Source organism: Acholeplasma equirhinis (assembly GCF_017052655.1).
GTDB classification, from domain to species: Bacteria; Bacillota_I; Bacilli_A; order Acholeplasmatales; family Acholeplasmataceae; genus Acholeplasma; species Acholeplasma equirhinis.
Genome location: NZ_JAFIDC010000002.1, coordinates 1 through 57671 on the forward strand (window position 1 = coordinate 1; position 57671 = coordinate 57671).

The 57671-nt window shown below is 33.4% G+C and carries 48 protein-coding genes, 15 tRNA genes and 1 rRNA gene (1 of these 64 running past the window's edge); 55 read left to right on the forward strand and 9 right to left on the reverse strand.

Features of this window, described 5'->3' with window-relative positions; all coding sequences use genetic code 11:
* Positions 1-14: 14 nt before the first annotated feature.
* The 21 genes from rrf to JV173_RS06300 all read left to right on the forward strand — a co-directional run bounded on the left by rrf (position 15) and on the right by JV173_RS06300 (position 10763).
* Positions 15-126, forward strand: a 5S ribosomal RNA gene (rrf, locus tag JV173_RS06200).
* Between the two features lie 17 nt (positions 127-143).
* A tRNA-Val gene (locus JV173_RS06205) sits at positions 144-219 on the forward strand.
* A gap of 14 nt (positions 220-233) precedes the next feature.
* Positions 234-309 (forward strand) — tRNA-Thr (locus JV173_RS06210).
* Positions 310-316: 7 nt separating this feature from the next.
* A tRNA-Lys gene (locus tag JV173_RS06215) sits at positions 317-392 on the forward strand.
* A gap of 19 nt (positions 393-411) precedes the next feature.
* A tRNA-Leu gene (locus JV173_RS06220) sits at positions 412-498 on the forward strand.
* A 25-nt stretch (positions 499-523) separates the two neighbouring features.
* Positions 524-599 (forward strand) — tRNA-Ala (locus tag JV173_RS06225).
* Between the two features lie 45 nt (positions 600-644).
* Positions 645-721: transfer RNA gene (locus tag JV173_RS06230), tRNA-Met, on the forward strand.
* 4 nt (positions 722-725) lie between these two features.
* Positions 726-802: transfer RNA gene (locus JV173_RS06235), tRNA-Ile, on the forward strand.
* Between the two features lie 22 nt (positions 803-824).
* Positions 825-913: transfer RNA gene (locus JV173_RS06240), tRNA-Ser, on the forward strand.
* 24 nt (positions 914-937) lie between these two features.
* Positions 938-1014, forward strand: a tRNA-Met gene (locus tag JV173_RS06245).
* 5 nt (positions 1015-1019) lie between these two features.
* Positions 1020-1095, forward strand: a tRNA-Asp gene (locus tag JV173_RS06250).
* Between the two features lie 7 nt (positions 1096-1102).
* A tRNA-Phe gene (locus JV173_RS06255) sits at positions 1103-1178 on the forward strand.
* Between the two features lie 200 nt (positions 1179-1378).
* On the forward strand, positions 1379-2854 hold the full coding sequence (locus tag JV173_RS06260) for an aminotransferase class I/II-fold pyridoxal phosphate-dependent enzyme (protein WP_205735454.1): 1476 nt from the start codon (positions 1379-1381) through the stop codon (positions 2852-2854).
* A complete protein-coding gene (speB, locus tag JV173_RS06265; protein ID WP_205735455.1) occupies positions 2851-3732 on the forward strand; it encodes an agmatinase in 882 nt (293 codons plus the stop codon). The genes JV173_RS06260 and speB overlap by 4 nt, the downstream gene beginning before the upstream one ends.
* A gap of 102 nt (positions 3733-3834) precedes the next feature.
* On the forward strand, positions 3835-4152 hold the full coding sequence (locus JV173_RS06270; protein ID WP_205735456.1) for a type II toxin-antitoxin system RelB/DinJ family antitoxin: 318 nt from the start codon (positions 3835-3837) through the stop codon (positions 4150-4152).
* Complete coding sequence (locus tag JV173_RS06275; protein ID WP_205735457.1) at positions 4152-4775, forward strand: Fic/DOC family protein; 624 nt, start codon at positions 4152-4154, stop codon at positions 4773-4775. Before JV173_RS06270 ends, JV173_RS06275 begins: the two co-directional genes overlap by 1 nt.
* 152 nt (positions 4776-4927) lie before the next feature.
* A complete protein-coding gene (gene pdhA / locus JV173_RS06280; RefSeq protein WP_205735458.1) occupies positions 4928-6013 on the forward strand; it encodes a pyruvate dehydrogenase (acetyl-transferring) E1 component subunit alpha in 1086 nt (361 codons plus the stop codon).
* Between the two features lies 1 nt (position 6014).
* On the forward strand, positions 6015-6998 hold the full coding sequence (locus JV173_RS06285) for an alpha-ketoacid dehydrogenase subunit beta (protein ID WP_205735459.1): 984 nt from the start codon (positions 6015-6017) through the stop codon (positions 6996-6998).
* A 13-nt stretch (positions 6999-7011) separates the two neighbouring features.
* Complete coding sequence (locus tag JV173_RS06290; RefSeq protein ID WP_205735460.1) at positions 7012-8649, forward strand: 2-oxo acid dehydrogenase subunit E2; 1638 nt, start codon at positions 7012-7014, stop codon at positions 8647-8649.
* Positions 8650-8659: 10 nt separating this feature from the next.
* Positions 8660-10036 (forward strand): dihydrolipoyl dehydrogenase, encoded by a 1377-nt coding sequence (lpdA, locus tag JV173_RS06295; RefSeq protein ID WP_205735461.1) that lies wholly within the window; start codon positions 8660-8662, stop codon positions 10034-10036.
* A gap of 94 nt (positions 10037-10130) precedes the next feature.
* Positions 10131-10763, forward strand: coding sequence for a DUF6198 family protein (locus JV173_RS06300; protein WP_205735462.1), 633 nt, complete (start codon positions 10131-10133; stop codon positions 10761-10763).
* A gap of 36 nt (positions 10764-10799) precedes the next feature.
* Here the strand turns inward: JV173_RS06300 and lplA are convergent, their stop codons facing one another.
* A complete protein-coding gene (gene lplA / locus JV173_RS06305) occupies positions 10800-11714 on the reverse strand; it encodes a lipoate--protein ligase (RefSeq protein ID WP_205735463.1) in 915 nt (304 codons plus the stop codon).
* 74 nt (positions 11715-11788) lie between these two features.
* Between lplA and JV173_RS06310 the strand changes: the two genes are divergently transcribed.
* The 3 genes from JV173_RS06310 (at position 11789) to JV173_RS06320 (ending at position 14563) form a co-directional block, all read left to right on the forward strand.
* Complete coding sequence (locus JV173_RS06310; protein WP_205735464.1) at positions 11789-12697, forward strand: diacylglycerol/lipid kinase family protein; 909 nt, start codon at positions 11789-11791, stop codon at positions 12695-12697.
* A gap of 85 nt (positions 12698-12782) precedes the next feature.
* Positions 12783-13682, forward strand: a complete 900-nt coding sequence (locus JV173_RS06315; RefSeq protein ID WP_205735465.1) for an ABC transporter ATP-binding protein — start codon at positions 12783-12785, stop codon at positions 13680-13682.
* Positions 13679-14563 (forward strand): ABC transporter permease, encoded by an 885-nt coding sequence (locus tag JV173_RS06320; RefSeq protein WP_205735466.1) that lies wholly within the window; start codon positions 13679-13681, stop codon positions 14561-14563. The genes JV173_RS06315 and JV173_RS06320 overlap by 4 nt, the downstream gene beginning before the upstream one ends.
* A 28-nt stretch (positions 14564-14591) precedes the next feature.
* Here JV173_RS06320 and JV173_RS06325 read toward each other — a convergent pair whose 3' ends face one another.
* The 3 genes from JV173_RS06325 to JV173_RS06335 are packed head-to-tail and all read right to left on the reverse strand — an operon-like array spanning position 14592 to position 16730.
* Entirely contained in the window at positions 14592-14855 is a 264-nt protein-coding gene (locus JV173_RS06325; RefSeq protein ID WP_205735467.1) for a hypothetical protein, read from the reverse strand.
* A complete protein-coding gene (locus JV173_RS06330; protein WP_205735468.1) occupies positions 14843-15157 on the reverse strand; it encodes a hypothetical protein in 315 nt (104 codons plus the stop codon). Before JV173_RS06330 ends, JV173_RS06325 begins: the two co-directional genes overlap by 13 nt.
* Before the next feature lie 40 nt (positions 15158-15197).
* Positions 15198-16730: a Na/Pi cotransporter family protein gene (locus JV173_RS06335; RefSeq protein WP_205735469.1), complete on the reverse strand. Its 1533-nt coding sequence runs from the start codon at positions 16728-16730 to the stop codon at positions 15198-15200.
* A 225-nt stretch (positions 16731-16955) separates the two neighbouring features.
* Here JV173_RS06335 and JV173_RS06340 point away from each other — a divergent pair, with 225 nt between their 5' ends.
* The 7 genes from JV173_RS06340 (at position 16956) to JV173_RS06370 (ending at position 25205) form a co-directional block, all read left to right on the forward strand.
* Positions 16956-18317, forward strand: a complete 1362-nt coding sequence (locus tag JV173_RS06340; RefSeq protein WP_205735470.1) for a serine hydrolase domain-containing protein — start codon at positions 16956-16958, stop codon at positions 18315-18317.
* 247 nt (positions 18318-18564) lie between these two features.
* On the forward strand, positions 18565-20847 hold the full coding sequence (locus JV173_RS06345) for an anaerobic ribonucleoside triphosphate reductase (RefSeq protein ID WP_205735471.1): 2283 nt from the start codon (positions 18565-18567) through the stop codon (positions 20845-20847).
* The gene (gene nrdG, locus JV173_RS06350; protein ID WP_205735472.1) at positions 20825-21337 is read left to right on the forward strand and encodes an anaerobic ribonucleoside-triphosphate reductase activating protein; all 513 of its coding nucleotides are present in this window, start codon (positions 20825-20827) and stop codon (positions 21335-21337) included. The genes JV173_RS06345 and nrdG overlap by 23 nt, the downstream gene beginning before the upstream one ends.
* A 21-nt stretch (positions 21338-21358) precedes the next feature.
* Positions 21359-21730: a class Ib ribonucleoside-diphosphate reductase assembly flavoprotein NrdI gene (gene nrdI / locus JV173_RS06355; protein ID WP_205735473.1), complete on the forward strand. Its 372-nt coding sequence runs from the start codon at positions 21359-21361 to the stop codon at positions 21728-21730.
* Positions 21731-21734: 4 nt separating this feature from the next.
* The gene (gene nrdE / locus JV173_RS06360) at positions 21735-23837 is read left to right on the forward strand and encodes a class 1b ribonucleoside-diphosphate reductase subunit alpha (protein ID WP_205735474.1); all 2103 of its coding nucleotides are present in this window, start codon (positions 21735-21737) and stop codon (positions 23835-23837) included.
* A 10-nt stretch (positions 23838-23847) separates the two neighbouring features.
* Complete coding sequence (gene nrdF / locus JV173_RS06365; RefSeq protein ID WP_205735475.1) at positions 23848-24948, forward strand: class 1b ribonucleoside-diphosphate reductase subunit beta; 1101 nt, start codon at positions 23848-23850, stop codon at positions 24946-24948.
* Positions 24945-25205, forward strand: a complete 261-nt coding sequence (locus JV173_RS06370; protein ID WP_205735476.1) for a glutaredoxin family protein — start codon at positions 24945-24947, stop codon at positions 25203-25205. Before nrdF ends, JV173_RS06370 begins: the two co-directional genes overlap by 4 nt.
* Positions 25206-25252: 47 nt before the next feature.
* Here JV173_RS06370 and JV173_RS06375 read toward each other — a convergent pair whose 3' ends face one another.
* From JV173_RS06375 to JV173_RS06385, 3 genes are all read right to left on the reverse strand, one after another.
* Positions 25253-27457, reverse strand: a complete 2205-nt coding sequence (locus JV173_RS06375) for a glycoside hydrolase family 18 protein (protein WP_205735477.1) — start codon at positions 27455-27457, stop codon at positions 25253-25255.
* 146 nt (positions 27458-27603) lie between these two features.
* Positions 27604-27678 (reverse strand) — tRNA-Trp (locus tag JV173_RS06380).
* Positions 27679-27737: 59 nt separating this feature from the next.
* The gene (locus tag JV173_RS06385; RefSeq protein WP_205735478.1) at positions 27738-28799 is read right to left on the reverse strand and encodes a hypothetical protein; all 1062 of its coding nucleotides are present in this window, start codon (positions 28797-28799) and stop codon (positions 27738-27740) included.
* Positions 28800-28929: 130 nt separating this feature from the next.
* Between JV173_RS06385 and JV173_RS06390 the strand changes: the two genes are divergently transcribed.
* The 8 genes from JV173_RS06390 to JV173_RS06425 all read left to right on the forward strand — a co-directional run bounded on the left by JV173_RS06390 (position 28930) and on the right by JV173_RS06425 (position 33623).
* Positions 28930-29005 (forward strand) — tRNA-His (locus tag JV173_RS06390).
* Between the two features lie 23 nt (positions 29006-29028).
* A tRNA-Gln gene (locus JV173_RS06395) sits at positions 29029-29103 on the forward strand.
* A 29-nt stretch (positions 29104-29132) separates the two neighbouring features.
* Positions 29133-29216 (forward strand) — tRNA-Leu (locus JV173_RS06400).
* A 181-nt stretch (positions 29217-29397) separates the two neighbouring features.
* Positions 29398-31401 carry an InlB B-repeat-containing protein gene (locus JV173_RS06405; protein WP_205735479.1) on the forward strand — a complete coding sequence of 668 codons (2004 nt, stop codon included), beginning with the start codon at positions 29398-29400 and terminating at the stop codon, positions 31399-31401.
* 212 nt (positions 31402-31613) lie between these two features.
* Positions 31614-32087 carry a putative immunity protein gene (locus tag JV173_RS06410; RefSeq protein WP_205735480.1) on the forward strand — a complete coding sequence of 158 codons (474 nt, stop codon included), beginning with the start codon at positions 31614-31616 and terminating at the stop codon, positions 32085-32087.
* A gap of 28 nt (positions 32088-32115) precedes the next feature.
* Positions 32116-32664 (forward strand): hypothetical protein, encoded by a 549-nt coding sequence (locus JV173_RS06415; protein ID WP_205735481.1) that lies wholly within the window; start codon positions 32116-32118, stop codon positions 32662-32664.
* A 128-nt stretch (positions 32665-32792) separates the two neighbouring features.
* On the forward strand, positions 32793-33203 hold the full coding sequence (locus tag JV173_RS06420; protein ID WP_205735482.1) for a hypothetical protein: 411 nt from the start codon (positions 32793-32795) through the stop codon (positions 33201-33203).
* 72 nt (positions 33204-33275) lie between these two features.
* A complete protein-coding gene (locus JV173_RS06425; protein WP_205735483.1) occupies positions 33276-33623 on the forward strand; it encodes a cysteine hydrolase family protein in 348 nt (115 codons plus the stop codon).
* A 42-nt stretch (positions 33624-33665) separates the two neighbouring features.
* Here JV173_RS06425 and JV173_RS06430 read toward each other — a convergent pair whose 3' ends face one another.
* Positions 33666-35879 carry an ABC transporter ATP-binding protein/permease gene (locus tag JV173_RS06430; protein WP_205735484.1) on the reverse strand — a complete coding sequence of 738 codons (2214 nt, stop codon included), beginning with the start codon at positions 35877-35879 and terminating at the stop codon, positions 33666-33668.
* Positions 35880-36015: 136 nt separating this feature from the next.
* Between JV173_RS06430 and JV173_RS06435 the strand changes: the two genes are divergently transcribed.
* Positions 36016-37233 carry a hypothetical protein gene (locus tag JV173_RS06435; RefSeq protein WP_205735485.1) on the forward strand — a complete coding sequence of 406 codons (1218 nt, stop codon included), beginning with the start codon at positions 36016-36018 and terminating at the stop codon, positions 37231-37233.
* Between the two features lie 95 nt (positions 37234-37328).
* Entirely contained in the window at positions 37329-38333 is a 1005-nt protein-coding gene (gene asnA / locus JV173_RS06440; RefSeq protein ID WP_205735486.1) for an aspartate--ammonia ligase, read from the forward strand.
* A 56-nt stretch (positions 38334-38389) separates the two neighbouring features.
* Here asnA and JV173_RS06445 read toward each other — a convergent pair whose 3' ends face one another.
* The gene (locus JV173_RS06445; RefSeq protein ID WP_205735487.1) at positions 38390-38983 is read right to left on the reverse strand and encodes a TetR/AcrR family transcriptional regulator; all 594 of its coding nucleotides are present in this window, start codon (positions 38981-38983) and stop codon (positions 38390-38392) included.
* Positions 38984-39157: 174 nt separating this feature from the next.
* Here JV173_RS06445 and JV173_RS06450 point away from each other — a divergent pair, with 174 nt between their 5' ends.
* The 14 genes from JV173_RS06450 to sufU form a co-directional block, all read left to right on the forward strand.
* A complete protein-coding gene (locus JV173_RS06450; protein WP_205735488.1) occupies positions 39158-41788 on the forward strand; it encodes an InlB B-repeat-containing protein in 2631 nt (876 codons plus the stop codon).
* A 211-nt stretch (positions 41789-41999) separates the two neighbouring features.
* On the forward strand, positions 42000-44762 hold the full coding sequence (locus JV173_RS06455) for an ABC transporter substrate-binding protein (protein ID WP_205735489.1): 2763 nt from the start codon (positions 42000-42002) through the stop codon (positions 44760-44762).
* Between the two features lie 232 nt (positions 44763-44994).
* Positions 44995-45963 (forward strand): ABC transporter permease, encoded by a 969-nt coding sequence (locus tag JV173_RS06460; RefSeq protein ID WP_205735490.1) that lies wholly within the window; start codon positions 44995-44997, stop codon positions 45961-45963.
* Positions 45960-47357, forward strand: a complete 1398-nt coding sequence (locus JV173_RS06465; protein ID WP_205735491.1) for an ABC transporter permease — start codon at positions 45960-45962, stop codon at positions 47355-47357. Before JV173_RS06460 ends, JV173_RS06465 begins: the two co-directional genes overlap by 4 nt.
* Complete coding sequence (locus JV173_RS06470) at positions 47357-48391, forward strand: ABC transporter ATP-binding protein (protein ID WP_205735492.1); 1035 nt, start codon at positions 47357-47359, stop codon at positions 48389-48391. The genes JV173_RS06465 and JV173_RS06470 overlap by 1 nt, the downstream gene beginning before the upstream one ends.
* Positions 48388-50238, forward strand: coding sequence for an ATP-binding cassette domain-containing protein (locus JV173_RS07115; RefSeq protein WP_205735493.1), 1851 nt, complete (start codon positions 48388-48390; stop codon positions 50236-50238). The genes JV173_RS06470 and JV173_RS07115 overlap by 4 nt, the downstream gene beginning before the upstream one ends.
* A 15-nt stretch (positions 50239-50253) precedes the next feature.
* Positions 50254-51075, forward strand: coding sequence for an InlB B-repeat-containing protein (locus tag JV173_RS06480; RefSeq protein ID WP_205735494.1), 822 nt, complete (start codon positions 50254-50256; stop codon positions 51073-51075).
* Positions 51060-51839: a hypothetical protein gene (locus tag JV173_RS06485; RefSeq protein ID WP_205735495.1), complete on the forward strand. Its 780-nt coding sequence runs from the start codon at positions 51060-51062 to the stop codon at positions 51837-51839. Before JV173_RS06480 ends, JV173_RS06485 begins: the two co-directional genes overlap by 16 nt.
* On the forward strand, positions 51817-52365 hold the full coding sequence (locus JV173_RS06490; RefSeq protein WP_205735496.1) for a hypothetical protein: 549 nt from the start codon (positions 51817-51819) through the stop codon (positions 52363-52365). The genes JV173_RS06485 and JV173_RS06490 overlap by 23 nt, the downstream gene beginning before the upstream one ends.
* Before the next feature lie 11 nt (positions 52366-52376).
* On the forward strand, positions 52377-54482 hold the full coding sequence (locus JV173_RS06495) for a leucine-rich repeat protein (RefSeq protein ID WP_205735497.1): 2106 nt from the start codon (positions 52377-52379) through the stop codon (positions 54480-54482).
* An 80-nt stretch (positions 54483-54562) separates the two neighbouring features.
* Positions 54563-55330, forward strand: a complete 768-nt coding sequence (gene sufC / locus JV173_RS06500) for a Fe-S cluster assembly ATPase SufC (RefSeq protein ID WP_205735498.1) — start codon at positions 54563-54565, stop codon at positions 55328-55330.
* 2 nt (positions 55331-55332) lie between these two features.
* Positions 55333-56199, forward strand: a complete 867-nt coding sequence (locus JV173_RS06505) for a SufD family Fe-S cluster assembly protein (RefSeq protein ID WP_205735499.1) — start codon at positions 55333-55335, stop codon at positions 56197-56199.
* Positions 56199-57401, forward strand: a complete 1203-nt coding sequence (locus JV173_RS06510) for an aminotransferase class V-fold PLP-dependent enzyme (protein ID WP_205735500.1) — start codon at positions 56199-56201, stop codon at positions 57399-57401. Before JV173_RS06505 ends, JV173_RS06510 begins: the two co-directional genes overlap by 1 nt.
* 11 nt (positions 57402-57412) lie before the next feature.
* A protein-coding gene (gene sufU / locus JV173_RS06515) for a Fe-S cluster assembly sulfur transfer protein SufU (RefSeq protein ID WP_276208435.1) crosses the window boundary here: on the forward strand, positions 57413-57671 show its 5' portion. 176 nt of this gene lie beyond the right edge of the window; only the first 259 of its 435 coding nucleotides appear in the window; it begins with the start codon at positions 57413-57415; its stop codon lies beyond the right edge, outside the window.

Genomic DNA, 57671 nt, shown 5'->3' on the forward strand with positions numbered 1-57671 from the left:
GTTTTGAGAGTATGTCTGGTGACAATAGCAAGGTGGATCCACCTGTTCCCATCCCGAACACAGCAGTTAAGCACCTTAGCGCCGACGATAGTTAATACAAATAGCGAAAATAGGTCGTTGCCAGGCATTATCTCATCAATTACGGAGGCTTAGCTCAGCTGGGAGAGCATCTGCCTTACAAGCAGAGGGTCGGCGGTTCGATCCCGTCAGCCTCCACCACTCTTAATACTGATGCCGAAATAGCTCAACTGGCAGAGCAACTGATTTGTAATCAGTAGGTTGCGGGTTCAATTCCTGTTTTCGGCACCACCTATATGTCCCGTTAGCTCAGTAGGTAGAGCACTTGACTTTTAATCAAGGTGTCAATGGTTCGAATCCATTACGGGACACCATCTTTCTTTAATTAAATCCGCCCGGATGGTGAAATCGGTAGACACGCAGGACTTAAAATCCTGTGGAGTAAAATCCATGTCGGTTCAAGTCCGACTCCGGGCACCACTTATATACTTAACAATCTAGCAATGGGGCTTTAGCTCAGCTGGGAGAGCGCCTGCTTTGCACGCAGGAGGTCAGCGGTTCGATCCCGCTAAGCTCCACCAGTATAGATTTCAGTACCTCAGTTTGGATTCAACATAACCACATATGGCGGTGTAGCTCAGCTGGCTAGAGCGTTCGGTTCATACCCGAAAGGTCGAGGGTTCAAGTCCCCCCGCCGCTACCAGTCTGGACCCGTAGCTCAGTTGGTTAGAGCTACCGGCTCATAACCGGTCGGTCGTTGGTTCGAGTCCAACCGGGTCCACCAGAATTAACCAACAGTATCATCCGGAGGAATACCCAAGAGGCTGAAGGGATCGGTCTTGAAAACCGACAGGGTGTAAAAGCCGCGGGGGTTCAAATCCCTCTTCCTCCGCCACTATTATCTTAATCAAAATTATATCGCGGGATAGAGCAGTCTGGTAGCTCGTCGGGCTCATAACCCGAAGGTCAATGGTTCAAATCCATTTCCCGCAACCAAAAACGGTCCGGTGGTGTAGGGGTTAACATGCTTGCCTGTCACGCAGGAGATCGCGGGTTCAAATCCCGTCCGGACCGCCATTTTATTGGCTCTGTAGCTCAGTTGGTAGAGCAGTGGCCTGAAGAGCCTCGTGTCGGCGGTTCAACTCCGTCCGGAGCCACCACTTCAAGATTAAAAACTAAGTACTCATACGAGTACTTTTTTTATGCAAAAATAACATTGAATAGTATTAAAAAATGTAATCAATTTTTGACAATAATTATGCGAAAAAAATCATAAGTGGTATAATATTTCTAGACTAAAAATTTAGTAAAAAAATAGTTTTAAATTGTTTAAGAATATTAATAAATTATGAGGGACAGAATGTACAAACTCGATCAATCTAAAACACCTTTTTTTGACAAAATTAAAGCTTATGGTATGAGTCATACAACGCCACTAGATGTACCAGGGCATAAACTAGGAGCTATTCAAAATGAGTTCCGAGAGTTTTTAGGTTCTAATGTTTTTAGACTTGATGCAAATGCTCCAAGAGGATTAGATAATCTTGCTAAACGTAAAGGTGTCATTAAAGAAGCTCAAGCACTTGCTGCAGATGCATTTGGTGCAGATCATGCATACTTTTTAATCAATGGTACATCACAAGGTATCATTACAATGATTATGAGTGCATGTAAAGCTAAAGAAAAAATTATTATCCCAAGAAATGTTCACAAATCAGCAATTAACGGTTTAATTCTATCGGGTGCAATGCCAATCTTTATGAAACCACATATCGATTCTGAACTAGGTATAGCAAACGGGATCAACATTTCTGAATTGAAAGAAACAATTGAAGAAAACCCTGATGCTAAAGCTGTGTTTGTTATTAACCCAACATATTTTGGCGTCACATCTAATTTAAAAGAAATTGTTAAATTAGCACATGAACACGATATGTTAGTGTTAGTAGATGAAGCGCATGGTGCACATTTTGGTTTTAGTGAATATTTACCAATTTCAGCAATGGAAGCTGGTGCAGATATGTCTGCATTTTCAGTTCATAAAACTGTTGGTTCACTGACACAAAGTTCAATGTTACTTGTAAAAGGTGAAAGAGTGAATGTGAATTTAGTTCAATCAACACTTAATATCCTACAATCAACATCACCATCAAGTTTACTGATGGCATCCCTTGATACAACACGTAGTTATATGGCGTTAAACGGTCCAGAAAAGTTAAAAGAGTTGATAGCACTTGCTAAGTATGCAAGAGGCCGAATTAACAGAATTAAAGGTCTACAAGCCATAACAAAAGATTATGTATGGAGTCATAGAGGTTATGACTATGATGAAACAAAAATCATGGTTAAAGTTTCTGATTTAGGGATTACTGGATTTGATGCATATAACATTTTATCCTCTGAATCGAACATCCAAATGGAACTAGCAGAAACACATCTTATTTTGGCAGTTTTATCGATTGGAACAACCAAAGAGGACTTAGATCGATTTATCGAAGGATTAAAAAATCTTAAAAAACACAAGAAAGATGAAACGATTAAACATAAGATTCGTTTCACATACCCAGAAACTTATGCACGTCCACGTGAGGCGTATCATGCACCTAAACGTTTTATTAAGTTTGAGGATGCATTAAATGAGGTTGCAGCAGAAAACATCATGGTATATCCTCCGGGTATTCCACTTGTTATTCCTGGTGAAATTATCAACCAAGATATTTTAGATGACTTAGATTTTTATCGTGAACAAGGTTCAACAATATTAAGTGATACAGAAGGAGACTATGTGAAGGTTGTTGACAAAGACAACTGGATCAAATACGAAGGTGACTTATGAAATTAAGTAAAGTAGATTTATCATTTCAATCATGTACAGCAGAATATGATGAAGCAAATGTTGTAATTTTCTCATGTCCAATGGACGCAACAACATCTTATAGACCAGGCACACGTTTTGCAGGTAATGCAATCCGTGTAGACTCATTTGGTGTTGAATGGTATTCACCATATAGAGATGCGGATTTAAAGGATTATAAGACTTGTGATTCTGGAGATCTTCCACTTCCTATTGGTGCAGTAGAAGACGCACTTGATATGATTTATGATGCTACTAAAACCATTTTAGAAGACGGTAAAGTACCGATGATGGTTGGTGGTGAACATTTAGTAACCTATCCAGTTTTAAAAGCAGTTAAAGAGAAATATGATGATTTATATGTCATCCACTTGGATGCACATACAGATTTACGTGAAAACTTCTTTGGCCGTGATTTATCACACGCAACATTTATGCGTCATGCACACAAATTCTTAGGTGATCATCACATCTACCAATTTGGTATTCGTTCAGGTGATAAAGAAGAATTTGAATGGGCTAAGAAACATATCTATCAAAGAAAATTTGATTTTGAAGGCTTAGCTGAAGCTGTTGAAGCATTAAAAGACAAACCAGTTTATATTACAATTGATTTAGACGTTCTAGACCCAGCAGTCTTTCCAGGAACAGGTACACCTGAACCAGGCGGTATGCAATATAAAGATTTATTATGGGCATTTGATCAATTTGAAAAATTAAACAATATTGTTGGTGCAGATTTTGTTGAACTCTCACCATATCTTGATCCATCTGGTGCATCAAATGCGGTTGCTGCTAAAACCTTAAGAGAAATGGTTTTAATTCTTCAAAAGAATTTAGACAAGAAAAAACAAAAGTAATTTGACTTAAAACACCTTGAAAAAAAGGTGTTTTTTTATGAAAAAGTATGAGATAAAATAACACTGTATCACAAATGTGTTACAATTGAATTGGTGATATATATGAAAACAGATTATATTAATGTAAGAGTCAATAAAGATACAAAAGAAAAAGTAGAAGTGGTATTAGATAAACTTAATTTAAAGATGAGTGATGCGATAAATCTATTTTTAAATCAAGTTGTTTTAGATGAAGGCCTACCATTTAAGGTGAGAATTCCAAAATACGATGCAGCTTATGAACAATTAGAGCGTGCAATTGGATACAATTCATTTGGTGGTGGTGTACCAAGTGATTATGCAAAGAATATTTTACTTTTATATGCTAAAGGTGAAATTGATTTTGAAACTGCAGTGTTTGCGTTAGGACGTGAAAAATAATGCCAAATTCACAAGATCCATATCTATATCCTGGGACAAATGTCCATATGAATGTTGCAGGTATCCAAGATAAAGCAAAATTAAAAGAATATACTGCAAAACAATTTGCAGTTTCAATGATTAGACTTCAAAAAGAACCACTTGAATTAAAAAGTTGTAAAGATCTGCTTTTATTACATAGAATATTGTTTAGGAATGTTTTTGAATGGGCAGGAAAGATTCGTACAATCAATGTGACACAAAGTGAATTCATCTTAGGGGAGAATACAGTTGTTTATGCAGATTATCCACAAGTCATGAAAGAACTTGAACAAGTGGATGATCAATACATGAAATTAGATTGGCAAAATATGACCCGTGGTGAGTTTATTGATACCCTATCTAATATGATTGTTACCCTATGGGTTATTCGCCCCTTTAGAGAAGGTAATACAAGAACTTTAATGGTATTCATTGATTTGTTTATTAAAAAGTTTGGCTATGAAATTGATTTAAATGCCTTTAGTTCACACGCCAAAGATATTCGTAATGCTTTAGTGTGGGCAACGATTGGAGAGTTCTTTCATCTCAATTCTATTTTCAATAGCATCATTTCCCACAAACGTGTTACAAAAAATACATAAAATAATGAACTTTTTGGGTGAAAACACAAATTTCACCCTTTTTTTTAAGAAAGGCTCAAATAAGCCTTAGAAGTGAAGCCTTTTCTATTAAAGAAAAGGTCTTTGATTATATAATAGAACTGCAATCAAAACTAATATAGGAGGGAATTTTAATGATCGCTAAGAAATATGATGCTTCAAAAGACAAGCAATTTCAGATTTTAGATCAAAATGGTAAAGTGGTAAACGAAAAGTTCGAACCAAACTTACCAAAAGAGACCTTATTAAAAATGTATAAAACAGCTGTTTTAGGTCGTAGCGCTGATATCAAAGCATTACAATACCAAAGACAAGGTCGTATGTTAACTTATGCACCTAATATGGGTCAAGAAGCTGCTCAAATCGGGGTAGCTGCTGCAATGGAACCACAAGATTGGAACTCACCAATGTATCGTGAGTTAAATCTTCAATTATACCGTGGAGTTACACTTGAAAGTGTATTCTTATACTGGTATGGTAACGAAAGAGGTTCTATTAGACCTGATGGTGTGAGAGTTTTACCTACAAATATTATCATTGGTTCACAATCTAACTTAGCTGCTGGTTTAGCAATGGCTTCTAAGATTAGAAAACAACCTGAAGTTACAGTATTCACTATCGGTGATGGTGGTACAGCTCACGGTGAATTCTACGAAGGTTTAAACTTCGCTGCTACTTACAACGCTCCAGTTGTTGCGGTTATTCAAAATAACCAATACGCAATTTCAACTCCAGTACGTAAAGCTTCTAAATCAGAATCATTAGCTCAAAAGGGTGCTGCATTCGGTATTCCATTTGTTCAAGTTGATGGTAATGATATGTTAGCTATGTATGTTGTTGCAAAAGAAGCTATGGACCGTGCTCGTAAAGGTGAAGGCCCAACTTTAATTGAAGCTTTCACATACCGTATGGGACCCCATACAACTTCAGATGACCCATCAATCTATCGTACTAAAGAAGAAGAAAATGAATGGGCTAAGAAAGATCCAATCGCTCGCTTCAAGACTTACTTAATTAACAAAGGTTATTGGAGTGAAGAAGAAGAAGCTAAGTTAGTTGAAGATGTTAACAATGAAATCGGTGAAACATTCAAGAAAGTTGAATCATACGGTGCAAAAGTTGAATTAATGGAAATCTTCGAACACACTTATGCTGAAATGACTCCACAATTAAAAGAACAATATGAAGATATGAAAAAATATCTAGAAGGAGCGAAGTAATATGGCAATCATTACATTATTAGAAGCTATTAACCAAGCCCTTGATCAATCAATGGAAAAAGACAATTCAGTCGTTCTATTTGGTGAAGATGCTGGTTTTGAAGGTGGCGTATTCCGTGTAACTGCCGGTCTTCAAAAGAAATACGGCGAAGAACGTGTATTTGATACACCAATCGCTGAATCAGCAATTATCGGTTCTGCAATCGGTATGGCAATGAATGGTTTAAAACCAGTTGCTGAAATCCAATTTGATGGATTCTTATTCCCAGGTTATACAGATTTAGTAACTCATGCTGCACGTATGAGAAACCGTTCAAGAGGTCAATTCACAGTACCTATGGTCGTTCGTGTTCCACACGGCGGTGGTATCCGTGCCCTTGAACACCACTCAGAAGCAATCGAAACACTACTTGGTTCAATCCCTGGTTTAAAGGTTGTAACACCTTCTACACCATATGATGCAAAAGGTTTATTAATCGCTGCAATCAACGATCCAGATCCTGTTGTATTCTTAGAACCAAAACGTATTTATCGTGCAGGTAAACAAGAAGTTCCTGCTGAAATGTACGAAATTCCACTTGGAAAAGCAAAAGTTGTTAAACAAGGTACAGATATTACTGTTGTCGCTTGGGGTGCAATCGTTCGTGAAGTTGAAAAAGCTGCTAAATTAGTAGAAGCTGAAGGTATTTCAGTTGAAATCGTTGACTTAAGAACAATCGCTCCATATGATGAAGAAACTGTATTAGCATCAGTTAAGAAAACTGGTAGATTCATGGTCGTTACAGAAGCTGTTAAATCTTATGGTCCAGCTGCTGAATTAATTGCTATGGTAAACGAAAAGGCATTCTATTCATTAGAAGCTGCACCTGTTCGTTTCACAGGATTTGACATTACTGTTCCTCTTGCAAGAGGTGAACATTATCACTTCCCACAACCAGAAAGAATTGCTTTCGAATTAAAGAAGTTAGCAAAAGTTAGACCATAAGGAGGAAAAAATCATGTATGAATTTAAATTTGCCGATATTGGTGAAGGTATCCACGAAGGTACCATCTTAAAATGGAATTTTAAAGTAGGGGACAAAGTAAAAGAAGGCGAAACTTTAGTTGTTGTTGAAACAGATAAAGTAAATGCTGAATTACCATCACCAGTTGATGGTGTCATCGTAGCATTAGGAAAACAAGAAGGTGAAGTTATCCATGTTGGTGAAAACGTTGTAATCATCGATGATGGTAAAGGTGCACCTGCTGCAGCACCAGTTGCTGCTCCTCAAGCTCCAGCTGAAGTTAAAGCTGAACCAGCACCTCAACAAGCTGCAACAGTTTCTGCAGACATTTATGATTTCAAATTTGCTGACATCGGTGAAGGTATTCATGAAGGTACAATCCTAAAATGGAACTTCAAAGAAGGCGATGCAGTTAAAGAAGGCGAAACTTTAGTTGTTGTTGAAACAGATAAAGTAAATGCTGAACTTCCTGCACCAGTTTCTGGCACAGTCTTAAAGATTGGTAAGAAAGAAGGCGAAGTTATTCACGTTGGTGAAACTGTTGTCTTAATCGGTGAAAAAGGTGCAACATTATCTGCTGCTCCAGCCGCTCAACCTGCTTCTCAACCTGCTGGCGAAGCTAAGAAGGGTGCCGGTGTTGTTGGTGAAATCGAAGTTTCTGATGAAATTATCGGTGGCGTTTCTGAAGAACACGTTGCAGTTGCATCAGGTAAAGTATTAGCATCTCCTGTTGCTAGAAAACTTGCTTCAGACTTAGGTTTAGATATTGCTTCAGTTAAAGGTACTGGCGAACAAGGTCGTGTATTAAAAGATGACGTTGCTGCTGCTAAAGCTCCTGCTGCACAAACCGAACCTCAACAAGCTGCTCCAGCACAAGCTCCAGCTGCGCAAACTCCTGCTAAATCAGCTACTCCAGCTCCAACTAAACCACAAGGTGATGTTGAAGTTGTTAAGATTTCAAGAGTACGCAAAGCAATTTCTAACGCAATGGTTAGATCAGTTTACACAATTCCTCATACAACTTTAATTGACGAAATTAACGTTAACGCATTAGTTGAATTTAGAAACAGTGCGAAAGATATCGCTCAATCAAAAGGTATTAAATTAACATATTTAGCATTCATTATGAAGGCTGTTGTTATTGCATTAAAAGAATTCCCTACATTCAATGCTTCATTCAACCATGAAACAGATGAATTATATATCAAGAAATTTATCAACTTAGGTATGGCTGTTGATACTCCAGATGGTTTAATCGTTCCTAACATTAAGAACGCTCAAAACTTATCTGTATTCGAACTTGCAACTCAAGTTAGAAAATTAGCAGATGATACAATTGCTAGAAAGATTTCTTTAGATCAACAACAAAACGGTACATTCACAATTACTAACTTCGGTTCAGCTGGTATCGCATTTGGTACACCAGTTATTAACTACCCAGAATTAGCAATTCTTGGTGTTGGTAAGATTGAACAAAAACCAATCGTTGAAAATGGCGAAATCAAAATCGCATCTATGCTACCATTATCATTAGCAGTAGACCATAGAATCATTGATGGTGCTGATGGTGGTAGATTCTTAATGAGAGTTAAAGAATTATTACAAAACCCTACATTATTAGTGTTAAGCTAAGGAGATTATCATGGCTAAATCATACGATATTATTGTCGTAGGTGGAGGACCTGGTGGCTACGTAGCTGCTATTAAGGCTGCTCAACTTGGGGCAAAAACAGCTTTAGTTGAAAAAGAAGTTGTTGGTGGTATCTGTTTAAATCACGGATGTATTCCAACAAAAACATTCTTAAAATCTGCTAAAGTTTATAAAACATTACAACATTCAACAGACTACGGTGTAACAGCAAGTGGTACAATCGGATTCGATTGGTCAAAAATTGTTTCACGTAAAGACGGCGTTGTTAAGCAATTAACAGGTAGCGTTGCATTCTTATTAAAGAAGAATGGTGTAGATGTTTACAACGGATTTGGTGATATCAAATCTGCAAATGAAGTTGTCGTTAATGGCGAATCACTTCAAACTAAAAATGTAATTATCGCAACTGGTGCTTCTGCAATCGTTCCTCCAATTCCTGGTGTGGAAGATGCATATAAGAAAGGCATCGTTGTTACATCAAGAGAATTATTAAACGTTCAAAACTATCCAAAATCAATCTTGATTGTTGGTGGTGGTGTTATCGGTGTTGAATTCGCAACTGTATTTAATTCATTTGGTTCAAAAGTTACTATCATTGAAAAGATGGATGGTATCTTACCAACAATGGATGAAGAAGTTCGCGTTGCATACACTAAGACATTAAAACGTGATGGTATCGAAATCTTAACTGGTGCAGAAGTTAAAGCGGTTAATGACCACAAATTAACTTATGCATTAGAAGGTAAAGAAGTAACTATCGAAGGTGACTTAATCTTAATGGCTGTTGGTACACGTGCTAACTCTAAGGGTCTTGAACACTTAGGATTAGAAATGGATCGCTCAAACATTAAGACAAATGAATATCTACAAACAAACGTTCCTGGTATTTATGCAATTGGGGATGTTAACGGTAAATTCATGCTTGCACACGTTGCTGAACATGAAGGTATTGTTGCAGTTGAACATATTCTAAATAAAGGTCATCAAAAGATGGATTATGATAAGATCCCATCTTGTATCTATGGTTCACCTGAAATTGCTGCACTTGGCTTAACAGAAAAAGAAGCAAAAGCACGTGGTATTGATTATAAAGTATCTAAAGTGCCTTTAGCTGCTGTTGGTAAAGCGTTAGCTGATGGTGAAAAAGAAGGTTTCATCAAGTTAATCGTTGATAAGAAATACTTAGAAGTTGTTGGTGTTCACATCTATGCATATAACGCAACAGAATTAATTTCTGAATTCTCAGTTGCAATGGCAAGTGAAGCAACTGCGTATGAAATTGCACATGCAATTCATCCACATCCAACACTTTCAGAGTTATCATTAGAAGCTGCACTTGGTGCAATCGACAAACCAATTCACATCTAATCTATAAAATTAGGAACAGCCAAATTACTGTTCCTTTTTTTTGCTTGCGAAATTCATAAATTCATGTATAATTGATTAGGATGTGAGGTATTTTATGAAGGTATTAAATTTTAGTTATCGTATTCTATTACATATCATCGGTTATTTAGCGATTGGTCTTGGTGTTGTTTTAATTTATCGTGCGAACCAAGGTGCAAATCCAATTGATGCAATGTCATTCTATTTATCAGAACTTATACCAAGTTTATCTATTGGAAATGCCTCAATTATTATTAATGGTGCGTGGGTTGTTTTAAACTTCATATTAATTCGTAAATGGCATACATTACTGAGTTTCTTAATCGTATTATCATTTGGTTATATTATTGATTTTTGGAATTTATGGATTTTAAAAGATTTAGTTATTTCAGGAATTGTTTTCCAAATTATAGGTGCTTTGGGTGGACTAATTCTACTTGGTGGTGGGATTGCCCTTATTATGTTTAATACTAAATTCCCATTAACGCCAAGTGAGGTTTTCTTTATTTGGTTAAACGATAAAGTTAAATCAACAGTTAAAACTAAATTAATGATTGAAGCAACTTTAATTACACTGGCAATTACTATGGCATATATTGCATCTGATTGGTCTCAAATTGGTTGGTTCACAGTTATTGCAGTTTTAACCATGGGTTCAGTCATTTCAATTTTCCAAAAAATATTTAAAAAGTTTATTCCAGTTTACTAATAAAAAAGGTTCCCGTTAAAACGGGAACCTTGTTTTTTATTCAAATAATAAACTATATAATGCCTCATGTTTAGCTTTTAAGAAACCTAAATCAGTTGGATGAAATTTAACGCCAACCATAGAAGAAGCAAGGCTCATAGCAAGCGACCCATCAACTAAAATTAATGCATCTTCAACCATACCGTAAACAACAGAAATCTTGACATCATAGGTTTCGGTCTTTTTCTTAATCACTGATCTTGGTGATTCACCATAGTTCCAGTTATAAGTGACATACTTTTCATCTTTCAATTTTTCAATTTTAGAAAAGTCTTTCTTAGAAAGCGCGATTGTTTCATTTTGAGTGATTTCTTCTAATAAGTATTGTTTAAATTGATCAAGTGAAAGTTCGGTATAGTCTGCAATATTTGTTACAACACTACGGTTTGATTTAACAGAAATACTTTCTGTTGAATCATCTTTTTCTTTTAATGACCCTTGAAGAAATTCTAAATTAGAATCAAAGAGAAGTGTACCATGATGCAGTATTAAATCCTTATAAACAAATTGTGCATTGCCACTAACCTTTTTACCACGAATCTTTAAATCGCTTTTTCCACTAAACTCAATTGGAATACCAATTTTATTTAAAGCATCAACAATTGGTTGAGTCATTTTTTTATAGTTATTTATATGATCTTTAGATTTCGTAATAAAAGTGTAGTTTAAGTTTCCAAGATCATGAAATACTGTGCCACCACCTGAAATTCGTCTTACGAGTGGTATTTTATTTTTATGAACATATCTTAAATTAACTTCTTCATAAACATTTTGGTTTCTACCAACACAGATTGCGGTATTGTTTTGCCACAGTAAAAAAATATCCTCATCTTTAGCGATTTCTTTAAGGATATATTCTTCCCAGGCAAGATTAAAATAGATATCATTTGAGATAGGAAAGATTGTTTTCATGCGTATTTCTCCAAAATTAATTACAGTACAATATTACCATAAAATGGTAAAATAAGAACAAACTAGGTGACTACATGAAAGCAGTATTAATTTATAATGAGGCTTCAGGAAAAGGTAGAGTTCGAAAGGACTTTGACAAAATTAATGCCTTCTTCAAATTAAATCAATGGGAAGTTGATTATTATCAAGTTACCAAAGAAAAAGATCTTTCAATGGATTGTTTTGATATGGCAGAAAACTATGATACTTTTTTAATTGCAGGTGGTGATGGTACAATTCACTCTGTGATTCAAGGTATTATGAAAGTTGAAAAAGAAAAAAGACCTAAACTCTTATTTTTACCTTATGGTACAACAAATGATGTTGCAGGCATGCTTGGGTTAGGTAAAAATGTTTTCTATAACTTAGCACTTTTAAAAACTGATATTTTTGAAGAGATGGATGTATATAAAGCTAATGAGGATTACTTTGTATATGCTGCAGCAATAGGGAAGTTCTCAAAAATATCCTATGAAATCGATCGTAAAAAGTTAAGATGGTTAGGTCCTATTGGTTACGTGATGAACGGATTTAATGATTTATTTTCAATGTATAAAATGAAGGTAATTGCAAAAACTCAAACTAAAATATATGAGAAAAGGTCATTCTTAATCTTAATGGCAGCTGGTTCACGTGTTGGTGGATTTAATATGAGTAAATTCACAAAAGACGTGAAATTGAATAGTGGAAAACTTGCGATTAGAATATTTACAAGAAACCATCCATTCTCATGGTTTAAGATGGTTTGGTTCTATTTATTTAGAGGCAGACATTTTAAAAATGATCTTCATTTAAATGAAAGTATGATTCAATTTGATATTGATCCAAAATTGACTTGGAACTTAGATGGTGAAAAAGGTCCAAAGGGACCATTGAAAATCGAAGTCATGAATAAAGAAATTACTGTCTTTGTTCATCCAAAACATCGAAACAGATTATTCTAAAAGTGGAAATTGCTTTATTAAGCGAACAAATTATTTTAAAATCAAGATTGGGTAGTATATTCAAATGCATATATAGGAGATAAAAATGGATAAGATTTTAGAAGTCAAAGAACTTTATAAAAAATTCGGTGACCTAGTCGCAGTGAACAACATTTCTTTTTATGTTAAACGTGGTGAACTTTACGCATTCTTAGGACAAAATGGTGCGGGTAAATCAACAACTATTAACATGATTATTACACTGCTTGATAGAAATGGTGGCAGTATTTTATTAAACGGAAAAGATGACCCAGCATATATTAGAGAAAAAATTGGTGTTGTTTTCCAAGAAAATGTACTTGACCCACTATTAACTGTAAGAGAAAATTTATTAACACGAGGTATTCTTTACCTTAAAGATAAAAATAAAGTTTTAGAACGTTATAATGAACTTGCAGAATTCTTAGAACTCAAAGACATTGAGAACAAACGATTCAAAACTTTATCAGGCGGTCAAAAAAGACGTGCTGAAATTGCAAGAGCACTTTTCTCTAATCCGGAACTATTGATTCTTGACGAACCAACAACTGGTCTTGATCCCGAAACACGTCAAGTAGTATGGAAAGTAATTGATAATCTTAGAATTAAACACGGTATTACAGTTTTCCTAACAACACACTATATGGAAGAAGCAGCAAATGCTGATCATGTAGTCATTATCCATAAAGGTAATATTGTGGCTAAAGGATCACCAACTGAACTTAAAGTTCAATATTCAAAAGACTACTTTAGACTTGTTCCAAAAGATATTAAAGCATTAGAAGTATTCTTAAGTAAGTCAAAAAGAACCTTCAAGAAGGTTGCAGATCAATACTATGTTGAAATCAAAAATACTGAAGACACAATCAATTTAATTATTGAATTAAAAGATAACATTGATACTTTTGAAGTTGTTAAAGGCACATTAGATGATGTATTTGTGAATGTGGTAGGTGAACAAAAATGAGTGAATTTTTAGCGTTAACAACAAGAAACATTAAGATTTTCTTAAGAGATAAAACGGCTGTATTCTTCTCATTCCTATCAGTAATCATTTTACTTGGTTTATATATTCTCTTCTTAGGTAACCAATTTAAAATGGAAGAACTAAATGGTCTCTTTACAGATCAGGAACAAAGCTTCTTTGTATATTCTCAAATGATTCCAGGTTTGATTGTTATTAACACACTAACAATTTCATTGGGTAATCTTGGAAATGTAATCAATGACTTAGAGTATAAAATTATGGATGGTTTCATGGTTACACCTGTGAAACGATTTAAAGTAATTTTTGCATATTATAGCTCATCACTATTAATTACAATCGCACTCTCATGGGCAATGTTGCTAGCAGCTTGGGGGTTACTTGGTATCACATCAGGGATTTTCTTTAATCCAAGCATTATTTTAAATGCAGCACTAGTGATTGTCTTATGTTCATTCATATCATCTGCATTCATGGTTCTATTAACTGCATTTATTAAATCAATTAATGCATTTGGTGCAGTTGCAGGGGTATTTGGTACAGTTATTGGGTTTACATCGGGTATTTATATGCCGCTTGCAATCTTACCTCAAGCAATGAGTTATGTTTCAAGTTTAATTCCATTTACACACATGACGATTCTTTTAAGACAAATCATGTTTGTTCAAGCATATGAAATGTTAGAAACAAAATTAAATGCTGAAGGATTAGCTGAAATTAATAAGTATTATGGATTAAATGAACTAGGTGTACTTGGTCAACAAATTCCATTGTATATTATTTTAATATTATGTGTTGCCTTAAGTTTAGGACTCTTATTACTAGCAACTAAATTAATTAGTAAGAGAATTTCAAAAAAATAAGCATGAAAAAAGGGACAATTTTGTCCCTTTATTTTCGTATAAATACAAGAATAATTGAGGCAATGGTTGAACCTAATGCACCAACACCAATTAATAAGCCAAAGGCCATAATTGGAAAACTCAATTCACTTTGATCAAGTATGCCTGCAACAAATACAATAAGTGCAATTAACCACAAGACAAGCGGAATCGCAAACGCGAAGATATCCTTTTTTCTAGATAGCATCGCACTAAATGGAAAACTTATAACCCCAGTTACGAGTATGACTAATATAAACGTTAGTAGCTCCATAATAACCTCCTCTGAAATTTAATGGAGTATCTCTTATACACAGTAAGTAATAGGATGGATGCGATTGTTGAACCAAGTGTTGCTGTTAAACTAAATAATCCTAAAGCTAGAAATCCAATAGAAAGCATATCACCAGGATTGAGAAGCACAACCATAAAGCAGAGGATTGCACATACTAACAAAATACCTGGAACTAGAAAGACGAGCGGTTTCTTTATATCTTTTAATTTACTACTGATTGGAAAACTAATTAAACCTGGTATGATTAGAAAGCCTAAAAAAGTAAATATAGATTCAAACATTTTTTAATACCCCCTTGATTCACCTTAATTATATATTAAATCAAGAAGTCTTCTTAGTTTTTACATCCCCTACGACATCGACAGTAGAATAACCAATATTGACTAAATGGTCTCCAATTCTTTCTAATTGAGAAGTAAAATCGAAGAAGTACTTAGAATGTTCTAATTGACATTCACCCGTTCTAAGTCTTACGACATGATTCTTTTCATAGGATGCTTTATGATGATCAATTAAAGACTCTAATTGATCAAGTTGAGGTAATTCGGAAACTTTATTTTTTGTATAAATGATATAGGTTAAATCAAACATATGTCTTAAATCAAGAATAAAGGTTTTAAGTTCTTCTTGAGCAGTTCCACTAAATGAGATTTGTTCGGTAACCATAGCATTCGTTAAATGAACAAAGTTGTGTGCATGGTCTGCAATGCGTTCTAAGTCATTGATGACATGATACATTTTACCAATCACAAGTTCTGCATGATAATTTAATCGTTCACTGGATAATTTAACTAAATATAATGATATTGCACTATTTAAGTAGTCGATGACATCTTCAATCTCATCGACTCTTTTAATGTCTTCTGGTTTTCCATTTTCAATACTAATAAATCCGTTGTTTAGATTCTCTTTAACGAGTTCAAACATTCTTAAAAGTTCTTTTTCAAGTGCAGCTAGTGCAAATGAAGGTGTTTTTAATAATCGTTCAGTAACAAACTTAAGGGATTTATCTTCAGTCTTTGTTTCTTGAGGTTTCACTAATAGATAAGATAATTTTTCTAGTTGTTTAATGAAGAGAAGTGCAATCACAGCAGTTGAAATATTAAAGAAGATTTGGAATAAGGATACTTGGAACCCTAATTCAAATGATTTAATAAAATTAAGAATTGGATCGTTAAAGATGACAATTATTAATGTAAAGATGACACAACCTAATAAGTTAAAGATAAATTGGACAAGTGCTAAACGTTTACTGTCGGCATTACCACGAAGGGATGCTAACATACCGGTTGCAGTCGTACCAACCTCAGCACCAAGTACAATAAAGAGTGCGTATTCGATTGGAATAGTTCCACTTGATACAAGTAAGATAGATAACCCAACGACTAATGTTGATGAATTCACAATTGCAGTAAATAAAATACTCAACATAATCAAGAAGACTGGGAAATTAACTGCTTCAAATACATTTGAAATAAAAGTCTTCATTGCATCATTTTTGAATGCATCACCAGCAAGATTTAATCCAATAAAAATCAAACCAAAGCCAATGAAAATCTGGCCAATGCGTTTGACATTTGATTTCTTCGCAGTCATTTCAATGACAACACCAACAAGCGTAAAAAGTGAGAAATAGATTGCAAAATCAAATGTAGCAAAACTACTTAATAAACCAGTTAAAGTTGTACCAACGTTTGCTCCAAGGATAATCGCAATCCCTTGGTAGAGTGTCAATAAATTTGCATTTAAAAATGAAATTGTCATCACGGTAACTAAGCCTGATGACTGCATAATGGCAGTAATGAATGCACCGAATCCAAATGAGACGAATCGATTATTGGACACCTTGCTCATACCCTTACTCATTTTTTTTAGATGATACTTTTTCTAATCCTGATGACATTTGGTGGATACCAACTAAGAAGATTGATAATCCGGTAAGTAAAGTAACGAAACTCGTGATGATTTCCATCGGAATCCCCCTGAAATTTAAGTAGTCATTTGTTTTTATTATACCTCACGTAGAATCTTATTATATATAGTAAAATAAGAATGGAGCACTTGAAAGGATATTAATCTATGGAAAACATCCGAATTAAAAACTTAATTGAAGCATGTGAAAAGCACCCAGAAATACAATTAATCGATATGGTTATAATGCAAGATGATCAAGTTATTTTTGATTGGACTAAACCCCCATATCAAAAAGATACAAAACACTTATTATTTTCCGTGACGAAATCTTTTACTTCATTAGCAATAGGTATACTCTGCGACCAAGGAAAAATTACTGTAGATGATTTGGTCAGTGATTATTTCAAAGAAGAAACTAAAGATCTTGATAAACCGACAGTAAAAGAACTCAAAATTAAACATTTATTGATGATGGGTAGCGGTATTCAATCAGGACTCTCATTTAGAAACTTTTTAAGTGGTAATTGGGTTAGATTGTTCTTTAATCAAGAATTCCCGTATAAACCAGGCAGTTATTTTGCATATTGTTCTTTAACAAGTCATATGTTAAGTGAGATTGTAACAAAAGTGACAGGTATGACTTTAGAAGCATTCTTAAAAGAACATTTATTTAATAATTTAAATATTACTGATTATTCATGGGAACATTATGAAGGAAAAACAGTTGGTGGTGTTGGCCTTTCATTAAAAACATCAGATATGATGAAGGTTGGAAAAATGTTACTTCATGATGGGAATTATGAAGGGACCCAAATTATATCTAAAACTTATTTGGATCAAGCAACTAAACCACAAATTCTTAAACAAAACGTCATCGAATCAGACTTTACACCACATGCAGGTAAAGCTTATGGATATCAATTCCATGTTTCACCTAGAAGTTATCGTGCAGATGGTGCATTTGGTCAATTGATTATGGTATTCAAAAAAGAAAAAATAGTTGTCGTTGCAACCAGTCAGAACACACATTACGAAGCATTCTATACAGCTATTGATCAAAATTTAAACCTTAAACCAATTAAAAGTGATATAAGTTCAAAAAAATTGAATGAATATTTAACTACATTAACTTATCAAAAACAAGATTTTAAACGAATCACCTCAGCAAGAGACTTTGGAAATTATTTAGTCGCATCAAATGAATTAAAGATTAAAGAAGTCAATTTAATCAAAGGAATTTTAACATTTACTTATGAAGATGGAAGAGAAAACGAGTTTGATGTATTTAAAAATGGTGGAAAATACGGTAAGAGTCTATTCCTTAAAGACTATAAGATAGAAGAACTTAAACACTATATAGAAGTAACATGGGAAAAGGATAAACTTCACATGAGATTATTCTATATTGAAACACCTTATGTTGTTGATTACACCTTAGATTTTAAACCAACAAAAGTAGCACTAGAATTTAAAGTGAATGTGTCATTTTTCTATGATGGATTCAAAGTAATTGGTGCTAAAATCTGATTTAAAATTAGCTAAAAATTGAATGATTTATGAAAACTAAAATGTAAGTGTTTTTGCATGAAAAATCATGTAAGCATTTACATTTTTCTTTTGGTTGCAAATAACTTTACACTACCATATAATGGTAATACTCACAAACCTGGATATTGAAATTGATTAAATTTAATTGTTTTTTAATTAATGGATCAGTACGTCCAGATGGTGATTAGTCTCTCTAAACAATGTGTGAAAAGGAAAGGGATTTATCATGATAACAAAGATTAAAAAACGTGATGGAAGAATCGTAAGATTCAATCCAGAAAAGATTAATGAGGCGGTCACAAAGGCATTTTTAGCAACCGATCGTGGTTCTAAAAAGGCAGATGATGTGACCACAGAGGTACTAAACTCACTTGAACAAAAGTTTAAGAATAACGTACCCACTGTAGAGGACATTCAAGATGAAGTTGAACGTGCACTCATTAGACTTAACTTCTCAGATGTTGCAAAAGCTTACATTCTCTATCGTGAAGAGAGAAGTAAGGTTAGAGATCGAAACACCAGACTAATGCGTACATATCATGATATTGCATTTTCTAAGTCAACAGAGAGTGACTTGAAACGAGAAAATGCCAATATCAATGGTGATACACCGATGGGGGCGATGTTAAAGTACGGCAGTGAAGGCGCGAAGGAATTTAATAAGATGTTTGTCTTAAATCCACGTCATGCAAAAGCGCATGATGAAGGATTAATTCACATTCATGATTTAGACTTCTTAACCTTGACCTTAACTTGTTGTCAAATTGATTTAGATAACCTCTTTAATGGTGGTTTCCAAACTGGACACGGCTCATTAAGAGAACCGCAAGATATCAAAACATATGCAGCACTTGCATGTATTGCGATTCAATCCAATCAAAATGATCAACATGGCGGCCAATCTGTTCCTAAGTTTGATTATGATATGGCAAAAGGTGTCAAAAAAACATATATCAGACACTATAGAAACAACTTATCAAAGGCTTTCGAGTTAAATAATATTTTCTTAGAGAGCAATGAACTTTTAGAACGTATCAAAAAAGATACAGGCATTGTACCTGAACTCTACAACCGTTCAATTGACAAGGAGATTCAAAAGTTCATTGACCATGATGTAACTAAACTTCTAGATTTTGTTACCAAAGAAACAACAAGAGAAACAATTAAAGATACCTATCAAGCTATGGAAAGCTTGATTCATAATTTAAATACCATGCACTCAAGAGCAGGCGCACAAGTACCGTTCTCATCACTAAATTACGGTACCGATACATCTCATGAAGGTAGACTTGTTATTGAATCTATCCTAAAGGCTACTCAAGCAGGTTTAGGTCAAGGTGAAACGCCAATTTTCCCAATCCAAATCTTTAAACTTAAAAAAGGTGTGAGCTTTGAAAAGGGAGACCCTAATTATGACCTATTCCAATTAGCAATGGAAACAAGTGCGAAAAGATTGTTCCCTAACTTCTCATTCTTAGATGCACCCTTTAATAAAAAGTACTATAAGGAAGGCAATCCAAATACAGAGATTGCATATATGGGTTGTCGAACAAGAGTTATCGCGAACGTATTTGATCCAGAAAATGAAGTTGTTACTGGACGTGGTAATTTAAGTTTTACATCGATTAACCTTCCAAGAATTGCACTTTTATCTAAGAATCAAGAAGAATTCTTCAAAGAACTCGATCATACCATGGATTTAGTTATTGAACAATTGTTAGAAAGATTTGATATCCAAAAACAACTTCATGTGTATAACTTCCCATTCTTAATGGGACAAGGCGTATGGATTAATTCAAACAAACTTAAGATTCATGAAACCATTGAACAAGTGATTAAACATGGTACCTTAAGTGTCGGATTCATCGGTCTTGCAGAGAGTCTTAAAGTTTTAATTGGTAAACACCATGGTGAAGATGTGGAGGCTCAAAAGTTAGGCTTAAAGATTGTTAAATTTATGCGATCAAAAGTTGATAAGAAAGCTGAAGAAATGAAATTAAACTTCTCACTGATCGCAACCCCAGCTGAAGGTCTATCTGGAAGATTTGTTAACATTGATAAGAAGAAGTTTGGCATCATTGAAGGTATTACCGACCATGATTTCTATACAAACTCATTCCATATACCAGTTTATTATCCAATCGAAGCATATAAGAAGATAGATATTGAAGCACCTTATCATGAATTAACAAATGGTGGTCATATAACCTATATTGAACTTGATGGAGATCCTCAAAAGAACATTAAAGCTTTTGAAACAATTATCAAGTATATGGCAGAAAAAGGCATTGGTTATGGTTCAATTAATCACGCTGTTGATTTTGACCCAGTTTGTAAGTATGTTGGTATCATTAATGATTTTTGTCCAAAATGTGGCAGAAAAGAAACACCTGATCAACCATTTGATCGTATTAGAAGAATTACTGGTTACTTAGTTGGAACACTTGATCGATTCAATGACGCAAAGAGAAAAGAAGTGAGTGAACGTGTTAAACACTTCAGAGCTTAAACTTCGAATTAACAATATCATTGATGAATCGATTGTAGATGGTGAAGGTGTTAGACTTGTTGTCTTTACTCAAGGGTGCAAATTAAGATGTCCAATGTGCCATAATCCACTCACCCATGATTTAGAAGGTGGCGTAGAAATTGATTTGAAATCAATTCAGGAAAGATGGCGAAAAAATCCACTCCTATCAGGGATTACAGTTTCTGGTGGTGAGCCCTTCTTACAACCTAGAGCAGTTTTTGAACTCGTTAAACTTGCTAAAGCAGATAACCTAGATGTTACTGTCTATAGCGGATATACATACGAAGTACTTCGAGCAAGAAATTGTCCGGATACGGACCTTATTTTAAAAACTGCGGATATCTTAATTGATGGACCATTCATCCATCAATTAAAAAACTTAAACCTACTTTGGAAGGGAAGTAGTAATCAAAGAGTGATTGACCTTAAAAAGACAATAGCATCTGATGAGGTTGTTACGATTCATTAATTATTAAGGAAGGTGTCAAAAGTGTTTGTAGTATTTGATAGTTTAACTGGACAAACAAAAAGGTTTGCTCAAAATTTAGGGTATCCTTCAGTCCATATTAAACTTTATGAAGGAAAACCCGAACGTGACATTTTCTTAGTAACTAGAAATATTAATTTTGGATCCATACCTGAAACAACAAAATCTTTTCTTGATCAGTATAAAGATAGAGTTGTTGGTGTTGCAGTATCTGGAAATAAAAATTGGGGTGAGAATTTCGGACGTGCAGGAGATTTAATCGAAGCACAATACGGTATTCCACTGGTATTAAAATTTGAGGGGTCCGGTTTTAAACAAGATGTTGCATTTGTTAAAAACTGGTTAATAGAAAAAGAAGAGAGAAAAGAGGATTAAGCATATGAATCAAAGAAAAGATATCATTCCTGAGTGGATTATCTTAAATAACCAAATCACAGACGAGAACGGTCAAATTCGTGATATTGAAAAAGACAAAGCAGCAGCCAAGAGTTACTTTTTAAATGAGATCAATAGAAGAACTCAATTTTTCCATTCACTAGAGGAAAAATTAGAATATCTTGTTGAAAATAATTATTATGAAAAAGAATTCTTATCAAAATATACAATGGAACAAATTCAAACCGTTTATGATATCGCATATGCTGCGAAGTTCCGTTTCCCAACTTATATGGGGGCATTTAAGTTTTATAACGACTATGCGTTAAAGAGTAGAGATGGTAAGAACTTCCTTGAACGATATGAAGACAGATTAGCTGTTAACGCACTTTACCATGCAAATGGTGATTTTGATAAAGCACGTCAATTAATCCGTTCATTAATTGCTCAAGATTTTACACCAGCAACACCTACCCTTCTAAATACCGGTAAGAAGATGAGAGGCGAATTTGTATCGTGTTTCTTACTTGAAGCTGGTGACTCATTAAATGACATTTCAAGAATTTCAGAATTTTCTATGCAACTTTCAAAAGTTGGTGGTGGGGTTTCAATTAACCTATCAAATCTTCGTGCAAAAGGTGAAGCGATTAAAGGTATTCCAAACGTCTCTAAAGGTGTTGTTGGGGTTGCAAAACTTCTAGATAACAACTTCCGATATGCTGACCAAATGGGGCAAAGAACTGGTGCTGGAGCCGTTTACCTTAATATCTTCCATGCGGATATTGAAGATTTCTTATCAACTAAGAAATTAAATGCAGATGATGATATCCGTGTTAAAACACTCTCAATGGGTGTTGTAATCCCTGATAAGTTTGTTGAACTTGCAAGAGAAAACAAAGACATGTTTGTTTTCTACCCACATACTGTTTACCAAGAATATGGCATTGACTTTGCAGATGTTTCAATTGATATGAATAAATGGTATGACATCCTAGCAGATAATCCAAATGTTCGTAAACGTAAAGTAAATCCAAGAAAATTATTGGATATGATTGCATCACTTCAAGGTGAATCTGGATACCCTTATATCATGTTCTCAGATAATGTGAATAAAGCTAATCCACTTGATATGCCAGTTAAATTCTCAAACCTATGTACAGAAATTCTACAACCAACCGTGACTTCACACTATGGTGATTACGGTGCAAATGCCGACGACGTTGGTATGGATATTTCATGTAACTTAGCATCAGGTCATATGGGTAATATGATCAAACACAACACAATTAAAGAAACTGTATTTGCAGCAATGGACGTTATGAACTCAGTTTCAGCAAATACAGATATCAAACATGTACCAGCTGTTGCAAAAGCAAACAGACTTAACCGTTCAGTTGGTTTTGGTATTATGGGACATCACGGTTTCATCGCTGAAAACTACATTTTATATGGTAGCGATGAAAACCTAGATTTAATTGATGTATTCTTTAATATGGTTAATTACTATTCACTTCAACATTCAATGTTAAAAGCTAAAGAAACTGGTGAAAAGTTCTATCGTTTTGAAAAGAGTAAATATGCGGATGGTTCATACTTTGATGGTCGTGGTCAAATCTTACCAAAGACTGATAAAGTTAAAGAAATCTTTAAAGATATTTACATTCCAACAGATAACGACTGGCTACAATTAAAAGAAGATGTGTTGACTTATGGCTTATATAACTCTCACCGTCTTGCGATTGCACCAAATGGTTCAATTGGTTATGTAATGTCAGCAACACCTTCATTAACTCCGATCAAACAGTTAGTTGAAGAAAGAACTTATGGTAATTCAAAAACTTACTACCCAATGCCTGCAGTAGATAAAGCTGCATTCATGTATGAAACAGCTTATCGTATGGATAACTTTAAAGTTATTGATGTCATTGCTATGGCTCAAAAACACGTTGACCAAGGTATCTCATTTGAATTATGTATCACATCAGATATCACAACAAGAGAACTTCAAAAATACTATCTATATGCACACTACCAAGGTATTAAAACTTTATACTACACACGTACTCAAAAATTAAAAATTGAAGAATGTGAATCTTGCGCAGTCTAAGGAGGACATGATGGCAACAAAACCAAATAAAAAGAATCCAGTGGTAGAAGAAATTCTATATAATGGTGCCAACTGGAATGAAATGGAAGATGAGTTTACTCAATCCTTCTATGAACAAAACCTATCTCAATTTTGGCGTCCTGAAGACATTTCCTTACAACCGGACTTGAATGTATGGCATGTATTAAGTGATGAGATGAAATTAGCATATGCTAGAAACTTACTTGTCTTAACATTCCTTGATACACACCAAGGTGATATCGGAATGCCTGTTGTCTCACGTTCACTTGATGATCATTTCCATCAAAGAAAAGCAGTTATTAATTTCATGGCTGCGATGGAAAATGCAGTACATGCTAAAAGTTATTCAAATATCTTTATGACTTATATGACAACACCTGAAATTGATGAACTCTTTAGATGGGGTGAGTCACATAAAAACTTACAACAAATCATGAAAATGATTGTTGGTTATTATAAAGAACTTGATCGATTTAATTATTTAAAGCGATTCGAAGAATTCTCACCAAACTATAAAGAACTTGATTTCAATATTGCACAATGGAAAGCAATGGTTGCATCTGTTTTCCTTGAAACCTGGTTATTCTATTCAGGATTCTATTACCCACTATTCTTTTATGGTCAAGGTAAATTGATGCAAGCAGGTGAAATCATTAACTTAATCTTAAGAGATGAATCGATTCACGGTCTTTACGTAGGTAGACTTGCTCAAGAGATTTATGAAACATTTGATAATGAAACTCAAGATCAACTTCAAGAGTGGTTGTATAAGTTCTTACTTGAACTCTATCACGAACAAAATGAGCTTGTAGAATCAATTTATGATTCAGTTGACCTTTCTCACGATGTTAAGATATTCGTGCGTTATAACGCAAATAAAGCATTAATGAACTTAGGTTTTGACCCTTACTTTGAACAAGAAGAAGTAAATCCAGTTGTCTTAAATGGTTTAAATACAGAAACGAAGACAATGGATAACTTCTCAATGAAGGGTAATGGTTATCAAAAGATGAAGAGTGAAATGCTTAAAGACCAAGACTTTTTCTTTGAGAGTGAAAAAATCATTACTTTTGGAGGTAAGAAAAAATGAGTGTAATTCTTTTAACTAAAAATGATTGCCCACAATGTGCAGCATTAAAAATGTTTTTAAAGTTTGGACTGAATGATAAATATGCATCAGATATTAAAATTGTAAATAAAGAAACGGATACTGAAGAGTTTGAAAAACTCACATCAAAATACGGTATTCTTAATTTACCAACAATGATTGCAGCTGATGAAGTTCTAACAAGAACTCAACCTACACCAGTTGTTCAATTCTTAGAAAAACACGTAGGAAAGAAATGAAATAAAAAAACAAAGGCAAGAAAATTTCTTGCCTTTTTTGTTCTTTGTTATGATTTATTTAATGCACTACCCATTGCTGCAAGTAGTATACCTGATGTATCAGTTCCATATTCCCAGAACATGAGTCCACCAAGTCCTTTAGCAAGGATGTATTCACCTTTATCTTGAATTGATCTTGGTGAGTCATATGATACGAATTCAGTACCTAGCGTATTCACGATGTATGGTACTTTTGCTACGGTGTCATAAATCTTTAAGTAATTATCATTTGATAAATAGTTTGAGATTAAGACATCGTAGAATACAGAACCTGCAGATACCCATGAACCATATACACCTGTTGATGAATTATAAGTTCTTGTTTGTTTAACACCATAGAATGCTAAACCAAAGATAAGTTTTGAATTTTGAACACCATATCCGTTAAAGATTGGTACAGATTCATCTATTGATGCGGTTGCTGCTGAACGAGCGACTTTGAATTCTGCATGATGGAATGTTGATTGTTTGTAAAGTGGATTTTGGTAACTACCACCAGATGAAGCCATGGAATAAGTCATCACGTTAATATAATCAATATATTGTTTAGAATTTGTTAAGTCATAACGTGGTGGTTGCCATTGACCTCCAGTGATTGCTGTTGTTACTAAATGATGTGGATTATTTGCCTTAACTTTTTGATATACAACAGTCATTAAAGCAGTATAAAGGGTTGCTTCACTTGGTGTTGGTGTTTCCCAGTCGATATCCACACCATCAAATCCATAAGCGTTGATCATATTTACAATTTGATTTGCAAAGTTTTCAATTCTTGCTGAAGTTAATACAATATTACTCCATTGAGATTCTGGTGCAACCGAGAAGATTACCCAGTTACCATATGTTCTTGCTTTAGGGAAGATATGTGTTTGGATATTATTTAAAACAGCAGGACCAGATAAATTACCATTTGAATCAGCTGTAATGAAAGCTGTGTTAATAATATCAAGTGTTTCAAAGAACGCATCATTGACAGCATCATAGTTTCTATATATATAACTTGATGCAATCGGTATTTGAAGCGATTTCTTGAATAAGACATTAATTTCATAAGTTCTTGTAAGTTCACCTGAATCACTTGTGATATGTGCAGTTAAAACGACTTTCTTATCACCATAAGAAACATGGAATGTACCATCATTTTCAATTACATTAGTATTAGAAGAAGACCAGGTAATTTGATAAGAACTAAATGATAAAGGAAGTTTAATACTCTTATCAGTGTATGATGGAATAATTGAATTTAGATATTGATCAAGTGCTGTCATACTTGCTCCCTCCCAAAGAGCTTGTAGGGTTACGACGTTCTTGTGGTCGGATGCTTTCATTGGAATGAATGTTTCATGTGTTGTTTCTCCATCAAACCAACCTTTAAATTCAAAATTCTTTCTATAAATTTCTGGTAATATAGTTTCTTCATCAATTACTAAACTAAAGGTATCTTCATCAGGCATCGGTTTATAGAAATTAACAGTTAAATCTCCACCAGTATATTCATTTAAATCTGTATCAAAATCAACAAGATATCCAATAGTTTCGTTTGAGAAGAAGTTTCTTAATTCTTCATTATTTTCAAAATCAACATTTTGATGATAAGTTGCAAGAATGAAATCATAATCTGGTAAATTTAAATGCTCAATAAGTTTGAGTGCAGGATCTCCATAAACAACTTCATATAAATCCAAATCAACATTGTATTTAATAAATAATTTATAGTTCCAACGTAGGCCATTATCTCTTTTAGGAATAATTGTGTAGTTATTTGAATTAAGCGCATTGAAATCTTTAAAGGTAAAGGATTTAAATGCCTCAGTTTGGGCAATAACATCTTTCGTATATTGACCACCTGCAGGATTAAATTTAACAAGTACAGGTAAGGTTTCATTTGCCTCAACGAATCTATCTGCGAAAAATTCTAAAGTAACAATTTTTCCTTGAGTAGAATATTCATTTGATTCAACAATCGAATCATTAATTTTAAAAGCTGGAATTGAATTCAAAGATGTAAAATCAATTTTTAATCTAAACTTTTCATATAAAACCTCTAAATCAAAAGAAACACCAGAAGTACTTGTCGTAACTTCGCGTGTTTTTAAATCAAGAGATATATTTAGATATGTTGTTGGTTCGTCATCTTCAATAATGATTGGATCCTGACAAGCAGCAATCAATAAGATGCTAAACAACAGCATTAAGGTAAATAGTTTTTTCATAATGTAACCCCTATCATTGGTGTTTTCTGGATATAGTTTACTATATAATTCCAAAAAGTTTAATGATTGCGAACAATATTTTCAAATTTTATAATTAATCACACAAATAAAAAACACCACTTACGTGATGTTTATAATTGCTAGAATGGCGGGGACAGCAGGATTCGAACCCACACAGGCGGTTTTGGAGACCGTAGTGCTACCGTTGACACCATGTCCCCCAGTCAGCCTTTATAGTATAGCAAAAAAAGAATTACTTTTCAAGTAAGAAAAAGAGCGATTATTTATCATCGCTCTTTGGTTCAATGTCACTGAATAACTGTTCTTCTTTAGGTCTTGGTGTATCTACGATTTCAGGTGTTGCTAGTTTTGGTCTTTTAGCTCTAATTGAAGCCATAACATTCTTATGGAAGAACCAGAAGTATGGGATCACTAAGAATAAGACAATATAAATACCATAAACCCACACATATACTGACCAATATGCTGATAAATCAACTGGATGATATTTTGTAACAATATTGTAAGTTTCAATATCGGTTTCAGTTAATCTTAAACTTTCTAATTTCTTTGAAATATTGAAAGTTTCAGCTTTTAAATTAAGGTTTGTATGTTTAACCAGTGGTTGATCTCCACCTAAGTCAAGATTTCCATCTGTTAATTGATAGATTATAGTTTCAACAAGTTCACCATCAACCTCAGTATAGGCTGTAAATTCAATTGATACAATATCATATTCGTTTGGTGCTTCGAATTCTGAGTGTTTTGCCTCATAGAAATTTGAATTCAATAGATAAGTTGTTGTAGCTAATCTATTATAAACATCTGTTGGGTTTGTATAGATGTTGAACTCAGGAACACTGTATTTTTTATCTTCAACAGTTAATGTGTTTGATTTTTTGATAAGTTTTTGTTCAGGATCGTTCACATTAATTGCCACAATCGACAATGCATAATATGTAACATCCTTACTATATTCATCTAGCACAATATAGAAGCCATCATCCCAAACTGGTGCATTTGGATTTTGATAAGTTGAGATAAAAGGATAAATACTGAATTTGATTTTAAATTTATCATCAATATTTTCTCCGGTTGTATCATAATAAATACTATCGTCTTGATTTTTAATTGGGGTACTTGAATAATAAGTACCCATTGCAGCATTTAAATGCGCAATACCATCAAAAATATCGTAGTTTTCATTTTTAATAAATTTAGATATATTATCTTCAACATAGAATAATCTTTGAATGCCACCGACACCTCTATATTCATATTCGACAGTTGAAACAATTAGTAATACGAGAATAAAATAAAGGATTCTTCCAATCCATTTCATGTATGCTACACATCCTTTCTATATTATCTTACCAAATAAAAAATTAATTTTTAACAAAAAACTTATTTTACTACTTTTTAAACTTTACAAATGGAAAAATGTTGGTATAATATAACTTGCGTTGAGTATGGCGGTCGTGGCGAAGTGGTTAACGCATCGGCTTGTGGCGCCGACACTCGAGGGTTCGATTCCCTTCGGCCGCCCCACTTTTTACTCAATCACGAAAGATAGGCCCATAGCCAAGCGGTAAGGCAACGGACTTTGACTCCGTCACTCGTAGGTTCAAATCCTGCTGGGCCTGCCATCTTTTTTTTAAAGGTTTAAATATAGGTTGCGGGTGTGGCGAAACTGGCAGACGCACTAGACTTAGGATCTAGCGCCCTAGGCGTGCAGGTTCAACTCCTGTCACCCGCACCACATAAGATAAAATGGCTCGATACAACAGTATCGAGCTTTTGTTTTATGACTAATGATTATACTTACTTTAAATTCTTATAAATTAATAAGATTATGACGTTTATTAAGTTTTTTGATATATATAAGTATTGAGAGTATAATTAAAAGTAAATAAAATTATTTATATATAAAGGGGATATAGATGAAAAAACTTATTTGGTTTATATTATCATTTGCATTTGTTTTAGGTTTAGTTGCCTGTAGCGACAGTACTATATCAGAAGACAAGTTCTTTACAGTTACATTTGATGTTCAAGGGGGAACAGATGTACAAAGTATTGAAGTTAAAGAAGGTTCTTCAATCACATTAACAAATTATTCCACTACAAAGAGTGGATTTGATTTTGATGGTTGGGCTCTATCTATTAATGGACAATTACTGACAGGCAGTTATAAAGTAACAGCAAATGTAACTTTATACGCAAAATTCACACAACAAGTCGAAAGTTATCAAATTTCATTTTATGATGAAGAAGGCACACTTTTAACTACGAAGACGGTAGCTGAGGGGGTAACACCATCATATAATTATAATCCTTCTGATACTGATGAATGGGATTATACTTTTGAAGGATGGAAAGAATCACAATTATCAAGTACAGTTTTAACATCATTACCTGCAGCAACAGATAATGCATCATATTATGCAGCTGTAACAGCAACAAAAAAACAATATACACTAACATTCATAACCAACGGTGGAAGTACGATTAATACGATTACAGTCGATTACGGAACAGAAGTTTCTGCACCGACAAATCCTATCAAAGAGGGATTCAATTTTGTATCTTGGACAACAGATGCTGCATTAAACAATGCAGCAACTTGGCCATTTACTGTACAAAGTAATGTAACATTTTATGCTGCATGGAATGAAAAAATAAAATTAGGAACCTACTTACAAGCACTATTAAATTCATATCAATATGACATAATGGACTTCATCCCTACAAAGATGCAACCAGGTGAAGTGTTGGTAAATGCATCTCAAACTACACTTGATTTTACCAATTTCGTTAATCTTTCAGATATTCCAAACGGTTATGGTGAACAATGGCAAATGGTATTAGATAATTTAGAACAAACAAAATCATTTACACAAATATTAAGTGTTGTAGATAGTTTGTCTATATCAGCAGTAACTGTATTTAATAATTACATAGATTCAAATCCATCCGATGTAAATAACTTCACATTCACATCAGGTATTTATAATATAACTATTAAATATGAAGATGATGTTATATTTCTAGTCATTGATTTTACAGCTAATATTCCAGGGTTTGGTAATCAAACAGCACAAATCATGTTGAATTATAATATTAGTAATCAAGAAAAAGAAGGTAGAATTCAAATTGGTGACGCTAACGCGTTAAGATATGTTATTACAGAAGATTCATATACTTTTGCAATTCGCTACTTAGGAATTAGAAGAGCATATTTCAATATTAAAGAAAACCACGATGGTTCAGTTGAAGGTGCAATATTTGAATTTTTAGGCATAGATAATGGCATATCTACAAGTAGTGCTGCTCAGTTCTATATTACAGATGACTACGTTTCAGTGGTTGGCAATAAAGCGAGTGGAATCATTGGTTTTACTAGCACAATTAATGAATTATATAATCCATCGACAGGTAAATTGCTAGGATATGAAATTAGGGAAACTGTGAGCTCAATTACTTATAATACGCTTTGGTTTAATTTGAGTGATCAAACAGGTATTACATCGATTAAAAAAATTGACCAAGCAAATGGAAGTAATCCAAATTCCATTTATGTTAATGGCAGTGCAACATTATTTGCATCCAAAACCGTTGGAGGGTTAAGTCTTAAGAGTTTCTCAAGAAGATACGATATTGAATTTAGAAAACAATATGTATATTACCTTGATGGTGCAGAACTAACAAGAGCTGAAATTGAAGTGCCAATGCTATTTGTACAAGCAGAACAATACGCATCACTCGTTACTGACGTTAAATCCAACAATGCAAATCTCTCCACATTTAACATGACAGTCAGTACCTCAACTAAATCAAAGATTGAAGCAGATTATTCAACAATGATTGATATCTTCATTACAAACAAAGAGAGTATCAAAGTTGAAGATATCATTGGATTTATCGGAAATAAATATACACACTAATTAAATATTTTATATTGATTAAAGGACGATATTTTACATGTTATATGTAATCTATTGTCCTTTTTCTTTTTCCTTAGATTAAATTTCCAACTATGCTGGTCATCTTATTCTTATACTAGGATACAGTAAATGCAAATATTGTTCTATCGATTAAATTGAAGGTAAAATGAGTATATTGAAATAAGTTTGAATATTTTTAAAGTGGTATTTAAATGGATATTTATGCATATCAAAGACTTATTGGAAAAATCGAAGATGATAAAAATCTGAGAGATGAATTCATTCATCTATTTGATTTAAGAACAAAAGAACAAATCGCGAGATTTGGTCTTTCTTATGCTAATCATATTTGTAAATTAGTTCAAATTAAACCTTTTGGTTTATTAAAAGATGCTTTAGATGCGGTAAGTGAGTGGCTTGAAGGGAAAACTAGTTACCATAAAGCTAGAAATATCACTTTAAAGCATATTTTTTCAGATATTAAGATAGAAGTAGATATTGTAAAAAGAAAGTTTTTAAAGACTATGTCTCAAATTACTTGTATCCCTCATGTAAAAGCACATGGACTATGGGCTACAGATATGGCAATCACTTTAATCAATGCATTATATCCAAACGATTTAGATAAAGTTAAATTAGAAAGAAAGTATCAAATTGAATTACTATCTAATATAAAAACATTATAAATACTGCAGTATATATATCATTTCATGTATGTTAAATAAAGTTCTATTGTATATAGGACTTTTATTAAGTTTACTTTCAGCATGTAGTGATAGTGTGTATACCTATGTTGAACAAGAAAATGATAATCCACCAATTTCACTAGATGATACACCTAAACCACACCCTGCTGTATATAAAGAACTTAAGACTTATCGGTTTATTACCACATATGAAGAACTGATGGATTTAAATCATGTAACTGGCTTCGAGCAGTTTGATCCTGTGTTTTTCATTGATCAAAATCTAGTCGTAATTTATTTTTATATTAATGGACAAGAATATAATGTGGAACTTAATGAGTATAAATATCATGACACTGATAAGATACTATCGGTTCAAATAGATATTGATTCACCAGGACATTTTGTACCTCACGATGAGAATATATACCAATTAACTTTATTCGCAACTGGTTTAAAAGATGAAGAAGTTAAGAAAGTCTATTTTATTGTATATAATAGACAACTTGATCAGTATCATTCTGTTTACTACAATACGTCCAGATTTACTTTTGAAGATTATCAAATGCCGGAATAATAAAAACTACATAAATTAGCTAAAGACCTTAACAGCATGTTGGGCCTTTTTAATTTAATTAATCAGAAAAATATAAAGATTCTACTATAATTAAAGAGACATCATAAATATAAGTAGAGGATGTAACAATGCAATTAAAAGAATTTCAAACAGGTGTTGGAGAAATTATCATGTACTGTCAATGTATAGAACATGATATGAAATGGATTTACGCAGGTTTAATTAATGAATCATATATTGAAAACTTTAATGCAGTAGAAAAATTTACATTAGGACAAGTCGTTAAAGAAATTAGAGATAAAGATTACTTAGATAATATGCGTTGGTTTTCCAAAGATGACTATAAACTTTTATCTGAAGTTATTGGAATTAGAAACTATTGGGCACATCATGCATTTAGAGACTTTGTGTATGAAGGGTTAAAGAGTGAAGAATATAAAAAAGTTTCTGCTAGATTATTAAATGATAAAAATAAATTAGGTAAGATTTCTCAAGTTGTAGAAAAATTAAGAGTTAAAATATTTACAAAAGGTATATAAAATATTTCGTGAAAGAAGATGATGAAATGAATGCTGCACTACTAGTTATTGATATGCAAAAAGCCTGTTGTTATGATTAGAGATATTGAAGAAGGGGATGGTCCTGACTATCAATATATCTCTGGTTTAGAAGTGGATAAGAGCGACATTGAAATTACAAAAGTTTTCAATAACAGTTTCTGGCAAACAAATCTTGATCAAATATTAAAAGAAAAAAGGATAGATACTGTCATTATTTCAGGTAATGCACTTGAACACTGTGTAACAGCTACATATTTTGGTGCGAAAGAACGAGGTTATCGTGTGCTTTTCCTACAACGAGGTATTGTTGCTGAATTTAATGAAAATCTTCAAAGATTATATTTTGAAAAACCGTTAGTTTCATATGCTGCACTCGCTTCAATGTTTAAATCAAAATAAAAGAACCCAACCATAATCCGTTGGGTTTTATTTTGTATAAAACTATAATTTAAATTTTATTGAATCAATTGCTTGTTTTTTATTATGAATAAATACAGGTATTAATCCGATTAAAGTTATAAAGACTAGACTTAATAGTAAGAATGACATTAGAAGTAAATAATTGACTTTAAGAACATCATTTACACCAAGTAAGTTTTCTAAATAAAGATTAACTAGTGGGATAACAATTAGGACAATTACCATTGAACTAATGATTGAAATAAATCCAATAATCAAGAGTTCATATCCAAAGGATTTAGTGATGTCTTTTTGGTCTGCACCAAGTGTTTTTAATATACCAATTTCGTTTGCTCGTTCAATGATTGAAGTATAAGTTGTTAAACCAATCATTGAAATTGAGGTTATTAAACTTACGATAATAAATCCATAACCTAATATATTAAAGAAATTGAATGCATTTCTCGCAAATGAAAGTCCCAGTTCGGCTTTATCAAGCGGTATTATTGTATTAAGTGTATACGATTCAATATACGAAAGTACTGCTAATTTAGACGTATGATCTTTAGCTGAAATTCGATAGCTATTTGGATAAAGTGCATAGCCTAATGACTTTAATGCATTTGATTTAGGCTGATTATCTTGGAACGGAAGACCGGTTAAAATGTTTGAGTCCATGGTTAATTGTTTAGTGACGATATCAGATGATTCATTCTCTTGATAGAGTGCTTCATAATCACTATAATTTATATATAAACCAGGGTTTAAACTGAAATATTCATAATCATTTTTTTGTCTAATAATTTTAGATATTGAAACTGTACGATATAAAGATGGATTTAATGTGTTCAAATCTTTTTGAATATATTGATTTGGATTGATTTCTTCATATAAATCATAATTTGGAATGTAGTATATAACGATATTTCCAAGTGTTTCAAAAGAGACAGCTTGATTTGTTGGTAACCCTAATCGATTGATAATATTGTAAGGCACTCTGTTATAGTTATCTAAAATCAGTGTTAATTGATATTCAGTATTTTGATTTGGGTTTTGATACAAGACATCAAATTCTTTAGTTAACTGATTTTCACTTTTAACCATGGGATCAATATCTAAATTTAAGAATGAATAAGTGTTATTTAAGTTTCTTATGAAATTTAAATTAATGTCATAGATAAAGCTTAATTGTTCTACAAGATTTAAATCTAATCCCTTCATATATTGATAGAAGTTGTTATCAAGGGTATTTAAGTGCACATATTCATTTTGAATGTTTGCAGGTAAGATGTAACTAAAATTAGGATATTTAGGAAAGTCATCTGCAGGTTCAATAGATTTCATTGTAAGTGAAATGGTATCTATTTCAATAGGGAAAACATCAACTAATCGTTGCTCGTTTTGATCAATATAACCATTTAAAGCTTGATTAAATTGAAAACTTAATGCAATCCCTACAATTGATACAACTAATATGATTGTAAGCATCAATGTTCTTATTTTATGAATAGATAAGTTTTTAAAAGCATATGTAAACAAAACTTTATTTTTAAGTTTGGTTTTCTTTAAAGTTAAGTCAATTTGATTGTCTGTTTGAATTGTTGAGCTAGATGTTAATTCTTTATGATCCAGTTTAAAAATATAATCAGAATATACTTCAAGCATTTCCTTATCATGGGATACAATTAATACCAGTCTTTCTTTGGAAATGGCCTTAAGAATGGAAATGACTTCATTTGCTTGATCAAAATCAAGTGAGCCAGTAGGTTCATCAGCTAAAATGATAGAAGGATTTTTTATTAATGTTCTAGCAATTGAAACTCGTTGTTTTTCCCCACCTGATAAGTTTTGTGTTTTATCAAATAATAGATGTGAAATATTAAGATTGGTTGCTATTTTTCTAATTTCAATATCAAAGTTTTCCAGTTCAATACCTGCAAAGGTTAATCCCATTTTGATGTTTTCATAAACATTTAAAGTAGGAATGAGTTGATGATCTTGAAAAATGAATCCAATATGGTTTCTTCTAAAGTGTGACTTTTCTGATTCAGTAAACTTTGTCACTTCAAGACCATGAATAAATATATCACCATCAGATGGTTGATCGAGTAAACCAATCAAATTAAGGAGTGTAGTTTTACCGGTACCACTTTTACCCGTGATACCAATTAAACCTCTTGAAGGTAGATCTAAGTTTAAATCTTGATATATGGTTTTATTTTGATAAGTTTTGGTAAGATTTTTAATTTGGATCATAAAATCCCCTATTCATGTTTCTGTTTCTACTTCAATTATAACTAATTTAGTTAAAAAGCATTTAATAAGTAAGAACTTAAGTTGTTTATTTATTAAAAATAAGATACAATGAACTTATAAAGTGAGGGATAGTGAGATGAAAAAAATTTATTTAGTTTTAACCTTAATCTTTACGTTGGTACTGGTTGCTTGTACAGAAACTGAAAAGACGAATCCTCTACCGGATTTATCTGGACAAGATGAGGTTGAACTTTCAATTACAGAAAAAATCGAATTTTTAAATGAAATTGAATTAGATGAACTATATTTTGATAGAGTTCTTATGGAACAATTTGCAAAATTCAGCATGGATTATGAAAATCAAGTGGACAGAAATTATGGTGGTGGCGATACTCAACAATCTATGACTTCAATCAAAGCATCATTAGATTATCTATCTAGAAGTTATATTGATTTAGGTGCTAATCCAAGTCAAACTAAAATGCTACAAGCAATTGATAAGTTAGATTTTGAAGCGAATGTAAGAAGCGTCAACAAGATTAAGTCTAATAATCAAACAACTTATGACCAAGATGATACGTTTGCTTTTGATATTAATGTATCCGATTCATTCTTATATATTGCAAACAAAAATTTATTCTTACAATACAATGGTACATTTGATCTTTCAATTCAACAAAAAGGACAAGCTAAGAAAACTGTTGATGCTCAATATGATATGGTAAGAGAAAAACCTAATACAGAAGAAGACCAATTTACACAAGCAGATTATGATCAAATTAGGCAAATGCTTCAACAATTAACATTGGACAGCTTTGAAATTCCTTCAGATTTCGAAGAAGGTGAATTTGAAGAAGAATTAGCTACTTTTAATGATCTCGTTAAAATCTATCAAAGTGGCGATTTATATACAATCCGCTTACACTTAACTAAAGCAATGATTGATGATTTAATTGACCTTGCAGTAGAGAATTTTAAATTAGCATATGGACAACCAACTTCAGAAGATCAATTTGAACAATTTGATGAAGCTATTGCAGCTTTAAAAGCAGCATTAAAATCATTTGAAATTGACTTTAGAATTGAAATCTTAGATAAGAAAGTTGATAGAATTTTATTCTTTGCAGCGGGTGAATTTAGTGATTTTGATTTTGATGTAGAATACGATGGTATGGGTGAAGAAAATCAAAAATTAGACCTTGTGGTTGAAAAGTTTGGATTCATTTTAGATTTCACACCAGAAACTCCAGCATTACCAACTGCATCTGACCTTGAAGCATTTGTAGCTGTTGACAGTCCTCAAATCCAAGAATTATTTGAACAACTTCAAAGTTTATCAAACCCATCAATGTAAAAAGTTTTAAGGGGCTCTTTAGAGTTAGAGCCTCTTTTTTTTCGCATTTTAAAAAAGTGATAAAATGGATATAAATATTTATCAAGGGGATATCGATGCAAAAAAGATCTTTTATACCTGAATCTTATCAGTCTAAACTGAATTTATATGAAACTCAAACAGCAATTGGATTTATTAAAAATACATTCCAAGAAGCACTCAGTCAATATTTGAATTTAAAGCGTGTATCTGCACCACTTTTTGTCTTACAAGAAACTGGCATAAATGATGGTTTAAATGGTGAAGAACCTGTTTCATTTATGGTAAAGAATTTAAATAAAAAAGCGGAGGTTGTACATTCACTAGCCAAATGGAAAAGAATGGCTTTATACCGCTATGATTTCCATGTGGGAAATGGATTATATACAGATATGAACGCAATCCGTAAAGAAGAAGAACTTGATAATCTACATTCTTTATATGTTGACCAATGGGATTGGGAAAAAGTGATTGATAAAAAAGATCGTACAATTGATTATCTAAAAGATACTGTAAGAAGCATTGTAAAAGCAATCCACCACACGTCTATACTTTTAAAAAGAAAATACCCAGCACTTGAATTTATTGCCCCAGATGATGTTTTCTTTATTGATTCTCAAGCCTTAGAAGATATGTTTCCTAACCTAACACCTAAACAAAGAGAAAATGAAATTGTTAAACAACATCCATGTATTTTTATTAAAAGAATTGGATACCCACTTTTAAGTGGTATGCCGCACGATTTACGGGCACCAGACTATGATGACTGGTTATTAAATGGAGACTTATTATACTACCACAAGACTTTAGATATGGCTGTTGAAATTTCAAGCATGGGAATACGTGTGGATCATAACAGTTTAGTTAGACAACTTACAATTTTAAATAAACTTGATGATTTAAAATATCCATATCATTCAATGATTAAAGATGAAATCTTACCTTACACAATTGGTGGTGGTATAGGTCAATCAAGATTATGTTTATTACTGCTTGAAAAAGCACATATCGGTGAGGTTCAATCATCTATTTGGGACCAAGAAACCATTGAACTTTGTAAGGATAAAGCTATCCTTATATAGTGTATATAATATAGAAAGAAAAAAGCGACTGAAATCAGTCGCTTTTGATTTTAAATTTAGTCTTGAATTTGGAAATAATCCATAAATAAATTAATATGATTTCTAAATAATAATTCATATCTTATTAAGAAACCATCTGGATTTTCATCTAAGAATCTTTCATAGAAATGATATACGAAGAATGAGTGATACATCTTAGCAGCAAGTACTGGATCATCTTTTCTCATTAAACCTTTATCCATTAAAGATTTGAAGTAATATCCATAAGCACCACGAGGTTTTTGAACAAACTCTAAATGAATGAGTTGTCGTAATCTTTCAATTTGAAATTGAAGTGGCATTAAGAGCCTAGTGAGTCTTTGGATGTTTGGTTGTTCGAAAAAGTTATTTGTTTCAATTGAAACATTCGTGAAGAATTGTCTTGGGCTAAGATCCGTTCTTTTAAATAAAGGATAAACATGTGCTGCCATCTCTTTAATTAATGAAGCTGCGATATCCATTAAAATATCTTCTTTAGATTTATAGTGATTATAAATTGAAGAAGCTTTAATGCCAACACTTTTCGCAAGATCCCTCATACCTAAGTTATTATATCCGTGCGTTGAAAAAAGCTCGATTGCATTTTGATAGATTAATTCTTTAGTTGACATCTTAGGCACCCCTTTACGAACGTTGTTATATTACAATTCTAATCACTGTTAGTGGTTTTGTCAATGTTTAATTTAGATATTAAAAATTAGATTCAAAATATCTCTTTACATATCACTTACATTTTTATTTATAATATGGTATTATATTTGTAATTTTTTCAAAGGAGAGACAACATGAAGAGTTTTTTTAAATACATTCTAGCATTTATGTTTGTATTATTAATCGTCGCTTGTACTCCAGCTGATGAAACACCTATTGATGAAGAACCAATCGAAGAAGAGCCTGTACAATATACAGTCAATTTCGATTCAAAAGGTGGTTCAGCTGTTGCAGCACAAACAGTCGATGAAGATGGAAAAGCAACTAAACCTGCTGATCCAACTAAAGAAGGATTTACTTTCGTTCATTGGTATTTAGATAATGAAGATTTAGCTTTTGATTTCAATCAACCGATTACTGCAGATATTACTTTATCAGCAAGTTGGGAAGAAATTGAAGAAGAAGAACCAATTGAAGAACCAACAAATGAGGAAAAGATTCAAGCAGATATAGATGCGCTTGAACAAACTTTATACGTTGACTATAGAACATTAGCATTATCCACTAAGGGTTCAGTAAATGGTTCAACAATTAAATGGACAATTCAATCTAAATATATCGCATCAAATGGTATTATCTTACCGGTATTACCTTCTGATGATATTGATTTAGAAACTGAAGTTGTAGCAGAATTTACATTAGGTCAAACTAAAGTTAATTATGCATTCCCTGTTCAATTATATAGAGTATCTGAAGTTGTACTTACAGAAGAACGTGATGTACCATTTACAAATGTTACAACAGAATATGATGTTCCAAGCGGTGACTTAACACTTCTATTTGAAGAAGGTGGTTCAGTACCTTACGTTAGAGTTGTTGATTTCTTTAATCTTTTAAGAGGATTTATTGATCCAGAATTAGATATCACATTTGAAACAGATGAAACTTCTTTATTCATCCAATATTTCTATTACGATGAAGAAGAAGATTACACTTATGATTTAAATATTACAATTGATGCAGTAACAAATACATTTACAACACCTGACCCAGGTTTCTATTGGGCATATGTTTATTCAACATCAACAAACTACGGACGTCATATTACGTATGTTAGAGACCATGAAGGTGCATATTTCAATAGTGGTGATGATTTAGTTTATGATTTAACACCATTTAATATGGATGTTGTCATGTATGAAGGTGAAGTTGTTGTTCCTTATTATATAGCGAACCAATTATTTGCAGGATCATCATACTATAACGTTTATTACAACTACGATGGCTTATATGGTATTTATGCATTACCATCATCAGGTACAGATGAATATCGTGCAATTCGTAATTCATCAGTAAATAATACCTCAGTTCCTAAAGATTTAGCAATCCATTCTTTTAATTTCTTAGCGTTTGCTATGGACAATTTCTATGGATTAAAGGATATTATGAATGTAGATACTTATTATGAATTATTATTTAGTAAGAAAAATCAATTATTAACAACAACTGCAAGAGATTACGAAACAGCTTTATTTGAACTTATTAATAAATCAATTGATGAACCACATACATCATATGGATATCCTGGTTATTATAACCGTGCATCCTATGCTGGTCCTCAATTAACTGCACTTGGACAAATGGGACCTCGTGGACAATCATTCTACAATGATGGTTTATATGCAACAGATGATGCGATTGCAGCTAAATGGGGTATCACAGGTTCAGGTTGGGCTGCATATGATCCGAAACGTCCATTATACTGGTTCTTAGATGCTGCTAAAACATCTGTTGTCTTATCACTTGATGATTTCAATACATCAGATATTCAAGAATCAGCAACTTGGGATCAATCAATTGTTAATGGTATTATTAAACAAAATGTTGAAAACTACTTACCTCAATTAAGTGGTGGTAATAAATATTTCTTCTACAACCAATCAAATTTAGAAGATAATATTATGGAATTACTTGTTAAAGGTTTAACGGAGTCAGATGTTGATGACTATAAATTAGCACTTCAAGGAGTGGGCTTTGAAGCATCAGCTGTTGGATTCTCTAAAGTTGATGGTGACAAGAAATATAATGTTTCTGTTAAATATGATGCAACATACAAACTTGCATATCTTGGATTCTATGTAGAAGATATAGAAACTGCAAACGGTGCACCATTAACAGCAACCATTATGGATTTAATTATTGATGATTCAGCGGTTTATATGGAAATGCAACTTGAGTTAATCACATCACTTGCTCCAGATTTAGAATCTATTATTTTAGATATCTCATGGAACACTGGTGGTAACGTTGGTGCTTTATATAGAGTCGTTGGTTTTATTACGGATCAACCATTTTCAGTATCAAGTATTGATGGTGATACCGGTGGCGAATCAACTTCATATGTAAAAATTGAAGGCGTGCCTACATACGCACACCTAAACTGGGGTCTTTTAATTACTAAGACTTCATTCTCAGCAGCAAACTCACTTGCTACGATTTTCCAAGACAATCAATTAGGACCAATCATCGGTGTTCAATCTGGTGGTGGTGCATCTTCAATTACGCCTATCCTACTTCCAAACGGTACAGCATTCACAATGTCTTCAAATAACATTAATGCGTATCGCACAGGTGCAGGTACAGAAGAAGATCCATACGTGTATCATTCAAATGAATTCGGTATTGTACCGACACACCCAGTTTCAATGAACCAAATTTATGACAATACAATCTTACTTGGTATCTTAGCTGAAGTGTATTCATAAGATAAATTGACAATTTAGCGTATTCAAAATTTAAGAATGCGCTAAATTTTTATAAAAAAAAGGCTAAATTTATGCGTTTTTTCAAAAATAAGCCAAAAAAATGCATTTTCCTGTTAGAAAACGTTTTCAAATTTTCAAAAAATTGTTGCAATTCAAATTTGTATGATATAATAATTCACAAATTATTTATGAAGAGAGAGGAAAAATAATTATGCTAAAGAAATTAATGTCATTTGCTTTAGTTGCTTTTGCAGCCCTCGCGTTAATCGCGTGTGTGGAAACTCCACCGGCTGAAGAAGAAACATTTACAGTGACTTTTAACTCCCAAGGCGGTTCAGCTGTTGCTGCTCAAACCGTTAAAGATGGAGAATTAGCAGTAGAACCAGAAGACCCAACTAAAGCTTTCGATCAAGATGGATCAGGCTATCAATTCGTTGGTTGGTATACTACTGCAGAAGGTACTGGTAGTCCTTACAATTTCGAAACACCTGTTACTGGTGATTTAACATTATTCGCTAAATGGTCTCATCATCAGGTTGTTAGATTTAACACTAAGACTGCCGCAACAATCGAACCTGTATTCTTAGGGGAAAATGGTGGTACAGTTGCTGCTGCACCAGCTGCTCCAGTAAGAGAAGGATTCACATTCGGTGGTTGGTTCAGAGGTAAAGCTGGTCTAACTTGGTTAGAACCACAAGCTGTATCATTCCCATTAGAAGTTTCAAGTTCAACAGTATTATATGCATACTGGGAACCAGTAAACTCTAAGACTGTTACTTGGTCAAATGGTGAAACATACTTCTCAAGCTTCACGGCTGATACTACAATCATCTTAAACCCATTAGTTTACCAATTCTCACATGAAGATGGTTTAATTGGTGACTTAGCAACTTCTTTATATACTACTGAAGTTGACTGGGATAAAGCTATCGCTGATGGCGTTGCTGACTACGTTGGTGATTTCTCTAAGATTTCAGCTAAAGAATACTCAGTTGAAGCGTTAGACTACTCAACAATTTTAGTTGGTGCGACATCATTCCCTAAAGACATTGAAGGCGATGACTTCACTGTTGATGGTAAATATGATAGAACTCAAGCTACTCAAGTAACAAGAAATCAATGGATTTTTGAAATCAGAGAAGATATCTTCTTCGAAGATGGCACACAAGTTACTGCGCATACTTACGAGTATACTTTAAAACAATTCTTAGATCCAAAACAAAATAACTTCCGTAAGACTTCTTATTATAAGAATGCTACAAACACTCAAGGTTTCCCAATCTTAAATGCTGCTGAATATAACTTAGGTTACGACGATAAAGGTACTACAAGTACTGATGACGACGTAGAAGTTACAGTAACTTGGGACCAAGTTGGTTTTGAAGTTATCGATGACTTCACTTTCAAAGTGACTACATGGCAACCAGTTTCTCAAGCTGCTGCTGTAGGTTTCGGTAATATCAGATTAGTTCATCCAACAGCTTATGATGCTTCATTAAACGCTGAAGGAACTAACTCAACTTATGGTACACCTGCAAACCCATACATTTCTTATGGTGCTTATATCATCAAGAACTGGGCTGAAAACCAAAGAATCGTACTTAACAAGAATTACAACTATGTTAAGAAAGATGTAATCAACTACAAATCTGTAGTTTATGAAATAGTTGCAGACATCCCTGCTCGTATGGCTTTATTCGAACAAGGTGGTTTATCTGGTGTTGGTTTAATTTCTCCATACTATGAAGCTTATGCAGAAAATCCAAACGTTTATAAATCATGGGATGGTTATCCACAATATATCATCTTAAACTATGCTCCATCTCAATTAACTGAAAATCCATATCAAAAACCTGCGATCATGCAAGATGCAAGATTCCGTCAAGCGTTATTATATGGTTTCAACAGAACTGCTTTCGCTAATACTGTTTATGCACCAAATACTGCTACAATTTTACCAGTTCCGCTAGACACTAAAGCGTATATCCAAGATGCATTATACTATTCACAATCACCAGCTCACGCTGCTGTATTAGAAGCTCATGGTATTACTGCAGGTACTGAAGGTTATATCTTAGAACGTGCTCAACAATTATTCAATGATGCTTTAGCAGACTTCAAAGCTGCTAACCCAGAACATACTGGTCCAATCACACTTAAGTTCATTTCTGATAATGCTCCATTATCAATGGATTTAGCTAACTGGATTAAAGAAGCATATGAAACTGCATTCAACACTCCTGGTCAAAAAGATAAATTAGTGATCGAAATCGTTTCACAAATCGCTGCTGCAACTAATGCATTACGCGCTGCATACGACTTCGACCTATACTTAGCTTCAGTTGGTTTCGGTGCATCATATGGTATCCATTGGCAAATGGCTGGTCTTCCATTCTTAGGTGGTTTACTTGCATCACAATTCGGTCTACAAGGACCATTTGATGAAACAGGTGCTGATTACTCAGATATCTTATTAGAAGATGTTGAAATTGATTTAACAGCTACTTATGAATACTTATCAGAACTTGGCGAAGATTACATCTATCAATTAGATGCTGATGATGAAGATGCATTACCAGGTTACATCTACTTATGGGAATCAATGCAAGCTGAAGAAGATAAAGAAGCGGGTATCTTCCGTGGTAACTTATTAGACTTAGCATTCGTTGTTTACTCAGAAGCTGTTCCTTATGATGCAACTGCTCAAGAACCATTCCCAGGTGCTACTCAAGATGTATGGGCTATTACAGCTGCATTTGAAAATGCATTCTTAGAATTAGTTCCAATGGTTCCAACAGTTACTCGTTCATCAGCTGTTATCTATGCTGACAACGTTAAGATCTTATGGCCAGATTACTCTTCAGCATTCGGTTGGGGTTCAAACAGATATCGTTACCTATCAACTGACGCTGACTTCGAATTTGGTATTTACAATGCTCACCAAGTAGCTTTCGAAGCTGCACAAGCTGAATAATTTAACCTAGTTTAATTTGTTTTAAAAAATTACATGTACGCCTGGGGTGAATAACATCTCAGGCGTATTATGTATGAAAAAGGGCTTTACACATTGTTTCATAGATTTTCACATCAAAGTATTTTTATAAATAAAAAGTAGTGAAAATTTCATTTTCATGTATAATAATATATAAACTAAAATTATCAGGCCCAAACTGGTGATTTTTGACTCAAAAAAAGGGAGTGTCTTTATGACTTCGTATCTATTAAAAAGAATGGGTCTCATGCTAATTACATTCGTCATTACAGTCTTTCTATTCTTTGTCTTCATTAAATTAATGCCAGACAACGTTGTAGAAGGTATTGGTGACAATACTTGGTATCAGACTCTAAGAGAAAAAGAAGGTTGGGATCAACCCATTCCGGTACAATTTGCATACTGGGTAAGAAATATCTTCACGGAAGGTTCTTTTGGTTTCTCACAACAAAAAAGAGCTGACGTTGGATCATATTATTTCTCAAAAATCCCAGCATCAATTCAAATCAATATCATCCCTTATTTCTTATCAATTCCTTTAGCAATCGGTCTAGGGGTATTGGCTGCGCTATTTAAAAATAAGTGGATTGACCATGTGATTTCAATCGGTATCATGATCTTTATTTCTGTACCGTATTTCGTTGTGGTTGTTATCGTCCAATTCGTATTCTTCTTCCAATTAGGATGGATTCCGAGTCACGTTGTTGCTACTGCAGATCAATTCAATTCTGACTTCTGGTGGGGGGTATCAACATATATCATGCCAGTTATCGTGTTAACAATCGTGAGCGTACCAGGATTAGCAAGAAGCGTACGTGCTGAATTAACCGAACAACTAACGCAAGATTATATGTTGCTAGCTCGTTCTAAAGGTTTAACTTTAAGACAAGCAACATACAGACACGCACTAAAGAATGCATTAGTGCCTTTCTTACCAGGTATTTTCATCGGTATCATTGGTGTGATTAACGGTGGTTTAATCACTGAACGTCTATTCCGTGTAGACGGTACCGGTAAAATCTATTTAGATGCATTCAACTCAACACCACCAGATTATGCAATGCTTATGTTAATTAACACATTCGGTCAATTTATTGGTCTGTTATCAGGTATCGTTGGTGACGTATCATATACATTATTTGACCCTAGAGTTCGTGTGGGAAGTGGGAAGATTGCCTCATGATGAATATTGATAAAAACAAATTAGTCCTTGTTCATGATAAAAGTGATCTTATTAAGGACTTACCATTAGAAACTAAAGAAATTGGTTATTATCAAGACTCATGGAACCGATTCAAGAAAAACAAAGGTGCATTGGTAGCGTTTATCGTTATTTGCTTCGTGTTTTTCATGGTGCTCGTTGGGCCTTATATGAAACCGTATGATCTTCCAGAACGCGATCCAAACTTAGCATTACGTTTTAAATTTATTGAACCTAAAATTCCTTTCCTCGAAAATTTTGGTATTTTCGATGGCAGAAGAGAAGTTACTGCAGGTAAATATTTCTTAAATGCAGTTGCAAACTCACCTTATGGTGAAGGTGTTATTATCTCTGGTTTCCCTCAAGAATTAGTTGAGGATGTAAACCACCCAAATTATGCAGATATCACTGAGTTTACAGTGGTTGTTGACCACTATAAATTTGTCAACTATACACAAAGTTATATGCCAACAACATATTTTGGTAACCATGGTACTTTAGGATCTGATCCATTAGCACCTGTTATCGAAAACTTATCTCGTGCTCAATTTGAAGCTTATTTAGCAAGAAATATTATCATTGACGTGATTTCAATCACAGAATCACCAAATGCACAAGATCCTGCGAATCCATTTATCACATATAAAGTTAGAGTGGACCGCTTTAAACAAGCTTTAAACCAATTACCAGAAGATACATATTTCTGGTTTGGTACAAACGAACATGGACGTGATTTATTCACTGAAATTTGGAGAGGTGCTAGAATCTCTATCCTTATGGCAATCGGTATTGTCTTAATTAATGCTGTCATCGGTTTAACTATCGGTTCTATCGTTGGTTATTATGGTGGTGTTCTAGACTTGTTATTTGACCGTTTTGTTGAAATTGTTTCAGCAGTTCCATTCCTATCAGTTCTTGTCTTATTAACATTAAGATTTGGTACTGACCTATGGGTGATTATTGTTGCCTTCACAGCAACAGGTTGGATTGGCTCATATGGAACAGGTCGTATGCAATTCTACCGCTTCAAAAACCGTGAATATGTACTTGCAGCTAGAACACTTGGTGCAAGTGATGCGCGTATCATGTTTAAACACATCTTACCTAATACATTAGGTTTAATTGTGACCTCATATGCATTAGCAATTCCAGCATTCGTCTTCTCAGAAGCGACTTACTCATTCTTGGGTATCATCAACTATAAAGAAGCGATTTCTGTTGGTATGTTAATTCAACAAGGTCAAGCACAAATGCATTCATATCCTTATTTACTATTATTCCCATCAATTTATATTGCAATCTTAATGATCGCATTCAACTTGTTTGGTAATGGATTACGTGATGCGTTCAATCCATCATTGAGAGGTGTTGAATAATGAGCGATAAAATTTTAGAAGTTAAAGATCTCAAGATCTCATTTAAAACTCAATATGGTATCTTACAGGCAATCCGTGGTGTATCCTTCGATTTACATAAAGGTGAAACTTTAGCAATCGTTGGAGAATCAGGTTCTGGTAAGAGCGTCACATCTCGTGCAATCATGGGATTACTTGCTGGTAACTCAATCTACGAGGGTGGATCTATCATGTATCAAGGTAGAAACCTTTTAGAACTTCCAGAAGAATTATTCCACGAAGTTAGAGGATCAAGAATCTCAATGATCTTCCAAGATCCAATGAGTTCATTGAACCCAATTGTTAAAGTTGGTAAACAAATTTCTGAAGCCTTAATCTTTAAGATGGGCATGCCACAAGAAATGGCTAAGAAACGTGCTATCGAACTTATGGAACAAGTTGGTATCACAAATGCAGCTGCAAGATACAATCAATATCCATTCCAATTTTCAGGTGGTATGAGACAAAGAATTGTTATCTCAATTGCACTTGCTAATAACGCAGAAATTTTAATCTGTGACGAACCAACAACAGCACTTGATGTTACAATCCAAGGTCAAATTCTTGAATTAATTAACAAATTAAAGAAAGAACGTAACCTATCTATTATCTTTATTACCCACGACCTAGGGGTTGTTGCAAACATGGCAGACAGAATTGCTGTTATGTACGCGGGTAAAATTGTTGAAATTGGTAAGGCTGAAGAAGTCTTCTATAATCCTCAACATCCATATACATGGGCATTATTATCATCAATGCCTAACTTAGCAACATCTAAAAACTTAGATGCTATTCCTGGTACACCACCAAACATGATTTTCCCACCAAAGGGTGATGCTTTTGCTCCAAGAAATAAATATGCATTAGAAATTGATTTCGAAGAACAACCACCACTATTTAAAGTCACTGACACGCACTATGCTGCAACTTGGTTATTACACCCAGATGCACCTAAAGTTGAACTACCAAAAGCTGTTAAACGCCTACAAAAACAAAGAGGGAGCATTATCAAATGAACGATAACGTAGTAGATTACTCTCAAAAAGTACTCGAAGTTAAAAACTTAAAAAAATACTTCAACGTTGGCGTCGGAAAGAATAAGATTGCAATCCCTGCAATTGATGATATTTCTTTTGATGTTTATAAGCGCGAAGTCTTTGGTTTGGTTGGTGAGTCTGGATGCGGTAAGACAACTACTGGTAGAACGATTATTAAACTTTATAATCCAACTGAAGGTAGGATTGTCTTAGATGGTGTAACAATTGGTGCAGGTTACTTAAATCATGTGAATAACATTAAACGTATTAAAGAAGATATGCAAAATCAAATTTTAAATCTAGATCAAAGAAAACGTCAAATTGTATTATTACAAGACGAATTTAAAGAAAAGATATTAGATTTAAATATTGAATTAGATAAAGTTGAAAAGAAATTAGCAGCAGATATTAAAGCAGCTAATCATCCAATCGATGAGTATAAAGAAAAACTTTATACAATCAAAACACAATATAAATTAGATGTTGAAAACTTACAATTTGATTTCATTTTAAAGAAAAAAGATATTATTGTTCAAACTAAGAATTCAGCAGAAGTTGAATATCAAAATGAACTAAAGATTTTAGAAACTAACTACAATCGTAAGGTTGAAGGTTTAAAAGATTCTGCAGCACTTTCTAAAGAAACAATCGAAGAACGTCTTGCAACATTAAAATCTGAATATGAACAAACAGTTTCTGAATTAACTGTGACTTATGAACCAAAAATTAAAGAAGCAGCAGCACATATCTTAGATAAAAAAGAAGCAGCAAATCAAATTAAAGCACTATCACTTGATAAAGCAGAAAAAACAAAAGCAAGAAAAGCTCAATTTGAGAAAGATAAGTTAGATCTTGCTCAGCCAAATTTTGGTGCAATTTCTGATACACTAAAGAAATTAGCACAAGCTGCATCAGAAGAAAAAGCAAGAATTAAAGCTGAAATGAAAGCTGTTAAAGCAAAACTTAAAGCAGATATTCAAGCACTTCCTGTTGAAAAAGTTGATGCATCAGTTAAAGCTGAAAGAGCAGCAAAAATTAAAGAGATTAAAGCCTTAGCTGAAGAAAAGATTTTAGAAGAAAAAGCAATGATTTCAGAAGTTAAACACGTGAATAAGTCACATGATACACTTGTTGCTTCACAAAGAATGCAAATGATCTTCCAAGACCCGATTTCTTCATTAAATCCTAGAATGACTGTTAAAGAAATTATTGGTGAAGGTTTAACTATTCAAGGTGGATATTCAGATGAAGAGATTACTGAAAAAGTTGCAACTGCACTTGATTTAGTAGGTCTTGCACCAGAATATGCATCAAGATACCCACACGAATTCTCAGGTGGTCAACGCCAAAGAATTGGTATCGCTAGAGCATTAATTATGAATCCTAGCGTTATCATCGCTGATGAACCAATTTCTTCACTTGACGTGTCAATTCGTGCCCAAGTTATTAACCTTTTAACTGAATTAAAAGAAAGACTTGGCTTAACAATTCTATTTATCGCCCATGACTTATCAGTCGTTAAATTCTTCTGTGATCGTATTGCAGTTATGTACTATGGTAAGATTGTTGAAATGGCTCCATCAGAAGAGCTATTCAAAAATCCAATGCATCCATATACTGTATCATTATTATCTGCAATTCCTCAACCAGACCCAGATTATGAAAAAGGCCGTAAGAGAATTCATTACAACCCAGCACAACACAACTATCGTAATGATAAACCATCATTAAAAGAAATCTCTAAAGATCACTTTGTATACGCAAATGATCAAGAGTTTAAAACTATGAAAGAACAATACGCTAAAAATAGTGTAAATAAAGCATAAGGAGGCAATTGAAATATGAAAAAAATTAGTACTTTAATTATCAGTTTCCTTTTAGCCTTAACTCTCATTGCATGTGCTGATAAACAAATTGAACATGATACACTTTATGTATATTTTTTCACTGGTAACGGTGCTCAACCGTTAGCTAGTTTAGAAGATGTTGAACCAGGTGCTAAAATTGAAGTTCCACAAGATCCTGTTCGTGATGGATATGATTTTGTTGGATGGTATAAAGACCGTCAATTAACACAAGTTTGGGACTTTGATACAGATGTTATGCCAGGACAAAGTATTGTTCTATATGCTAAATGGGGTGTATTAGAAAGAAACATCATTTATGAACTATATGGTGGAGAATTCAACAACCCTGCAACTGTGCCTTATACATTCATGGCTGGTGATATTAAAGTCTTACCACAAGTGAAAAAAACAGGTTATCAATTTAAGGGTTGGTACTTATATGCACCAGACACAACTAAATATCCAAATACAGATGGTACAAAACCTGGAGATGCGGGTATTAACTCAATCCCAGCAGATCAAACAACTGACCTCTATGTTTATGCACACTACTCAGTCATTAAAGTAACTGTAACATATCGCCACAACCATCCAAACGGTGCATCATCAGGATTATCACATCCTAAGGCTGTAACATTTGCATATGGTACTGAAATCACTTATGGAGAAAATTTCCCAACATTCCCAGATACTGCGGGTTATACATTTGTTGGTTGGAATACCAAAGCTGATGGCACAGGTGATTGGATTAACGATGGTTCATTATGGACCAGAACTCAGCCAGTAACAATCTACGCACAATGGCAAGCAATTTAATTAATGACCAACTGAAATACTTTAAAAGAAAAAGAGATTTATATCTCTTTTTCATCTTTTTCAGTCTATTAATCTTCTTAATTACATATCCAATCATGTCATTACTTGAGGCAAGATTTGATGACATCGTTACAGTTTATCTCGTTTATTTATTAATTGGCACCATCTTATTTGTTGTCTTTAAATCAAAATTCTTAGTGCATGCAATGTATTACAAATACTACAAGATGCTAAGTGATGATCAAGGACCTTATAAAGTACCTATCAAACCATTTACACCATCATTTTATACAAGACTTCAACGTCAAGGGTTCCTTGATAAAGTAGAATATGATGACTTTGTTATATTCTATCAGTTTACTAAAAATTTACAAAGTGTCCGCTCCAGAAGACTTTCTTTTGTTGCGGTAATCTTAACAACCAAACCTGACTTTGATTTTTATCAACAAAAGGTAAATATTGCGCTTGATATGATATATTCAAATTATAGCGACAGAAAAAAGGTTAGAAATCAAATTGTATTACAATTTAGAAAGTATGACACATATTCAGAAGAAGCAAGAAATAGAGCGGATCAAATCATTAATTTCAATGAGACACAAAGTGCTTTAATTCAAATCAATTGTGACCTATATCTTAATGAAGGTGAAATTTATCACCTCCGTCCGAAAAAAGTTTATCCAAATAAATTTTATTACTATGCAACAAATATGATTCAAAAATTATGTGGAGTTGAAACCAGTGAATCAGGATCAAAACGATAAGAAAAAATTAAATAAAATGACGTTTGTCAAACAGGAATTAGTCATTGATGAATCCATTAATGAACCTGTTATCGAAGAAGAAAAAAAACAAGTTTCAGTACAAGATACGCTCACACCAGAAGAACGTCAAAAAAGAAAAAGAAAAGAGCAATTAAAAAAAGCTGGATTAGTCTTTCTATATGCATTGATTTCAAACAGTTTACTATTACTCTTTGGACTTGTATGGCAAAATGATTTTGCTACCCTTATGGCTTGGGGCGATTCATTATGGTTTGCTTTTGCACTTCAATTTGCTGTTGCTTGGATCTTAACGGTTTATAACATGAACCTGTTTTCACCTTTAATTCACGGAACAAAAACATTTTTATTATTATTTGTAGGTAAGAAACCAAAAGAAGATTATTACACTTTCATGATGAAGGTTCAGAATAATCAAATTCCTAAATTTTACATAGTAGCTGCTTATTTCTGTGCACTCATGGTATTAATACCAGCAATCATAACATTAATTATATTAATGGCGTAAAGGATGATCACATGAATCGAGTAGAGAACGAAAACTTTAGAGAAGGCTTAAAACATGAGCTTGGTCTAAGTGTTAAAAAAGATTATAAAAAAGCTTTAGAATTTTACAAAAAGGGTATGCATGAGGGACATTACATGTCTCGTAAGAAGGTATTAAATACATTACCAAATGTACCTTCTTTAATCATAGCAACCCTTTTCTTTATTGTTAGTATGACAATATCATTATTAAACAATGCTGTATGGGTGGGTTTACTCTTATCCTCTATTGTATTTGTTATCGTAGGTCTTGCTAACTTTAATAGATATTGGTATAAAACAGGTTACGCAAATATTGTTCATTATATGACACTCTATGGCTCAATGCTTGTTTTAATACCACTATCTACCTTACTGCCATACTATAATGGCGTCTCATACTTACCACTCACATTATTACTCATTATAGGATTCTTCGTGTTTGGGGCAGGTCTCGTATTCTTTATTTCAAGTAGAAATTTAAAGAATTTATTTGTTTTAATCAGCGGAATTTTCTTAACCTTAATTTCAACACTTGCATATACAATTAAAACACCAGATATGCTTTTCATATTTGATGACATTGATGCAGATACTGTGATGATTGTTGGGTACCGTTCAAGTGAAGTAGATGTTGTCATTCCAGAATCTGTCAACAATAAAAAAGTTGTTGCGATTGGGCCAAATGCATTTGCAAGCTCAGGTATTAGAACAATCGAAGTTGGACCACACATCAAATCTATTGGTAATTATGCGTTTGCCAATAACCCAACATTAATCTCTGCATATCTTGCAGATGGCATACAAATTGGTTCAGGATTGTTTTATAACGACTATAACTTATTAGAAGTACGTTTACCTTCAGATTTAAAATCTATTCCAAGTTATACATTCTACACAGCAACAAGATTGCCGCATGTAGAAATACCTAGTGGTGTAGAAACAATCGGTGCTTATGCATTTCATAAAACGAATGCAATTACTGCATTGAATTTACCGGATTCACTTTATTCAATTGGTGGATATGCTTTTTCTAATATGGCAAGTTTAACTGAAATTTCAATTCCTGAAGGTGTCATAGCATTTGGTAGTGGTATGTTTTCATTTACTGTAAACCTTGAAAGTTTTAATATTCCTGAAGGTGTTAATTATATTCCTGCATATTTCTTAGAAGGTAATCTGGGTATTACAGAACTTACAATCCCTGAATGGATAGAGTGGATTGGTGATGAAGCGTTCAAAGGTATGGCTAACTTAGAAAAAATCCATTTACATGATGAAATCGTCTATATTGGATCTGGTGCATTTAGAAACACCACATCCCTTAAAGAAGCCATTTTACCAGAAATGTTAGAAACCATTGAGCCATATTTATTCTTTAATAATCCAAGTTTAGAAGTGCTTTCAATACCAGATCACATCAAAGTGATTCCACAAGGTGCGTTTAGTGGCACAGCATCGTTAAAATCTGTAGTTCTACCAAGTGAATTAGAAGAAATTCACAGTAGTGCATTTGAAGGTTCTGGGTTAGAATCAATAACACTTCCAGATACTGTAAGGTATTTAGGTGGTAAAGTTTTTGCAAATAATAAGAACTTAGTAGAAATTACAATACCAGAGAATGTAACAAGAATTTTAGAAAGTGCATTCTTAGGTAATTCAAAATTAGAAGTCGTTAATATCTTAGGTGAAATTACTCATGTTGGTGACTATGCATTTAAAGATAATTCAAAATTAAAGACAATTACTTTCGGAGACTCACTCGTTGAGATTGGTAAATATGCATTCCAAAACGCAACCAGTCTCGAGACAATCGATGTAGGCAATAGTCTACAATATATTAGAAACTATGCATTTTATGGTGCAACAAATTTAGAATCAATTACACTACCGGATACAGTTTTACGTATTGAAGAAGGTGCATTTGGTCAAAATGCTTCACTTGAAACCATTTATATTGGAATCAATGCAACCCATGTGGGACGTTATGCATTCTTTGGATGTAGTAATTTAACGATTCAAACTGCATTTAGTTCAATTCCATCTGGATGGTCAGAGGACTTCAATCCTCACAATCGTCCCATAGTTTTTGGAGTTTAGTAAATGTGGTTGTATCCTACACCTTTAAAAGGTGTAGTGATGTTATAATGTTTTTGGAATATTTATAGAAGGAGTATATTATGGCAACTTTGACAATCAAAGACCTTCATGTCGAAATTGAAGGAAAAGAAATACTTAAAGGTGTGAATCTAGTTGTAAATTCTGGAGAAGTACACGCAATTATGGGGCCAAATGGTACAGGTAAAAGTACTTTAGCTTCTGCATTAATGGGTCACCCAAAATATGAAGTGACACAAGGAGAAGCTTTCCTTGATGATGCAAACCTTTTAGAACTTGAAGTAGATGAACGTGCAAGAGCGGGTTTATTTCTTGCAATGCAATATCCTCAAGAAGTTTCAGGGGTTACCAATGCTGACTTTATGAGAAGTGCAGTTAAAGCTGTTTCTGGTAAAGAAATGCCTTTAATTAAGTTCATTATGGAGTATGAAAAGAACGCAGCAGAATTAAAAATGCGCGAAGACTTACCACATCGTTATTTAAACGAAGGTTTTTCGGGTGGTGAAAGAAAACGTAATGAAATCTTACAACTTAAGACCTTAAAACCTAAATTTGCTATTTTGGATGAAATTGACTCAGGTCTTGATATTGATGCATTAAGAATTGTTGGTGAAAATATCAGCGGTATGATTTCAAAAGACTTTGGTTGTGTGTTAATTACTCACTACCAACGTATTTTAGATTATGTAAAACCTACCCATGTACATATCATGATTGATGGTAAGATTGTATTAACAGGTGGACAAGAATTAATTTCTAAGATTGATGCTTCTGGTTACGAATGGGTAAGAGAAGAACTTGGTATTCATTTCGAAGCTGGTAAAGAATAATTATGAGTCAAATTCTTTTAGGGAAAGATCAAACATTACCTAATGGTTTAAGTTTTGACGGAAACACTTTGGTTTTCGCAAAACGTAAAGTTTTTGAAGATACAGTTACAATCAAATTAATTGAAAGAACTGTAACAAACCTGAATGTAGTTGTTGAAGAATCAACCCAAGTTAAATTAATTTTAGATATTGAAGATCATCTAACTGAACCATCAAATTACCAAATCAATTTAGAAACAAAAGAAAATTCAAATGTTAAATTCTTATTTATAGCAGATATCCACAATGCACATAGTGATGTGTCATTTATGTCAAAGACATTAAGTGATTCAAATCTTGAATTTGTTGGTGGATTTATCTCAGATAAAGTAGATGTTAAATTACATTTAGACTTAAACGGTAAAGGTGCTAACCTTAAACTTAGAACAATTGCTGTTTCAAGTTTAAATCATGAACAAAATTTAGATGTTAGAATGGTCCATTATGCACCAATGACAATTGCTGAAATGTTAAACATTGGTATTGCAGGTGAAAATGGAATTGTTAGAATCAATGGTGTTGGTCAAATTGAACAAGGTATGAAACAAGCTTCAGATTTCCAAACACTTAAAGGGATCATCACAAACGATGCTGCTCAAATTGATGTCAACCCAATTCTAATTATTGATGAATTCGATGTTAAAGCAGGTCATGCTGCAACAGTTGGTAAATTAGAAGAAGATGTCCTCTATTACTTACGTTCTCGTGGTTTGTCTTTAGCTGAAGCACAAAAATTAATTATTAATGGTTACTTACAACCCGTCATTGATGAAATTGATGACGAACAAATTAAAAATCAAGTGATTACACTGGTGAATGAGAGAATCTAATGTTAAATGTAGATAGAATTAGAAAACAATTCCCTATATATAAAAAATATCCGGATATGGCCTTTTTTGATTCTGCTGCATCTAGCCTTAAACCAAAAGTAGTGATTGATGCAATGTATGACTACCTTGCATATAATGGAACAAATGTCCATCGTGGCGTATATGAACTTGCAAGTATCGCAACCGAACTTTATGAAGGTGCAAGAGGCGATATTGCTGGATTTATCAATGCGGAACAAGATGAGATTATTTTTACTAAATCAACCACACACGGGTTGAATATGCTTGCACGTGGCATGGATGATTTATTTGAACCAGGCGATGAAATTGTGATTTCAGAACTAGAACACCATTCAAATTTATTACCTTGGTTAGATTTATCTTATAGAAAACAACTCGTCGTAAAATTTATTCCACTTGATAATGGTAAGATTACAATTGAAAACTTCAAAAAAGTCTTATCAAAGAAAACTAAACTTGTTGTGACACATCATATTTCAAATGTGATGGGCTATATTACACCAATTGAAAAGATGATTAAACTTGCAAGTAAAGTTGGTGCAATGACAGTTTTAGATGCTGCACAAAGTATTGCACATTTACCAATTGATGTCAAAAAGATGGATTGTGACTTCTTAGTCTTTTCAGGACACAAGATGTATGGTCCAAATGGTATTGGTGTCTTATATGGTAAAAGATCATCGATTGCAAAAGTAAATCCTTCCGAATTCGGTGGGGAAATGGTTGATAAAGTCAAACTTGAAGGTTCAAGCTTCAAAGCACTACCTTATAATTTTGAAGCAGGTACACCGGCAATCGCAGAAGCAATTGGTTTACGTGAATCGGTCAAATTCTTAAAAAAGATTGGACTTAAAAAGATTCATCAACATGAATTAGAACTTAAAAAATATATCTTAGAAAAACTTGAAAATGAAGCTGATATTGAAATCTTTAATAAAGCATCAGATTCAGGGTTAATTACATTTAATATCAAAGATCTTCACCCACATGATACAGCAAGCTTCTTAGATCAATATAAGGTAGCAGTCAGAGCTGGTCATCATTGTAATCAATTAACGATGAAGTATCTTAATCAGGTTGCAACAGTGAGACTCTCAATTGGTATTTATAATAATTTTGCCGATTGTGATAAATTTGTTGAAGCAATTCTTGCAACCCGTGATTTCTTCAAATCACTTTGAAAGGATCAAATATGGACTTAAAGAACTTATACCGTGAAGTTATTATGGATCATTATAAGAACCCTCAAAACAAAGGTTTAGTCAATGATGCATCGTACCTCACAGTCCATCTGAATAACCCAACTTGTGGTGATGATATCGTCGTTCAGCTTAAAGTTGAAGGTGATACCATCATCGATCTAAAACAACAAGGTGTTGGATGTTCCATCTGTTGTTCATCAGCCTCAGTCGCATCCCAAACATTAATGGGATTGAAAGTTGCTGATGCAC

Coding starts and splice junctions, on each gene's coding strand:
- JV173_RS06285 (WP_205735459.1), top strand. CDS start 6,015: ATGGCAATCATTACATTATTAGAAGCTATTAACCAAGCCCTTGATCAA.
- JV173_RS06335 (WP_205735469.1), bottom strand. CDS start 16,730: ATGAGCAAGGTGTCCAATAATCGATTCGTCTCATTTGGATTCGGTGCA.
- JV173_RS07115 (WP_205735493.1), top strand. CDS start 48,388: ATGAACGATAACGTAGTAGATTACTCTCAAAAAGTACTCGAAGTTAAA.
- JV173_RS06480 (WP_205735494.1), top strand. CDS start 50,254: ATGAAAAAAATTAGTACTTTAATTATCAGTTTCCTTTTAGCCTTAACT.
- JV173_RS06415 (WP_205735481.1), top strand. CDS start 32,116: ATGTTAAATAAAGTTCTATTGTATATAGGACTTTTATTAAGTTTACTT.
- JV173_RS06495 (WP_205735497.1), top strand. CDS start 52,377: ATGAATCGAGTAGAGAACGAAAACTTTAGAGAAGGCTTAAAACATGAG.
- JV173_RS06505 (WP_205735499.1), top strand. CDS start 55,333: ATGAGTCAAATTCTTTTAGGGAAAGATCAAACATTACCTAATGGTTTA.
- JV173_RS06275 (WP_205735457.1), top strand. CDS start 4,152: ATGCCAAATTCACAAGATCCATATCTATATCCTGGGACAAATGTCCAT.
- JV173_RS06405 (WP_205735479.1), top strand. CDS start 29,398: ATGAAAAAACTTATTTGGTTTATATTATCATTTGCATTTGTTTTAGGT.
- JV173_RS06510 (WP_205735500.1), top strand. CDS start 56,199: ATGTTAAATGTAGATAGAATTAGAAAACAATTCCCTATATATAAAAAA.
- JV173_RS06270 (WP_205735456.1), top strand. CDS start 3,835: ATGAAAACAGATTATATTAATGTAAGAGTCAATAAAGATACAAAAGAA.
- JV173_RS06465 (WP_205735491.1), top strand. CDS start 45,960: ATGATGAATATTGATAAAAACAAATTAGTCCTTGTTCATGATAAAAGT.
- JV173_RS06315 (WP_205735465.1), top strand. CDS start 12,783: ATGGATAAGATTTTAGAAGTCAAAGAACTTTATAAAAAATTCGGTGAC.
- JV173_RS06375 (WP_205735477.1), bottom strand. CDS start 27,457: ATGAAAAAACTATTTACCTTAATGCTGTTGTTTAGCATCTTATTGATT.
- JV173_RS06425 (WP_205735483.1), top strand. CDS start 33,276: ATGATTAGAGATATTGAAGAAGGGGATGGTCCTGACTATCAATATATC.
- lpdA (WP_205735461.1), top strand. CDS start 8,660: ATGGCTAAATCATACGATATTATTGTCGTAGGTGGAGGACCTGGTGGC.
- asnA (WP_205735486.1), top strand. CDS start 37,329: ATGCAAAAAAGATCTTTTATACCTGAATCTTATCAGTCTAAACTGAAT.
- speB (WP_205735455.1), top strand. CDS start 2,851: ATGAAATTAAGTAAAGTAGATTTATCATTTCAATCATGTACAGCAGAA.
- JV173_RS06385 (WP_205735478.1), bottom strand. CDS start 28,799: ATGAAATGGATTGGAAGAATCCTTTATTTTATTCTCGTATTACTAATT.
- JV173_RS06435 (WP_205735485.1), top strand. CDS start 36,016: ATGAAAAAAATTTATTTAGTTTTAACCTTAATCTTTACGTTGGTACTG.
- lplA (WP_205735463.1), bottom strand. CDS start 11,714: ATGAAAACAATCTTTCCTATCTCAAATGATATCTATTTTAATCTTGCC.
- nrdE (WP_205735474.1), top strand. CDS start 21,735: ATGAATCAAAGAAAAGATATCATTCCTGAGTGGATTATCTTAAATAAC.
- JV173_RS06445 (WP_205735487.1), bottom strand. CDS start 38,983: ATGTCAACTAAAGAATTAATCTATCAAAATGCAATCGAGCTTTTTTCA.
- JV173_RS06260 (WP_205735454.1), top strand. CDS start 1,379: ATGTACAAACTCGATCAATCTAAAACACCTTTTTTTGACAAAATTAAA.
- JV173_RS06450 (WP_205735488.1), top strand. CDS start 39,158: ATGAAGAGTTTTTTTAAATACATTCTAGCATTTATGTTTGTATTATTA.
- JV173_RS06290 (WP_205735460.1), top strand. CDS start 7,012: ATGTATGAATTTAAATTTGCCGATATTGGTGAAGGTATCCACGAAGGT.
- JV173_RS06310 (WP_205735464.1), top strand. CDS start 11,789: ATGAAAGCAGTATTAATTTATAATGAGGCTTCAGGAAAAGGTAGAGTT.
- JV173_RS06410 (WP_205735480.1), top strand. CDS start 31,614: ATGGATATTTATGCATATCAAAGACTTATTGGAAAAATCGAAGATGAT.
- JV173_RS06455 (WP_205735489.1), top strand. CDS start 42,000: ATGCTAAAGAAATTAATGTCATTTGCTTTAGTTGCTTTTGCAGCCCTC.
- sufC (WP_205735498.1), top strand. CDS start 54,563: ATGGCAACTTTGACAATCAAAGACCTTCATGTCGAAATTGAAGGAAAA.
- JV173_RS06345 (WP_205735471.1), top strand. CDS start 18,565: ATGATAACAAAGATTAAAAAACGTGATGGAAGAATCGTAAGATTCAAT.
- nrdF (WP_205735475.1), top strand. CDS start 23,848: ATGGCAACAAAACCAAATAAAAAGAATCCAGTGGTAGAAGAAATTCTA.
- JV173_RS06300 (WP_205735462.1), top strand. CDS start 10,131: ATGAAGGTATTAAATTTTAGTTATCGTATTCTATTACATATCATCGGT.
- pdhA (WP_205735458.1), top strand. CDS start 4,928: ATGATCGCTAAGAAATATGATGCTTCAAAAGACAAGCAATTTCAGATT.
- JV173_RS06340 (WP_205735470.1), top strand. CDS start 16,956: ATGGAAAACATCCGAATTAAAAACTTAATTGAAGCATGTGAAAAGCAC.
- JV173_RS06325 (WP_205735467.1), bottom strand. CDS start 14,855: ATGGAGCTACTAACGTTTATATTAGTCATACTCGTAACTGGGGTTATA.
- JV173_RS06320 (WP_205735466.1), top strand. CDS start 13,679: ATGAGTGAATTTTTAGCGTTAACAACAAGAAACATTAAGATTTTCTTA.
- JV173_RS06470 (WP_205735492.1), top strand. CDS start 47,357: ATGAGCGATAAAATTTTAGAAGTTAAAGATCTCAAGATCTCATTTAAA.
- JV173_RS06430 (WP_205735484.1), bottom strand. CDS start 35,879: ATGATCCAAATTAAAAATCTTACCAAAACTTATCAAAATAAAACCATA.
- JV173_RS06330 (WP_205735468.1), bottom strand. CDS start 15,157: ATGTTTGAATCTATATTTACTTTTTTAGGCTTTCTAATCATACCAGGT.
- JV173_RS06420 (WP_205735482.1), top strand. CDS start 32,793: ATGCAATTAAAAGAATTTCAAACAGGTGTTGGAGAAATTATCATGTAC.
- JV173_RS06370 (WP_205735476.1), top strand. CDS start 24,945: ATGAGTGTAATTCTTTTAACTAAAAATGATTGCCCACAATGTGCAGCA.
- JV173_RS06460 (WP_205735490.1), top strand. CDS start 44,995: ATGACTTCGTATCTATTAAAAAGAATGGGTCTCATGCTAATTACATTC.
- JV173_RS06485 (WP_205735495.1), top strand. CDS start 51,060: ATGGCAAGCAATTTAATTAATGACCAACTGAAATACTTTAAAAGAAAA.